The organism is Azospirillum sp., assembly GCF_050789165.1.
In genome coordinates this window covers 51,974-106,157 of the sequence record NZ_JBOZRT010000038.1, presented here as the reverse complement: position 1 = coordinate 106,157, position 54,184 = coordinate 51,974, and the positions used below count along the sequence as shown (strand labels likewise).

At 69.3% G+C, this 54,184-nt stretch carries 58 protein-coding genes and 2 tRNA genes (2 of these 60 cut by a window edge); 33 read left to right on the top strand and 27 right to left on the bottom strand.

Going from position 1 to position 54,184, the window contains the following annotated elements; genetic code table 11:
- Nucleotides 1–702 carry the 3' portion of a type III PLP-dependent enzyme gene (locus tag ACRWK7_RS08540; protein ID WP_431855779.1) on the top strand. 432 nt of this gene lie to the left of the window's left edge, so only the last 702 of its 1,134 coding nucleotides appear in the window; its start codon lies beyond the left edge, outside the window; its stop codon occupies nt 700–702.
- Between the two features lie 123 nt (nt 703–825).
- Here the strand turns inward: ACRWK7_RS08540 and ACRWK7_RS08535 are convergent, their stop codons facing one another.
- Complete coding sequence (locus ACRWK7_RS08535; protein WP_431855778.1) at nt 826–1,035, bottom strand: DUF1127 domain-containing protein; 210 nt, start codon at nt 1,033–1,035, stop codon at nt 826–828.
- A 187-nt stretch (nt 1,036–1,222) separates the two neighbouring features.
- Nucleotides 1,223–2,383, bottom strand: coding sequence for a pyridoxal phosphate-dependent aminotransferase (locus ACRWK7_RS08530; protein ID WP_431855777.1), 1,161 nt, complete (start codon nt 2,381–2,383; stop codon nt 1,223–1,225).
- Nucleotides 2,384–2,500: 117 nt separating this feature from the next.
- On the opposite strand from ACRWK7_RS08530, the gene ACRWK7_RS08525 reads away from it, so the two are divergent.
- Nucleotides 2,501–3,199 (top strand): HAD family hydrolase, encoded by a 699-nt coding sequence (locus ACRWK7_RS08525; RefSeq protein WP_431855776.1) that lies wholly within the window; start codon nt 2,501–2,503, stop codon nt 3,197–3,199.
- Here the strand turns inward: ACRWK7_RS08525 and ACRWK7_RS08520 are convergent.
- The 6 genes from ACRWK7_RS08520 to ACRWK7_RS08495 all read right to left on the bottom strand — a co-directional run bounded on the left by ACRWK7_RS08520 (nt 3,196) and on the right by ACRWK7_RS08495 (nt 6,484).
- The gene (locus ACRWK7_RS08520) at nt 3,196–3,420 is read right to left on the bottom strand and encodes a hypothetical protein (RefSeq protein ID WP_431855775.1); all 225 of its coding nucleotides are present in this window, start codon (nt 3,418–3,420) and stop codon (nt 3,196–3,198) included. The two genes, ACRWK7_RS08525 and ACRWK7_RS08520, sit on opposite strands and share 4 nt — an antisense overlap.
- Before the next feature lie 115 nt (nt 3,421–3,535).
- Nucleotides 3,536–3,934, bottom strand: a complete 399-nt coding sequence (locus tag ACRWK7_RS08515) for a gamma-butyrobetaine hydroxylase-like domain-containing protein (RefSeq protein WP_431855774.1) — start codon at nt 3,932–3,934, stop codon at nt 3,536–3,538.
- Nucleotides 3,934–4,182, bottom strand: coding sequence for a Trm112 family protein (locus ACRWK7_RS08510; protein ID WP_431855773.1), 249 nt, complete (start codon nt 4,180–4,182; stop codon nt 3,934–3,936). The genes ACRWK7_RS08515 and ACRWK7_RS08510 overlap by 1 nt, the downstream gene beginning before the upstream one ends.
- Nucleotides 4,183–4,202: 20 nt before the next feature.
- Nucleotides 4,203–4,874, bottom strand: a complete 672-nt coding sequence (locus ACRWK7_RS08505; protein WP_431855772.1) for an LON peptidase substrate-binding domain-containing protein — start codon at nt 4,872–4,874, stop codon at nt 4,203–4,205.
- 85 nt (nt 4,875–4,959) lie between these two features.
- A complete protein-coding gene (locus ACRWK7_RS08500) occupies nt 4,960–5,886 on the bottom strand; it encodes a tetratricopeptide repeat protein (protein WP_431855771.1) in 927 nt (308 codons plus the stop codon).
- Nucleotides 5,887–5,962: 76 nt separating this feature from the next.
- Nucleotides 5,963–6,484: a prolyl-tRNA synthetase associated domain-containing protein gene (locus tag ACRWK7_RS08495; RefSeq protein WP_431855770.1), complete on the bottom strand. Its 522-nt coding sequence runs from the start codon at nt 6,482–6,484 to the stop codon at nt 5,963–5,965.
- 144 nt (nt 6,485–6,628) lie between these two features.
- Between ACRWK7_RS08495 and ACRWK7_RS08490 the strand changes: the two genes are divergently transcribed.
- Nucleotides 6,629–6,703 (top strand) — tRNA-Gly (locus tag ACRWK7_RS08490).
- Nucleotides 6,704–6,790: 87 nt separating this feature from the next.
- Here the strand turns inward: ACRWK7_RS08490 and ACRWK7_RS08485 are convergent.
- Nucleotides 6,791–7,117, bottom strand: a complete 327-nt coding sequence (locus ACRWK7_RS08485; RefSeq protein WP_431855769.1) for a hypothetical protein — start codon at nt 7,115–7,117, stop codon at nt 6,791–6,793.
- A gap of 148 nt (nt 7,118–7,265) precedes the next feature.
- Between ACRWK7_RS08485 and ACRWK7_RS08480 the strand changes: the two genes are divergently transcribed.
- Nucleotides 7,266–7,538: a hypothetical protein gene (locus tag ACRWK7_RS08480; protein ID WP_431855768.1), complete on the top strand. Its 273-nt coding sequence runs from the start codon at nt 7,266–7,268 to the stop codon at nt 7,536–7,538.
- Nucleotides 7,539–7,711: 173 nt separating this feature from the next.
- On the opposite strand, the gene ACRWK7_RS08475 is transcribed toward ACRWK7_RS08480, so the two are convergent.
- Nucleotides 7,712–7,963, bottom strand: coding sequence for a hypothetical protein (locus tag ACRWK7_RS08475; protein ID WP_431855767.1), 252 nt, complete (start codon nt 7,961–7,963; stop codon nt 7,712–7,714).
- A gap of 182 nt (nt 7,964–8,145) precedes the next feature.
- On the opposite strand from ACRWK7_RS08475, the gene ACRWK7_RS08470 reads away from it, so the two are divergent.
- From ACRWK7_RS08470 to ACRWK7_RS08445, 6 genes are all read left to right on the top strand, one after another.
- The gene (locus ACRWK7_RS08470; protein ID WP_431855766.1) at nt 8,146–9,249 is read left to right on the top strand and encodes an NAD(P)/FAD-dependent oxidoreductase; all 1,104 of its coding nucleotides are present in this window, start codon (nt 8,146–8,148) and stop codon (nt 9,247–9,249) included.
- 384 nt (nt 9,250–9,633) lie between these two features.
- Nucleotides 9,634–10,107, top strand: a complete 474-nt coding sequence (locus ACRWK7_RS08465) for an Hsp20 family protein (RefSeq protein WP_431855765.1) — start codon at nt 9,634–9,636, stop codon at nt 10,105–10,107.
- A 60-nt stretch (nt 10,108–10,167) separates the two neighbouring features.
- Entirely contained in the window at nt 10,168–10,386 is a 219-nt protein-coding gene (locus tag ACRWK7_RS08460) for a DUF1150 family protein (protein WP_109118545.1), read from the top strand.
- Between the two features lie 119 nt (nt 10,387–10,505).
- Entirely contained in the window at nt 10,506–11,561 is a 1,056-nt protein-coding gene (locus ACRWK7_RS08455) for a hypothetical protein (protein WP_431855764.1), read from the top strand.
- Nucleotides 11,562–11,817: 256 nt separating this feature from the next.
- Complete coding sequence (locus ACRWK7_RS08450; protein ID WP_431855763.1) at nt 11,818–12,393, top strand: hemerythrin domain-containing protein; 576 nt, start codon at nt 11,818–11,820, stop codon at nt 12,391–12,393.
- A 40-nt stretch (nt 12,394–12,433) separates the two neighbouring features.
- The gene (locus tag ACRWK7_RS08445; RefSeq protein WP_431855762.1) at nt 12,434–12,832 is read left to right on the top strand and encodes a DUF6157 family protein; all 399 of its coding nucleotides are present in this window, start codon (nt 12,434–12,436) and stop codon (nt 12,830–12,832) included.
- 44 nt (nt 12,833–12,876) lie between these two features.
- On the opposite strand, the gene ACRWK7_RS08440 is transcribed toward ACRWK7_RS08445, so the two are convergent.
- Nucleotides 12,877–13,284: a tautomerase family protein gene (locus tag ACRWK7_RS08440; RefSeq protein ID WP_431855761.1), complete on the bottom strand. Its 408-nt coding sequence runs from the start codon at nt 13,282–13,284 to the stop codon at nt 12,877–12,879.
- 95 nt (nt 13,285–13,379) lie between these two features.
- Here ACRWK7_RS08440 and ACRWK7_RS08435 point away from each other — a divergent pair, with 95 nt between their 5' ends.
- A complete protein-coding gene (locus ACRWK7_RS08435; protein ID WP_431855760.1) occupies nt 13,380–14,228 on the top strand; it encodes a LysR substrate-binding domain-containing protein in 849 nt (282 codons plus the stop codon).
- Nucleotides 14,229–14,231: 3 nt separating this feature from the next.
- Here the strand turns inward: ACRWK7_RS08435 and ACRWK7_RS08430 are convergent, their stop codons facing one another.
- Nucleotides 14,232–15,476 (bottom strand): TCR/Tet family MFS transporter, encoded by a 1,245-nt coding sequence (locus ACRWK7_RS08430; RefSeq protein ID WP_431855759.1) that lies wholly within the window; start codon nt 15,474–15,476, stop codon nt 14,232–14,234.
- 226 nt (nt 15,477–15,702) lie between these two features.
- Nucleotides 15,703–18,393 (bottom strand): aconitate hydratase AcnA, encoded by a 2,691-nt coding sequence (gene acnA / locus ACRWK7_RS08425; RefSeq protein WP_431855758.1) that lies wholly within the window; start codon nt 18,391–18,393, stop codon nt 15,703–15,705.
- 166 nt (nt 18,394–18,559) lie between these two features.
- On the opposite strand from acnA, the gene rraA reads away from it, so the two are divergent.
- The 3 genes from rraA to ACRWK7_RS08410 all read left to right on the top strand — a co-directional run bounded on the left by rraA (nt 18,560) and on the right by ACRWK7_RS08410 (nt 23,126).
- Nucleotides 18,560–19,042 (top strand): ribonuclease E activity regulator RraA, encoded by a 483-nt coding sequence (gene rraA, locus ACRWK7_RS08420; protein WP_431855757.1) that lies wholly within the window; start codon nt 18,560–18,562, stop codon nt 19,040–19,042.
- Nucleotides 19,043–19,289: 247 nt separating this feature from the next.
- Nucleotides 19,290–21,872 carry a bifunctional aconitate hydratase 2/2-methylisocitrate dehydratase gene (gene acnB / locus ACRWK7_RS08415; RefSeq protein WP_431855756.1) on the top strand — a complete coding sequence of 861 codons (2,583 nt, stop codon included), beginning with the start codon at nt 19,290–19,292 and terminating at the stop codon, nt 21,870–21,872.
- 261 nt (nt 21,873–22,133) lie between these two features.
- Nucleotides 22,134–23,126 (top strand): hypothetical protein, encoded by a 993-nt coding sequence (locus ACRWK7_RS08410; RefSeq protein ID WP_431855755.1) that lies wholly within the window; start codon nt 22,134–22,136, stop codon nt 23,124–23,126.
- Nucleotides 23,127–23,172: 46 nt separating this feature from the next.
- On the opposite strand, the gene ACRWK7_RS08405 is transcribed toward ACRWK7_RS08410, so the two are convergent.
- Both ACRWK7_RS08405 and ACRWK7_RS08400 read right to left on the bottom strand, forming a co-directional pair.
- A complete protein-coding gene (locus ACRWK7_RS08405) occupies nt 23,173–23,349 on the bottom strand; it encodes a hypothetical protein (protein ID WP_431855754.1) in 177 nt (58 codons plus the stop codon).
- A 109-nt stretch (nt 23,350–23,458) separates the two neighbouring features.
- The gene (locus ACRWK7_RS08400; RefSeq protein ID WP_431855753.1) at nt 23,459–24,355 is read right to left on the bottom strand and encodes a methyltransferase domain-containing protein; all 897 of its coding nucleotides are present in this window, start codon (nt 24,353–24,355) and stop codon (nt 23,459–23,461) included.
- Between the two features lie 99 nt (nt 24,356–24,454).
- Between ACRWK7_RS08400 and ACRWK7_RS08395 the strand changes: the two genes are divergently transcribed.
- From ACRWK7_RS08395 to ACRWK7_RS08380, 4 genes are all read left to right on the top strand, one after another.
- Nucleotides 24,455–24,721, top strand: coding sequence for a flagellar biosynthetic protein FliQ (locus ACRWK7_RS08395; RefSeq protein WP_431855752.1), 267 nt, complete (start codon nt 24,455–24,457; stop codon nt 24,719–24,721).
- A 10-nt stretch (nt 24,722–24,731) separates the two neighbouring features.
- On the top strand, nt 24,732–25,469 hold the full coding sequence (locus ACRWK7_RS08390; protein WP_431855751.1) for a ComF family protein: 738 nt from the start codon (nt 24,732–24,734) through the stop codon (nt 25,467–25,469).
- Between the two features lie 63 nt (nt 25,470–25,532).
- Nucleotides 25,533–25,793, top strand: a complete 261-nt coding sequence (gene grxC, locus ACRWK7_RS08385) for a glutaredoxin 3 (RefSeq protein ID WP_431855750.1) — start codon at nt 25,533–25,535, stop codon at nt 25,791–25,793.
- Nucleotides 25,793–26,623, top strand: coding sequence for a carbon-nitrogen hydrolase family protein (locus ACRWK7_RS08380; RefSeq protein WP_431855749.1), 831 nt, complete (start codon nt 25,793–25,795; stop codon nt 26,621–26,623). Before grxC ends, ACRWK7_RS08380 begins: the two co-directional genes overlap by 1 nt.
- Here ACRWK7_RS08380 and ACRWK7_RS08375 read toward each other — a convergent pair.
- Nucleotides 26,620–28,023, bottom strand: a complete 1,404-nt coding sequence (locus ACRWK7_RS08375) for a glycosyltransferase family 87 protein (protein WP_431855748.1) — start codon at nt 28,021–28,023, stop codon at nt 26,620–26,622. The genes ACRWK7_RS08380 and ACRWK7_RS08375 overlap by 4 nt on opposite strands.
- A gap of 84 nt (nt 28,024–28,107) precedes the next feature.
- Entirely contained in the window at nt 28,108–28,704 is a 597-nt protein-coding gene (locus ACRWK7_RS08370; RefSeq protein WP_431855747.1) for a class I SAM-dependent methyltransferase, read from the bottom strand.
- Between the two features lie 119 nt (nt 28,705–28,823).
- On the opposite strand from ACRWK7_RS08370, the gene ACRWK7_RS08365 reads away from it, so the two are divergent.
- The 5 genes from ACRWK7_RS08365 to ACRWK7_RS08345 all read left to right on the top strand — a co-directional run bounded on the left by ACRWK7_RS08365 (nt 28,824) and on the right by ACRWK7_RS08345 (nt 34,007).
- A complete protein-coding gene (locus ACRWK7_RS08365) occupies nt 28,824–29,294 on the top strand; it encodes a DUF1178 family protein (RefSeq protein WP_431855746.1) in 471 nt (156 codons plus the stop codon).
- 230 nt (nt 29,295–29,524) lie between these two features.
- Nucleotides 29,525–29,827: a DUF485 domain-containing protein gene (locus tag ACRWK7_RS08360; protein WP_109118560.1), complete on the top strand. Its 303-nt coding sequence runs from the start codon at nt 29,525–29,527 to the stop codon at nt 29,825–29,827.
- Nucleotides 29,827–31,545: a cation acetate symporter gene (locus tag ACRWK7_RS08355; protein WP_431855745.1), complete on the top strand. Its 1,719-nt coding sequence runs from the start codon at nt 29,827–29,829 to the stop codon at nt 31,543–31,545. Before ACRWK7_RS08360 ends, ACRWK7_RS08355 begins: the two co-directional genes overlap by 1 nt.
- A gap of 115 nt (nt 31,546–31,660) precedes the next feature.
- Complete coding sequence (locus ACRWK7_RS08350) at nt 31,661–33,463, top strand: DUF294 nucleotidyltransferase-like domain-containing protein (RefSeq protein ID WP_431855744.1); 1,803 nt, start codon at nt 31,661–31,663, stop codon at nt 33,461–33,463.
- A 13-nt stretch (nt 33,464–33,476) separates the two neighbouring features.
- On the top strand, nt 33,477–34,007 hold the full coding sequence (locus ACRWK7_RS08345) for a DNA polymerase III (RefSeq protein ID WP_431855743.1): 531 nt from the start codon (nt 33,477–33,479) through the stop codon (nt 34,005–34,007).
- Here the strand turns inward: ACRWK7_RS08345 and ACRWK7_RS08340 are convergent, their stop codons facing one another.
- Complete coding sequence (locus ACRWK7_RS08340) at nt 34,008–35,645, bottom strand: sensor histidine kinase (protein ID WP_431855742.1); 1,638 nt, start codon at nt 35,643–35,645, stop codon at nt 34,008–34,010. It abuts the gene before it with no gap.
- Between the two features lie 140 nt (nt 35,646–35,785).
- On the opposite strand from ACRWK7_RS08340, the gene mtnA reads away from it, so the two are divergent.
- Together mtnA and ACRWK7_RS08330 are read left to right on the top strand one after the other, a co-directional pair.
- On the top strand, nt 35,786–36,889 hold the full coding sequence (gene mtnA, locus ACRWK7_RS08335) for an S-methyl-5-thioribose-1-phosphate isomerase (protein WP_431855741.1): 1,104 nt from the start codon (nt 35,786–35,788) through the stop codon (nt 36,887–36,889).
- Nucleotides 36,890–36,951: 62 nt separating this feature from the next.
- Entirely contained in the window at nt 36,952–37,437 is a 486-nt protein-coding gene (locus tag ACRWK7_RS08330; RefSeq protein WP_431855740.1) for a YchJ family protein, read from the top strand.
- A 28-nt stretch (nt 37,438–37,465) separates the two neighbouring features.
- Here ACRWK7_RS08330 and ACRWK7_RS08325 read toward each other — a convergent pair whose 3' ends face one another.
- Nucleotides 37,466–38,056, bottom strand: a complete 591-nt coding sequence (locus tag ACRWK7_RS08325) for an NUDIX domain-containing protein (protein WP_431855739.1) — start codon at nt 38,054–38,056, stop codon at nt 37,466–37,468.
- 312 nt (nt 38,057–38,368) lie between these two features.
- Here ACRWK7_RS08325 and ACRWK7_RS08320 point away from each other — a divergent pair, with 312 nt between their 5' ends.
- Entirely contained in the window at nt 38,369–39,421 is a 1,053-nt protein-coding gene (locus ACRWK7_RS08320; RefSeq protein ID WP_431855738.1) for a class I SAM-dependent methyltransferase, read from the top strand.
- Between the two features lie 5 nt (nt 39,422–39,426).
- Here the strand turns inward: ACRWK7_RS08320 and ACRWK7_RS08315 are convergent, their stop codons facing one another.
- On the bottom strand, nt 39,427–40,665 hold the full coding sequence (locus ACRWK7_RS08315) for a phenylacetate--CoA ligase family protein (RefSeq protein ID WP_431855737.1): 1,239 nt from the start codon (nt 40,663–40,665) through the stop codon (nt 39,427–39,429).
- A gap of 136 nt (nt 40,666–40,801) precedes the next feature.
- On the bottom strand, nt 40,802–43,408 hold the full coding sequence (locus ACRWK7_RS08310) for a methyl-accepting chemotaxis protein (RefSeq protein ID WP_431855736.1): 2,607 nt from the start codon (nt 43,406–43,408) through the stop codon (nt 40,802–40,804).
- A gap of 172 nt (nt 43,409–43,580) precedes the next feature.
- On the opposite strand from ACRWK7_RS08310, the gene ACRWK7_RS08305 reads away from it, so the two are divergent.
- From ACRWK7_RS08305 to ACRWK7_RS08295, 3 genes are all read left to right on the top strand, one after another.
- Nucleotides 43,581–43,655: transfer RNA gene (locus ACRWK7_RS08305), tRNA-Thr, on the top strand.
- Between the two features lie 495 nt (nt 43,656–44,150).
- On the top strand, nt 44,151–44,306 hold the full coding sequence (locus ACRWK7_RS08300) for a hypothetical protein (RefSeq protein WP_431855735.1): 156 nt from the start codon (nt 44,151–44,153) through the stop codon (nt 44,304–44,306).
- The gene (locus ACRWK7_RS08295) at nt 44,303–45,103 is read left to right on the top strand and encodes a hypothetical protein (protein WP_431855734.1); all 801 of its coding nucleotides are present in this window, start codon (nt 44,303–44,305) and stop codon (nt 45,101–45,103) included. Before ACRWK7_RS08300 ends, ACRWK7_RS08295 begins: the two co-directional genes overlap by 4 nt.
- A gap of 108 nt (nt 45,104–45,211) precedes the next feature.
- On the opposite strand, the gene ACRWK7_RS08290 is transcribed toward ACRWK7_RS08295, so the two are convergent.
- Nucleotides 45,212–45,814 (bottom strand): DUF4337 domain-containing protein, encoded by a 603-nt coding sequence (locus tag ACRWK7_RS08290; RefSeq protein WP_431855733.1) that lies wholly within the window; start codon nt 45,812–45,814, stop codon nt 45,212–45,214.
- Between the two features lie 154 nt (nt 45,815–45,968).
- Between ACRWK7_RS08290 and ACRWK7_RS08285 the strand changes: the two genes are divergently transcribed.
- A complete protein-coding gene (locus ACRWK7_RS08285) occupies nt 45,969–46,259 on the top strand; it encodes a hypothetical protein (protein WP_431855732.1) in 291 nt (96 codons plus the stop codon).
- On the top strand, nt 46,256–47,182 hold the full coding sequence (locus ACRWK7_RS08280; protein WP_431855731.1) for a DMT family transporter: 927 nt from the start codon (nt 46,256–46,258) through the stop codon (nt 47,180–47,182). The genes ACRWK7_RS08285 and ACRWK7_RS08280 overlap by 4 nt, the downstream gene beginning before the upstream one ends.
- A gap of 25 nt (nt 47,183–47,207) precedes the next feature.
- Here ACRWK7_RS08280 and ACRWK7_RS08275 read toward each other — a convergent pair whose 3' ends face one another.
- From ACRWK7_RS08275 to ACRWK7_RS08265, 3 genes are all read right to left on the bottom strand, one after another.
- Complete coding sequence (locus tag ACRWK7_RS08275) at nt 47,208–48,491, bottom strand: TRAP transporter large permease (RefSeq protein ID WP_431855730.1); 1,284 nt, start codon at nt 48,489–48,491, stop codon at nt 47,208–47,210.
- A gap of 3 nt (nt 48,492–48,494) precedes the next feature.
- Nucleotides 48,495–49,004 (bottom strand): TRAP transporter small permease, encoded by a 510-nt coding sequence (locus ACRWK7_RS08270; protein WP_431855729.1) that lies wholly within the window; start codon nt 49,002–49,004, stop codon nt 48,495–48,497.
- A gap of 119 nt (nt 49,005–49,123) precedes the next feature.
- A complete protein-coding gene (locus tag ACRWK7_RS08265) occupies nt 49,124–50,149 on the bottom strand; it encodes a DctP family TRAP transporter solute-binding subunit (protein ID WP_431855728.1) in 1,026 nt (341 codons plus the stop codon).
- Nucleotides 50,150–50,310: 161 nt separating this feature from the next.
- On the opposite strand from ACRWK7_RS08265, the gene ACRWK7_RS08260 reads away from it, so the two are divergent.
- Both ACRWK7_RS08260 and ACRWK7_RS08255 read left to right on the top strand, forming a co-directional pair.
- Nucleotides 50,311–50,919, top strand: a complete 609-nt coding sequence (locus ACRWK7_RS08260; protein ID WP_431855727.1) for an OmpA family protein — start codon at nt 50,311–50,313, stop codon at nt 50,917–50,919.
- A 162-nt stretch (nt 50,920–51,081) separates the two neighbouring features.
- Complete coding sequence (locus ACRWK7_RS08255; RefSeq protein ID WP_431855726.1) at nt 51,082–51,273, top strand: hypothetical protein; 192 nt, start codon at nt 51,082–51,084, stop codon at nt 51,271–51,273.
- Nucleotides 51,274–51,288: 15 nt separating this feature from the next.
- Here the strand turns inward: ACRWK7_RS08255 and ACRWK7_RS08250 are convergent, their stop codons facing one another.
- On the bottom strand, nt 51,289–52,602 hold the full coding sequence (locus ACRWK7_RS08250) for a solute carrier family 23 protein (RefSeq protein ID WP_431855725.1): 1,314 nt from the start codon (nt 52,600–52,602) through the stop codon (nt 51,289–51,291).
- Between the two features lie 97 nt (nt 52,603–52,699).
- On the bottom strand, nt 52,700–54,184 hold the 3' portion of the coding sequence (gene recQ, locus ACRWK7_RS08245; RefSeq protein WP_431855724.1) for a DNA helicase RecQ. Its footprint extends 402 nt past the window's final position; only the last 1,485 of its 1,887 coding nucleotides appear in the window; its start codon lies off the right edge, out of view; its stop codon occupies nt 52,700–52,702.

The window sequence follows — 54,184 nt, the reverse complement described above, 5'->3', positions numbered from 1 at the left end:
TCGCGCAAGTTCGGCTGCGACCTGAAGATGGCGCGCGAGCTGCTGCTGAAGGCGAAGCAGATGAACGTCGAGCCGTGGGGCGTGTCGTTCCACGTCGGCTCGCAGCAGAAGGACCTCATGCAGTGGGACCTCGCCATCCATCAGGTGGCGATGCTGTTCCGCGAGCTGGAGGTGCTGGGCGTCGATCTCGGCATGATCAACCTGGGCGGCGGCTTCCCGACCCGCTACCGCTCGGACGTGCCGGAGTCGGCCGCCTACGGACAGGCCATCTTCGACAGCCTGCGCCGCCACTTCGGCAACCACATCCCCGAGACGATCGTCGAGCCGGGCCGCGGCATGGTCGGCAGCGCCGGCATCATCGAGAGCGAGGTGGTGCTGGTGTCGCGCAAGTCGTCCGAGGACGCCAAGCGCTGGGTCTACCTGGACATCGGCAAGTTCAGCGGTCTGGCCGAGACCATGGACGAGGCCATCCAGTACCCCATCGAGGTGCTGGGCGAGACGGAGTCCGAGACCGAGGCGGTGGTGCTCGCCGGCCCGACCTGCGACAGCGCCGACGTGCTGTACGAGAAGGCGGAGTACAAGCTGCCGCTGGACCTCAAGGCCGGCGACCGCGTGCGCATCCACGCCACCGGCGCCTACACGACGACCTACTCGGCCGTCTGCTTCAACGGCTTCGCGCCGCTGCAGCAGTACTGCATCTGATCCACGTTCACCGCCTTGGCCGGCTCGACCCGGCCAAGGCGGGACGCGCGTTCAGGCACGAAAAAGGCCGCTTCCCTCGCTGGGACGCGGCCTTTTCTTTGGCCGGGACGGGCGCCGGGGCACTTACGAGCGCCAGAACGGCTTGCCGATCTCGCGCTCGACGTCGGCCGAGGTAACGCCGATGTCGTGCAGCATGCGGTCGTCGAGCTGGGCGAGTTCGCGGCGCGACACGGCGCGCTGGTGCCACTCGGCCAGGGTGTCGAGAAGATGGCTGAAGGTCGTCGCCAGAGAGTCATGACCCACGGAATGGGTCGAGCGCAGAGCCATGGACATGGTGGGATTCCGTTTTTGTTGTGGCGAAGGGGCCGCCCGGTTTCGGGCCGCCGCGCCTTCCTGGTTCATTGGTTGAAGTGGTAATATAATTACCCGATTTCCGGTGCCCCCACCAACGCCGGAAAGGCATAGCCGAAGTGTGGTTTTGCGATGCCTGCCGCCGGCTTGTCACAGGGGGAGACGTTTTTTACCCCAGCACCCGCGTCAGCCGGTCCACCGCCTCCGCCAGCCGGTCGTGGCGGGCGGCGAAGCACAGGCGCAGGTAGCCCTCGCCGCCCGAGCCGAACGCCGCGCCCGGCGCCAGCCCGACCGCGACCTCGTCGATCAGCCGGCGGGCCAGCGCGATGCTGTCCGTCTCGCCCTCGACGCGGAAGAAGACGTAGAAGGCGCCCGGCGGGCAGGTCAGGTGCAGGCGCGGCAGGCGCTCCAGCGCCGTACACACCAGGTCGCGCCCGGCGCGGCAGCGCGCCACCAGGTCGGCGACCACCGGCTCGCCCTCCTCCAGCGCAGCGATGCCGGCCTCCTGCACGAAGGCCGGGGTGCCGGAGGTTGAGTACTGCACGAGGTTCTCCAGCACCGGCCCGAGCCACTCCGGCGCCACCATCCAGCCCAGGCGCCAGCCGGTCATCATCCAGTTCTTGGAAAAGCTGTTGACAACGATCAGCTTGTCGTCCGGCTCCGCCACCTCCAGGAACGAGGGCGCCGCCGGCCGGTCGTAGACGAGGCGGCTGTAGACCTCGTCGGAGACCACCCACAAGCCCCGCGCGCGGGCGAACTCCATCACCCGCTTCAGGTCGTCGCGCTCCATGATCCAGCCGGTCGGGTTGCCCGGCGAGTTGACGAAGATCGCCTTGGTGCGCGGCCCGCAGGCGGCGAACAGCCGCTCAAGCTCCAGCGTCCAGCCCTGGTTGCCGAGATGCATCGGCACCTCGACCGGCACGCCGGCCATCACCCGCACGGCGTTGACGATGTTCGGCCACACCGGCGAGACGATGGCCACCTCGTCGCCGGGATCGACCAGCGTCTGCATGGTCTTCATGATCGCCGTCATGCCCGAGGAGGTGACGGTGATGCGCTCCACCGGCACCGGCACGCCGTGCACGCGGCCCAGGTAGGCCGACAGCGCCTCGCGCAGCCGCGGCAGGCCGCGCTGGTAGGTGTAGAAGACGTGGCCGTCGCGGATGGCGCGGATGCCGGCCTCGCTGATCGGCTCGGGCGTCGGCAGGTCGCCCTCGCCGAACCACAGCGGGATGATGCCCGGGCGGCCGTGGCCGTAGTCGGCGATGGTCGCGATCGGGCTGTGCGGCAGCGCCTCGATGGTCGGCCGAATGGAGTCGCCGAGCGGCATTCCCCCCTCCGTCATGACGGGTCCGGTTCATGGAAGATGGGCATCCGCTGGACAGGCCGCAAACCGCGGCCTACCTCTTCGCCGCCCTCCTCTCCGAAAGCATGGCGGCAAACCCCGATGATCGACACCATCGCCTTCGACGGCGACGACACGCTCTGGCACAACGAGTCGCTGTTCTCGATGACGCAGGACCGCTTCCGCGGCCTGCTGGCGCACGCCGCCGACCCGGCGGTGATCGACGCGCGCCTGCTCGACGCGGAGCGGCGCAACCTCGGCGTCTACGGCTACGGCATCAAGGGCTTCGTGCTGTCGATGATCGAGACCGCCATCGAGGTCACCGACGGCCGCGTCGCCGCCACCGACATCCGGACGCTGATCGACTTCGGCAAGGCGATGCTGCAGCACCCGGTGGACCTGCTGGACGGCGTCGCCGAGGTGGTGGAGGCGCTCTCCGGCCGCACCCGGCTGCTGCTGATCACCAAGGGCGACCTGTTCGACCAGGAGAGCAAGATCGCCCGCTCCGGCCTCGCCGAGCGCTTCGCCGCGGTGGAGATCGTCAGCGAGAAGGACCCCGACACCTACCGCCGCGTCCTGGAGCGGCACGGCGTCGATCCGGCGCGGTTCGTGATGGTGGGCAACTCGGTGCGCTCCGACGTCCTGCCGGTGCTGGCGATCGGCGGGCACGCGGTGCACGTGCCCTACCACGTCACCTGGGCGCACGAGGTGGCGGAGCCGCCCGCCGAGGGCTACCGGCGCATCGAGTCGGTGCGCGAGCTGGAGGGGCTTCTGGCGGAGCTGCGCGGCGGCGCTTCTTAGGAGACGCGCTGGCTCTCGATCCCCTGCGCGTGTTCGATCACGGTCAGCGCCTTGCGGGTGATGCCCACGGCCAGGATGCTCAGCACCACCAGCGTGACGGCCAGCGCCACGCGGGCGACCTTCCGCGCCTTTCTCCGACGCTCGCGCTGGATTTCCCGATGGCGGGCCAGCATCGACCGGCGCTGCTCGAGGCGCTCCTCAAACCAGTCCATCGACGACACGGCAGCCTCCCTTCCGAGGTAGATCGCTTTCGTGATGGATTTGTATAAAATTTTATGTGAATGCGCAAGCACAGGCGGAGGGCATGCGGCGCCGCGCCGCAGCCCAGGGGCGCGCTCAGCGCGCCCGCGGGTCCCGGCTGTAGCCCTTCTCCTCCAGCTCGGCCAGGTACTCGGCCCACAGCCGCTCCTGGTTCTCGCCCAGCTCGTAGAGGTAGGCCCAGGTGTAGATGCCGCTGTCGTGCAGGTCGTCGAAGACGATGCGCAGCGCGTAGTGCCCGACCGGCTCCAGCTTCATGATGCCGACGTGCATCTTGCCGCGTTGCAGGGTCTTCTGCCCCGGCCCGTGCCCCTGCACCTCGGCCGACGGGCTGTTGACGCGCAGGAACTCGGCCGGCAGCGAGAAGCTGACGCCGTTGTCGAAGTCGATCTCCAGCCGCTTTTCCGCCGACTTCAGGCGGACCTCGGTGGGCCAATGTTCGGTACCAGGGCGCTGGGTGCCGGGATCCTCGCTCATCACGCCGCCCCCGGGCCGCGGATGGGGTGGTCGTCGATCCGGCGCGCCTCGTCGATCAGCATGATCGGGATGCCGTCGCGGATCGGGTACGCCAGTCCGGCCCGCTCGCTGATCAGCTCGTTGCGCTCCGAGTCGTAGCGCAGCGGGCCCTTGGTCAGCGGGCAGACCAGGATCTCCAGCAGCTTCGGATCGACGCGGGCCTGCGTCTTGCCGTCGCCCGGCTTGTCCTCGTGGGTCGATGCGCTCATGAATGCCGCCTTACGTCCTGTCAGTGGCGCGGCAGCGTGCCGCCGTCGCCTTCGTGGCCGTCGAGAATGGCCATCTCGATCAGCGCGATCAAGAGCTTCGCGCGCTCGCCGAGGTCCGGCGCCTCCAGCAGCGCCTGTTTCTCGCTCGCCTCGAACGGGCAGATCATCGCCAGCGAGGTCACCAGCCGCTCGTCCGGCGTGCCGTCGATGGAGTCCCAGTTGGCCGAAATGCCCTGCGCCTTGAAATAGCCCTTCAGCCCGCAGACCAGCCGTTCGCGGTCGATGCCGCCGGTCGCCTCGCCGTCCAGGTCGGCGGCGAAGCGCTCCCACGCCGGCAGAACGCGGCGGTAGCCGCGCGCGCAGGGCAGCTCGCGCAGCACCAGGAAGCGGCACACCCCCGTCAGCGTGATCAGGAAGCGGCCGTCCTCGGTCTCGGAGAAGGAGGTGATGCGCCCGGCGCAGCCGGTCTCGTAGAGCGGCGGCGCCTTGGCGCGCGAGGTCGGGTCGGTCGGCTGGATCATGCCGATCATGCGGTCGGCGCCCAGCGCGTCCCGCACCATGGCCAGATAGCGCGGCTCGAAGATGTTGAGCGGCAGCCGCCCGCGCGGCAGCAGCAGAACGCCCGGCAGCGGGAACACGGGCAGTTCGCGCGGCAACTGGTCGAGGGTCGGGTCGAAGGGGCTCCGGCTCATGGCAGTTACATAGGCACCGCGCGCAAGCCGAACAGGGCGTAGTTGACGTGGGTTGGGCCAACGGGCGGCCCAACCCACGAACGTTCTAGCTGAACAGAATGGACGACAGCCGGCGGCGCGCCGACAGGGTCAGCGGGTCCTTCGGCCCGAACGCCTCGAACAGCTTGACCAGCTGCTTGCGCGCGGCGTCCTCGTTCCAGGTGCGGTCGCGGCGCACCAGCTCCAGCAGCTCGTCCACCGCCGACTCGCGCTTGCCCGCCGCGTACAGCGCCATGGCGAGGTCGTAGCGCGTCTGGTGGTCGTCCTTGTTGTGCGCCAGCTTTTCCATCAGCTCGGGGATCGGGCCGGCGTTCTTGGCCTGCTCGGCGACCTCGATGGCGCTCTTGGCGGCGGCCAGGTCGTTGTCCTTGGCCAGCGCCTCGGGCGCCTGCTCGATCATCTGCTTGGCGCGGTCCAGGTCGCCGGAGGCGACGAGGCAGCGCACGAGGCCGGCGTAGGCCTGCCCGTTGTCCGGCACCGCCTGCAGGATCTGGCCGTAGATGTCCGACGCCGTGGCGACGTCGCCGGCGTCCAGCGCCTCCTTGGCCTGGGCCAGCGCGTCGGCCAGCATGTCGTCCATGCCGCCGGCGCCGCCGCCCAGCTTGGCCAGACGCTCGACGAAGGCCTTGATCTGCGACTCGGGCTGGGCGCCGACGAAGCCGTCCACCGGGCGGCCCTGGTAGAAGGCGTACACCGCCGGGATCGACTGCACGCGCAGCTGCTGGGCGATCATCGGGTGCTGGTCGGTGTCGATCTTGACCAGCTTCACCGCGCCCTTGGCGGCGCGCACCGCCTTCTCGATCGCCGGGCCCAGCTGCTTGCAGGGGCCGCACCAGGGCGCCCAGAAGTCGACGATGATCGGGGTGTCGCGCGACGCCTCGATGACGTCGGCCATGAAGGTGCGGTCGGAGCCGTCCTTGATCACGTCGTTGGCGGCGGGGGCGTTTGCGGCGTTGGGCGGCGGTGAGAACATGGCTTTGGCAATCCCGTTTGAAGCGTGCGTGATTAAATGTAGGCGCGGCGCGCCGGCAACAAGGATTTCGGCAACACTAGAAGTCGACCACGCGCGGCTCGTGCCCGCAGGCGCGGATGAAGGCCAGCAGGTCGGCCGGGCGGATCGCCGTGGTCCGGTCGTTCAGCAGAGGATGATAGTTCAGCGGGTCGTGGTCCAGCATCGCCTTCTGCAGGATCACGGTGACGCGGTGTTCGGTGTCGTTGATCAGCGCGAACGGCGTCACCGACCCCGGCCGCACCCCCAGCACCTCCCACAGCCGCTCGGCCGAGGCGAAGGACAGCCGGGCCGAACCGATCACCTTGTCGAAGCTGTTCAGCGAAACGGCCGCGTCCTCCAGCGCCACCACCAGCCAGTACTGGTCCTTCCGGTCCTTGAGGAACAGGTTCTTGCAGTGGCCGCCCGGCAGTTCGCCGCGCAACGCCTTGCTCTCCTCGACGGTGAACAGCGGCGGGTGGCTGTGGGTGACGGTCTGGAAGCCCAGCTCGTCCAGGCGGGCGAGCAGCCGCTCGGGCGAGGTCGGCAGGGGCGTGTCGGCGGTGGCGGAGGAATGGCTCATACCGTGCTTTTACCGTGCCTTGCCGAGCCCCGTCCAGCCGTCGGGAAAAAAACGCAACAAGGCGCTTGCATTGCGAAAACCGATCTGTATATTCCGCCGCACGCCGCCGGACGGACCGACACGGAACGGACGGCAGCACGGAGCGCGGGCGTAGCTCAGGGGTAGAGCACAACCTTGCCAAGGTTGGGGTCGAGGGTTCGAATCCCTTCGCCCGCTCCATTCTCCCCAAAGGGGAGATCGCGATACGAAGGCCGGCCTTGCGCCGGCCTTTCGCATGTCCGGACCATCCTTCCTTACGTGCCGCCCTTACCTGCGACCGTCGCCATGGCGGCGGCAGTCGCGCTCGTCGGTCCCCGGGGCGGCGCGTCCGCCGTTCGAGGTGCGGTAGGACGGGTCGTCGCAGCGGCCGTTGTTGGCGTAGCGATACGTATCCCGGTAGCCGTCGCGGTGGCGATGGCGCCGGTGGTCGCCGTCGTCGTCGTCATCCAGCGTGGTGGCGGCCAGGACGCCGAGGCCGACCACCGCGGCGCCGAGCAGCAGCGCCCCGGCGACGTCGCCGTTGTCGGTGTTGGCACAGCCGGAGGTCAGCAGCGAGCCCGCCAGCACGCCGGCGATGAGTGGTCTGGAACGCATGCCGATCCTCCGCCGCCGTTCGCCCTGAACAAACAAGCTTAAGCTTGTTTTTCATCCGACGCACCGGCGGATTGTCCGATACGGCCCCATTCGGAACGCCCCCGCCCCCGCCCTGTTGGTCTGCGACAGCCAACACGCGGAGCGATTCATGAGCCAGACGGGAAAACCGAATCCGAACGCGGCGCCCGCCCGCGAGGCGTCCGGCGTGGACATCGAGGCGCTGGAGGAGACCGTCGAGGAGGTCGTCGAGACGCTCGACGTGACCGTGCAGGCGGCCGAGTTCGTCCAGGCCCGCAGCCCCGACCCGGCCGAGCGCGCCCGCGCCGCCGACATCCAGCAGCAGGCCGAGGCCATGCTGGGCGCGGCGAAGGACCAGGTCGTCCGGCCGCCACGCCCCGCCGACCGGCGCACGATGCATTGAGTCTCCCACACAGCAAAACGCCCGCCCCGTCGCCGGGGCGGGCCAGTTGTCAGAAGGGAGAGTCCATGGCGTGAGGGAACCCTACCAGCGATCCCCTCCCCGCGCGAACGTGGAGGCGGATAGGGTCGCGGCGTGGACGGGCGCATCCGAACGCGGCGCGGGCGCGAATGGGCTCACCGCTTCCGGTGATGCGGGGTCCGACCGGGCTCCCGCGAACGGGAGCGCTTGCGGACCTGGATCACCACATCGACGATGGCGCCGAGCAACATGCCGCCGACCGTCAGCAGGATGGCGGTGCCCAGCGACGACAGCAGCTCCCCCGGCCCCGCCCCGGTGATCGCCGACCACGCCAGCTGAAAGCCCCCGGTGAACAGGCCGACGACGCCCAGCGCCCGGCTGAAGTACCAGGTAACCGCACGCCTCATACCGGCACCCCCGCCGCCGTCCCGGAAAGCCCCCGCGCCGTCAACGGCGCCCGTCGAATCATACACCCACACGCTGCGCGCGCGCCGGAAATCCGCACCCCGCGGTCGGTCCGCGACACCCTTGCGCGGCGGCGCGATTGCCCCCACCCTCTGCCTCTTTCCTGGTCATGGGAGACGGGTGCATGGAGCGGGTCGGGTGCGTGGTGGTCGGGGCCGGCGTGGTCGGCTTGGCGGTGGCGCGGCGGCTGGCGATGGCCGGGCGCGAGGTGATCGTGCTGGAGGCCGAGGACGCCATCGGCACCGGCACCAGCTCGCGCAACTCCGAGGTCATCCACGCCGGCATCTACTACCCCACCGGCACGCTGCGGGCGACGCTGTGCGTGCCGGGGCGCGACGCGCTGTACGCCTACTGCGAGTCGCACGGCGTGGCGCACCAGCGCATCGGCAAGCTGATCGTCGCCACCGACGAGAGCCAGATGCCCCGCTTCGAGGCGATCCGCCGGCAGGCTGCGCAGAACGGCGTCGATGACCTGAAACTGCTGAGCGCCGCCGAGGCCGTCGCGCTGGAGCCCAACCTGCATTGCGTGGCGGCGCTGCTCTCCCCCTCCACCGGCATCATCGACAGCCACGCCCTGATGCTGGCGCTGCGCGGCGACGCCGAGGAGCACGGCGCCATGCTGGCCTTCAAGAGCCCGCTGGTGGCCGGCCGCGTCACCGACGCCGGCATCGAGGTGGAGGCCGGCGGCGCCGAGCCGATGCGCATCGCCTGCGACGTGCTGGTCAACTGCGCCGGCCTGCACGCCTGGGAGGCGACGCGCGCGCTGGAGGGTTTCCCGGCCGAGCACGTGCCGCCGAAGTTCCTGGCCAAGGGCAACTACTACGCGCTGGCGCACGGGCGCTCGCCCTTCACCCGGCTGGTCTACCCGATGCCGATCGAGGGGGGCTTGGGCGTGCACATCACGCTGGACCTCGCCGGACAGGCGCGCTTCGGCCCCGACGTGGAGTGGGTGGACCGCATCGAGTACAGCGTCGATCCGGCCCGCGCCGACTCCTTCTACGCCTCGGTGCGCAGCTATTGGCCGGGCCTGCCGGACGGCGGGCTGGTGCCGGCCTATTGCGGCATCCGCCCGAAGCTGACCGGTCCCGGCCAGGGGCAGGCCGACTGGCTGATCCAGGGGCCGGAGACGCACGGCGTGCCGGGTCTGGTCAACCTGTTCGGCATCGAGTCGCCGGGCCTGACCTCCTGCCTCGCCATCGCCGACCACGTGGCGGGGCTGCTGGAATAGACACGCCCCCTCCCTCGCCTCCGGCGCGGGAAGAGTGCGGGGGAGAGCGGGGCAACGGCCTCACCGGCCGGAAGGCCTTGCCAAAACAGGGATTTCGGTCTAGGATCGAAGTCCTTTAGGGGGATTGGGTGCAGGTGGTGAACTGAACAGCCTCCGCACACTGTTCCATGGTGTTCCACAGTGTTCCATTCGCCCTCCCGCAGGGCCGCCGCCGCCTCCTGACCTCCCCCGGTGGACGCGGCCCCGTCCACTCTCTTGACCAGGGGGTGCCCCTCCCCATTTATGGTGCAAGGCAGCGCCGAGGTCCTCGGGCTGCCAACCTTCCGTCGGGCGCCGGCAACGGGCCCTCGCTGCAACTCGCTCAACCCTTGAGGAGGATGCGCCATGTCGACACGCCTCTCGCTCTTCAACAGCCCCCTGCTGCTGGGCTTCGACCAGTTCGAGCGGACGCTCGACCGCATCGCCAAGAGTTCGGCCGAGGGCTATCCGCCCTACAACATCGAGCAGATCGGCGACGATGGCCTGCGGATCACGCTGGCGGTGGCCGGCTTCACCGCCGACGACCTGTCGGTGCAGATCGAGGACAACCAGCTCGTCATCCGCGGTCGCCAGCAGGACGACAAGAGCCGGATCTACCTGCACCGCGGCATCGCGGCCCGCCAGTTCCAGCGCAGCTTCGTGCTGGCCGAGGGCATCGAGGTGTTGGGTGCGTCGCTCGACAACGGCCTCCTGAACATCGATCTGACCCGGCCGCTGCCCGAGCCCAAGGTGCGCACCATCAAGATCCAGCAGCCCAAGCCCGACGACGGCGGCACCGCCCGCACCATCGACGTGGCCCCCGACCGGTCCGAGGGCTGACCCGGCGCGCCGGCCGAGACCCGCTTCTTCAGAGCCCGATTCCGCAGAGAAAGTGTCGATATGAACACCTCCCCCGCCCTTTTCCGCCACCTCTCGCCCGAAGACTTCGCGGCCTTCGGCGTCGATCACGTGGCCTACGTCAAGCCCGTCAGCGTCAACGGCGTCGCGGCCTTCGCCGTGCACGCCGCCGACGGCACGCCGCTGACCGTGCTGCCCGACCGCGAGGTCGCCTCCGCCGCCGTCCGCCAGAACGACCTGGAGCCGGTGAGCGTCCACTGACGCTCACCCACAGGTTGCCGGACCGGGATTCCGGCTTGTGTCCACCGTCGCGCCGGCTATTGTAGGCACGGCCGGCGGTAGCACCATTCGGCCGGTTCGGGGTTTTCAGGAGAGTGGCCGTGGACGGCGGTCAAGAGACGGACGAGGCCGCACGACAAAAGGCATGGAGCGACGAGGCGCGCGACGCGCTTCACATCATGCCGCTCTCCATGATTCCGATCGAGACGCCGGGGCTGCAGCACGCGCGCCTGATCAAGAACGTGCGCCTCGACACCGTCATCGAGATGTTCAACGACGCCCAGACCGGCAGCGGCCAGGTGAAGCCGCGCGACATCGGCGTCTACTTCGAATCCTACAAGGAAGAGGTCGAGCGCGACCTGCTGAAGATCGAGAAGATCGCGCAGGCCGCCAGCTTCGACGTCTACACCTCGCGCATCGAGCTGCGCCGGCTGAAGATCGACATCAGCAGTCACGAGTCGCTCACCCTCTCCGAGAAGAAGAAGGCCGAGCTGACGCAGTACATGACCGTGTTCACCCGTCCGCTGATGGAGTACGTCTACGGGTCGGAGAACATGGAGGTCAACAGCGTCGACCAGCTCATCAAGATGTTCGCCTCGCCCAACCGCGAAGAGGCGCTGCGCAACCTGCGCATGATGGCCGACCGGCTGGACATCGGGCTGATGGACATCCCGAACTTCCTGGAGGATTACGGCGACATCTTCCTGTCGCTGGCCTACTTCAAGAAGTGCCTGGACGACATCGTGCCGGAGGTGCAGCGCTTCCTGTCCTGGATGGCGGAGGTGCGCAACTCCAACGAGATCAAGCGCGACTACCGGCAGGCCAAGATGCTGGACGACATCAGCCGCGACCTGACAGACATCTCGACCTCGATCACCGGCCGGTTCGAGAGCTTCGACGCCCGGTCGCGCGACTTCTGGCGCGACATCAACGCCGAGACCTTCCGCTCGATCCGCGAGTTGATCACAGCGCACCACGTGACCATCGGCGGCGTGCTGTGCGGCCTTGCGGTGAAGATGGACCTGTGGAAGGCCCGCTTCGCCCGCGGCGGCGGCGGCCCCAACCGTCGGCTGGAGTTCATCAAGTCCGAGATCCTGCCCGGCATGGCGCGCATCAAGAGCCTGGAGCAGTCGGCGGCGCACCACGCGCACCATTGATGCCTGCCACCGCTTGACCGCCGTCAACCCGGAGCCACTCCGATAGCGCCAAGCTGGCGCTTGCATCGTGCGTTACCACTGCGTGCCGGGACATCCCGCCGCGGGGACCGGGGGCTGTAGCCCCGGTCCCCGCGATTCTTTTGCGCTTCGCCGCCGAGCAACGGCTGGAGAGCTGTACGGCGGCGCCTGACCGGAACGCCCCTCCCGGCACGCTGTTGCCGCTCTGTCGGTCCACAGCAAAATGGGTGCGGGCATTATGGCACGGAATTCGGGCGGGTCCTCCAGCAGCGGCCTGGCCGCGTTCGTCAGCGGCGCGATGGTGGCGTTGATCGCCAGCCGGCTGCTGCCGCCGGTGATGGCGCATCTGGCCGGTACCGCGCGGGGCGCATCGGGCCGCGATCCGCTCGCCACGCTGGAACAGGACCACCGCGCCATCCTGTCGCTGCTGCACAGCATGGAGCGCAGCCCGGACGACGCGGTCTTCCACCGCACGCAGCTGTTCCTGCGCCTGAAGCGCCGCCTCGCCGCGCACGCCATGGCGGAGGAGGACGTGGTCTACCCGCTGCTGCACGACCGGACGCCGGCGGCCGACGACGCCAAGCACCTCTACGCCGAGCACGCCGACATGAAGCGCCTGTTGTTCGCGCTGGAGACCACGCCGAAGTCCGACCCGAGCTGGCTGGTCCGCGTGCGCGAGCTGCGCGCGCTGATCGAACGCCACGTCCGCCAGGAGGAAGAGGTGGACTTTCCCAAGCTGCGCCAAGCCCTGAGCGACCAGGAGACGCTGATCCTCTCCGGCGGCGTCTCGCGGGAGAAGGCGCTGCTCCTGTAGCGGCGGCGGCGTGCTATCCTCCGCCGGCGGAGGGCGCGGCATGAGCACGAACTATCGGAACACCTTTATCACCGTCTCGCCGGACTGCGGCGCAGCGCAGGGCACCGTTCCGGCCAAGGCGGAGTCCGTCGCCGGGCTGCAGCACGCGCTGCTGCGGGAGCGCCCGTACGCGATCACCAGCGACGACCTGCTGTTCGAGGTGTTCGCGCGCCGCAACGACATCGCCGAGACCGACCGGCCACAGGCCCGCGCCGCCTTCTTCGCGAAGCCTCAGGCCTGCCTGCGCGTCTCGCCGCTGGTGAAGCAGTACGGCTGGGGCCTGCACCACGACGGGGACGGCCGGGTCGCCCTCCACGCCGTCGAGTCCGACGACTACCGCCGCCTTCTGGCTCGTCCGGACCTGACGATCGTGGCCGGCATGCGCAACCGCCGCGCCTAAGGTCCCGGGGTGCCGCGAGGGGCCCCGCGGCCCCTCGCATCTCTTCAGGCGGCCTCCAGCCGCCCCTTGATGAAGCGATATTCCTGCGTAAGCCCGCCGAAACCGTAGGCAGCGCCCGGCACCTCGTGCACCAGGATGTAGCTTTCGGGATGCACCTCGCCGAGAATCCGCCCCATGGCGGCGTAGACCGCCTCCAGGTACGCGGCGATCTCGGCCTTGGTGTTGGTGCCGTCCACCACCTTGATGTCGAGCCAGAAGGTGTGGACGCCCTGCTCGGCCAGCGAGCGGCCGCCGGCGAACCAGTGCGCCGGATCGGCGTAATGCACGGCGACGGCGGTGACCGCCGGGTCTTTGCGCAGGTGTTGCCGGGTCAGCTCGGTCACCTCGGCGGCGATGCGGGCCGAGAGGGTGGCGTCGGGCGTGGCGGTGACGGAAACGTTGATGATGGGCATGGCGGGCTCCCTTGGTTGGATGCCCGGATCCTGCGCCGCTTGATGGTTCGGAAAAATCGGATTTATCTGAATGAAACATTCAGGAAATTCGAATCGTGCAGCACCTCGACCCGGATCTCCTGCGCACCTTCCTGGCCTTCGCTGATGGCGGCTCGCTCGCGCGGGCGGCGCATGTGGTGGGGCGCTCGCCTTCGGCGGTCACCGCGCAGATGCAGAAGTTGGAGGAGATCGTCGGCGAGCCGCTGTTCCTCCCTGCCGGCCGCGGCCGGGCGCTGACCGACACCGGGCAGGAACTGGTGGGGCACGCGCGCCGCATCCTCGACCTGCACCGGACGGCGCTGCTCAGCCTGAAGGGCGCGCGCGCCGAGGGCCGGCTGACGGTGGCGACCACACAGGATTTCGCCGAACATGGGTTGGCGCCGCTCCTGCGCCTGTTCGCCGGCACGCACGCGCGGCTGCGGCTGAACCTGAGGGTCGGCCGCAGCGGCGAGCTGTCGAACGCTTTCGAAGCGGGGGACATCGACGTGCTGATCGCCATGCGCCTGAAACCGAGCGCCGACGAGGTGGCGGTGCTGCGCGAACCGATGATTTGGCTAGCCGCCGCCGACGGCTTGATGCGGGCGGACGGCGAGGTGCCGCTGGCGCTGCTCGACCCGCCCTGCGGCTTCCGGGACGCGGCGTTGACGGCGCTGGAGCGCGCCGGCCGCCGCTACCGGGTCGCCGCGACGAGCCAGAGCCTGTCCGGGCTGCGGGCGGCGGTCGGCGCGGGGGTCGCGCTGACCGCGCGCACGGCGCGCTGGATCGGCCCCGGCATCGCTCCCGGCCCGGCAGAACTCGGTCTCCCGGACCTGGGCGAAGCCGTCTTCTCGATCCGCGTGCGACCTGATGCGCCGTCGTCAGCGCAGGACCTCGGCAATCTTATGGCGGATGGATTGGCCGTGTAGCGGTCAACTCCCCGCGGAACGGCACTCCGGCTCCGAGACCGTCGTCACGCTCACCCCCTTCACCGCCGCCGCCAACAGGATCAGCGCGGCGATGAGGAAAGCCGCGCCGGGATGCGGCAGCAGCGGGTCCTCCCCCACCGACGCGGAATAGACCGTGCCGAAGAACACCGGTGACAGGATACCCGCCAAGCTGGCGACGCTCATGTTCGCCCCTTGCAACTGCCCCTGCTCCGACTCCGAAACGCGCCGCGTCATCAGCGATTGCAGCGTCGGCATGGCCAGCCCCCACAGCGCGTTGGGCAGCATGGCGAGCGTGAACAGCGCGCCGTCCGGCGCCAATCCCATGCAGGCGATGCCGAGCGCACCGCCGCACAGGCCAAGGATCATGGTACGACCGTCGCCCAACCGCTTGACCACCGGGCCGACCAGCACTCCCTGCACCAGCATGTCGAGCCCGCCGGCCATCGCCAGCAGCAGCCCGACTTCCCAGGCGCTCCAGCCGTAGCGCATCCCGGCGTAGAGCACGAACACCGCGGAGAAGACGTGGTGCGAGAAGTGCAGCAGGAAATTGACGGCGGTCAGGCCGAACAGCTCATGGTGGGAGCGCAGCAGCCGGAACGCCCCGAACGGGTTGGCCCGCCTCCACGAGAAGGCCATGCGGTTCTCGGGGGCCAACGATTCCGGCAGGACGAGCAATCCGTAAAGGAAGGCCAGACCGCTCATCGCCCCCGCCGTCCAAAACGGCGCCCGCGGCGACACTTCGCCCAGCAGGCCACCGAGGAACGGGCCGGCGACGAAGCCGGCGCTGAACGCCGCGCCGATCAGGCCGTAGGCGCGCGCCCGCTTCTCCGGCGGCGTGATGTCGGCCATGTAGGCGAAGACCGTGGTGAAGCTCGACGATGTGATTCCGGCGACCGCGCGGCCGACCACCAGCCACCACAGGTTGGGCGCCAGCGCCATCATGACGTAGTCCACGGCAAGTCCGATCGTGGACAGCAGGATGACCGGTCGCCGGCCGTAGCGGTCCGACAGCGACCCGATGACCGGCGAGGCGAAGAACTGCATCAGCGCCCACAGCGCCACCAGCGCGCCGTTGATCGCCCCGGCGCGCGCGTTGGAACCGACGAACTCTTCGATCAGCGACGGCAGCACCGGGATGATGATGCCCATGGCGACGATGTCGAGGGCCGCGGTGACCAGAATGAAAGCCACGGCGGCCGTGCGCCGCGAGGCGGTGAGGACAAGCATGATCGAACCTTGACGCATGATCGCAGGAGGCCCCGGCAGCCCCCGTCCAAACAGGTGGGCGGGTCGCGGGCCTTGCCACCCGACCGGCGCGCAGGGCGCCGGTCGAGGGATGCGGACCATACCTCAGGTTGCGATAAATGTTAAGGCGGAAATGATCCTGTATCGGATGATTATGTTATCCCGTCCCGCCCTCCCGTGACCTCCACGGGAGGGCGGGACGGGATCGTCACGCCGCCAAGTTCCGCAGCACGAAGTTCAGCACGCCGCCGTTGCGGTAGTACTCGACCTCGTCCAGCGTATCGATGCGCAGCAGCAGCGTGTGCGTCTCCTTGCGGCCGTCGGCGCGGGTGATGGTCAGCGTCACGTCCTTGCGCGGTTTCAGGTCTTGCTCGATGCCGGTGACGTCGAAGGTCTCCGACCCGTCCAGCTTCAGCGCCAGCCGGTTCAGCCCGTTCTTGAACTGCAACGGCAGGATGCCCATGCCGACGAGGTTGGAGCGGTGGATGCGCTCGAAGCTCTCGACGATCACCGCCTTGACGCCCAGCAGCTTGGTGCCCTTCGCCGCCCAGTCGCGGCTCGACCCGGTGCCGTACTCCTTGCCGGCGATCACCACCAGAGGCACGCCCTCGTCGGCGTAGCGCATGGCGGCGGTGTAGATCGGCATGCGCTCGCCGGAGGGCATGTGCTTGGTCTCCCCGCCTTCCACGCCCGGCACCAGCTCGTTCCTGATGCGGATGTTGGCGAAGGTGCCGCGCATCATCACCTCGTGGTTGCCGCGCCGGGCGCCGTACGAGTTGAAGTCCTGCGGGCGCACCTGATAGCCCAGCAGGTATTCGCCGGCCGGGCTGGTCTTCTTGATCGAACCGGCGGGCGAGATGTGGTCGGTGGTGATGGAATCCCCCAGCACCGCCAGCGCCCGCGCCCCGTGCACGTCCGACACCGCGCCCGGCGTCTTCGGCATGCCCTGGAAGAAGGGCGGCAGCTTCACGTAGGTCGAGCCCTCCAGCCACGTGTAAGTCTCGCCCTCGGCGGTGGCGATGCCCTGCCACTCGGTCGGCCCCTTGAACACGTCGGCGTAGCGGGAGCGGTACATCTCCGGCGACAGCGCGGCGTTGATGGCGTCGTTCACCTCGCGGCTGCTCGGCCAGATGTCCTTCAGGTACACCGGTTGACCGTCGGAGCCGATGCCGATCGGCTCTTTCGTAAGGTCAACATACATGTTGCCGGCCAGCGCGTAGGCGACGCACAGCGGCGGGCTGGCGAGATAGTTGGCGCGGGTGTGCGGGTTGACGCGCCCCTCGAAGTTGCGGTTGCCCGACAGCACCGCGGCGACCACCAGATCGCCCTCCTCCACCGCCGCCGCGATCGGGTCGGGCAGCGGGCCGGAGTTGCCGATGCAGGTGGTGCAGCCGTAACCGACGATGTTGAAGCCCAACTGGTCCAGGTACGGCTGCAGGCCAGCCTTGGCAAGATAGTCGGTGACCACCTGCGAGCCCGGAGCCAGCGAGGTCTTCACCCACGGCTTGGTGACCAGCCCCTTCTCCACCGCCTTGCGCGCCACCAAGCCGGCGGCCATCAGCACCGCGGGGTTGGAGGTGTTGGTGCAGGAGGTGATGGCGGCGATCACCACCGCGCCATGCTCCAGCGCGTAATCGGCTCCTTGCACCTTCGTGGCACTCTTGGGATCCGTGCACTTGAAGGTGTCGGTGACGTCCCTGGCGAAGGACGCGGCGACCGCAGAGAGCGGCACGCGGTCCTGCGGCCGCTTCGGTCCGGCCAGCGACGGCTCGACCGTGGCGAGGTCGAGTTCCAGCGTGTCGGTGAACACCGGGTCGGGCGAACCCGCCTCGCGCCACATGCCCTGCGCCTTGGCGTAGGCCTCGACCAGCGCGATGCGATCCGGGTCGCGGCCGGTGAACTTCAGGAAATTGATGGTCTCCGCATCCACCGGGAAGATGCCGCAGGTGGCGCCGTACTCCGGCGCCATGTTGCCGATGGTGGCGCGGTCGGCCAGCGTCAGCCCGTCCAACCCGTCGCCGTAGAACTCGACGAACTTGCCGACCACGCCCTTGGCACGCAGCATCTGCGTCACCGTCAACACGAGGTCGGTGGCGGTCGAACCTTCCTTCAGCCGGCCGGTCAGCCGGAAGCCGACCACCTCGGGGATCAGCATCGAGATCGGCTGGCCGAGCATCGCCGCCTCCGCCTCGATGCCGCCGACACCCCAGCCCAGCACCCCCTGGCCGTTGACCATGGTGGTGTGGCTGTCGGTGCCGACCAGCGTGTCGGGATACGCCACCAGCTTGCCGGCCGGGTCGGTGTCGGTCCACACCGTCTGCGCCAGGTACTCGACGTTGACCTGGTGGCAGATGCCGGTGCCCGGCGGCACGACGCGGAAGTTGTCGAACGCCTTCTGGCCCCAGCGCAGGAAGGCGTAGCGTTCGCCGTTGCGCTCGAACTCCAGTTGGACGTTCTTGGCGAAGGAATCCTTGCTGCCGAAATAGTCGACCATCACCGAATGGTCGATGACCAGGTCGACCGGCACCAACGGGTTGATCTTCTTGGGATCGCCGCCCAACTCGACCATCGCCTCGCGCATGGCGGCAAGGTCGCAGACGGCCGGCACGCCGGTGAAATCCTGCATCAGCACGCGCGCCGGACGGTAGGCGATCTCGCGGTTGGAGCGCTTGTCCGCCAGCCACTGCGCCATCGCCTTCACGTCTTCCACGCTGACCGAGCGCCCATCCTCGAAGCGCAGCAGGTTCTCCAGCAGCACTTTCATGGAATAGGGCAGCCGCGACAGATCGCCCAGCCCCGCTTCTTCGGCGGCCTTGATGCTGTAGTAGTCGTAGCTCCGGCCGCCCACGGTGAGCGTGCGGCGGGTCTTGAGCGAATCCTGTCCAACGAAGGTGGTCACGGGTGCCTCCGATGCTGATGCCGATCCAAAGGCTTGGTTTCGAGTGGATATAGGGTAACGAGTCCTCCCCCGGTATAGGGCGGAAGGCGGAGTTTGGTTCCCTGGACCAGCGGAATTCCGTATCGTCCCGCCAACGCTTCACAACCCGTCCGGGAGGATACCCGCCATGTTCGAGAGCACGTGCGATCTCTACGACCGCTTCGAGGCCACCGCCCGCGTCGCCGACGCGGTGTTCCGCGATTACGGGCGCCGCCACCGCTTCTCGGGCGAGGCGGTAACCGCGAAGTGCTTCGAGGACAATTCGCGGGTGAAGGAACTGCTCGCCACCCCCGGCAAGGGCAAGGTGCTGGTGGTGGACGGCGGCGGCAGCCTGCGCGCCGCGTTGATGGGCGACCTGATCGCCAAGTCCGCCGTGAAGAACGAGTGGGAAGGCGTCATCATCCACGGCTGCGTGCGTGACACCGGCGTGCTCGCCACGCTCGACCTCGGCATCAAGGCGCTGGGCGCCATCCCGCGCAAGACCGTGCGCAACGGCGAGGGCCAGACCGGCTTGGCCATCAGCTTCGCCGGCATCCGCGTCGCCCCCGGCGACCGCATCTTCGCCGACGAGGACGGCGTGCTGGTGCTGGACCCGTCGGAGGCCCCGTAACAACGCGCGTCCGCCGCCTCCCGCTGAGTCGCCTATCGCTTGCTGCGGCGCGGTGGCGGCGATATAACACCTCGCCGTTTTGGGTAGGGATGCCCCGAACGCCAAGAACAGAAGACAAGAAGAAGGGACGGGAGCGGACGCGCACGTCCACGAGAACCCACCGGAATGGGTCGGAACGGTCAGCCTAAGAGCCCAAAAGAACAAGAAACGCACGACGATCGACAACCCGCAACGAGAGGACCTAGCCGTGCTTGAAGCCTATCGCCAGCATGTGGCTGAGCGTGCTGCGCTCGGAATTCCGCCCCTTCCGCTGACCGCCAAGCAGACCGAGGAGCTGATCGGCCTGCTGAAGGCCCCGCCCGCCGGCGAGGCCGAGTTCCTGGTCGACCTGATCACGCACCGCGTGCCGGCCGGCGTGGACGACGCCGCCAAGGTGAAGGCCGCGTTCCTGGCCAAGGTCGCCAAGGGCGAGGAGGCGTGCGCGCTGATCTCCCGGGTCAAGGCGACCGAGCTTCTGGGCACCATGCTGGGCGGCTTCAACATCAAGCCGCTGATCGAGCTGCTGGCCGACGCCGAGTGCGGCGCCGCGGCCGCCGCCGGCCTGAAGACGACCCTCCTGATGTTCGACTACTTCCACGACGTCAAGGAACTGGCCGACGCTGGCAACGCCAACGCCAAGGCGGTTATCCAGTCCTGGGCCGACGCCGAGTGGTTCACCTCCCGCCCCGAGGTCCCGGCCAGCCTGACGCTGACCGTCTTCAAGGTGACCGGCGAGACCAACACCGACGACCTGTCGCCGGCCCCGGACGCGTGGTCGCGCCCGGACATCCCGCTGCACGCGCTGGCCATGCTGAAGAACCCGCGCCCGGGCATCGAGCCCGAGGAGCCGGGCACCCGCGGCCCGGTCAAGCAGCTGGAGGCGCTGAAGGCCAAGGGCAACCTCGTCGCCTACGTCGGCGACGTGGTGGGCACCGGCTCGTCGCGCAAGTCGGCGACCAACTCGGTCCTGTGGTTCACCGGCGAGGACATCCCGTTCGTCCCGAACAAGCGTTTCGGCGGCGTCTGCCTGGGCTCCAAGATCGCCCCGATCTTCTACAACACCATGGAAGACGCCGGCGCGCTGCCGATCGAGCTGGACGTCTCCAAGATGGAGATGGGCGACGTCGTCGAGCTGCGCCCCTATGAGGGCAAGGCGCTGAAGAACGGCGAGGTGATCGCCGAGTTCACCGTCAAGTCCGACGTGATCTTCGACGAGGTGCGCGCCGGCGGCCGCATCCCCCTGATCATCGGCCGCGGCCTGACCGGCAAGGCGCGCGAGGCGCTGGGCCTCGCCCCGTCCACCCTGTTCCGCCAGCCGGCCACCCCGGCCGACACCGGCAAGGGCTTCAGCCTCGCGCAGAAGATGGTCGGCCGCGCCTGCGGCCTGCCCGAGGGCCAGGGTGTCCGCCCCGGTACCTACTGCGAGCCGAAGATGACCACCGTGGGGTCGCAGGACACCACCGGCCCGATGACCCGCGACGAGCTGAAGGATCTGGCCTGCCTGGGCTTCTCGGCCGACCTCGTCATGCAGTCCTTCTGCCACACCGCCGCTTACCCGAAGCTGGTGGACGTGAAGATGCACAAGGAGCTGCCGGCGTTCATCTCGACGCGCGGCGGCGTGGCGCTGCGCCCGGGCGACGGCGTCATCCACAGCTGGCTGAACCGCCTGCTGCTGCCGGACACCGTGGGCACCGGCGGCGACAGCCACACCCGCTTCCCGATCGGCATCTCCTTCCCGGCCGGCTCGGGCCTCGTGGCCTTCGCCGCGGCGACCGGCGTCATGCCGCTGGACATGCCGGAGAGCGTGCTGGTGCGCTTCAAGGGCACCATGCAGCCGGGCATCACGCTGCGTGACCTGGTCAACGCCATCCCGCTCTACGCCATCCGCCAGGGCCTGCTGACGGTGGAGAAGAAGGGCAAGAAGAACCTGTTCTCCGGCCGCATCCTGGAGATCGAGGGTCTGCCCGACCTGAAGGTCGAGCAGGCGTTCGAGCTGTCCGACGCTTCGGCCGAGCGTTCCGCCGCCGCCTGCACGGTGCGGCTGAACAAGGAGCCGATCATCGAGTACATGCGCTCGAACATCGCGCTGATGCGCTGGATGATCTCGGAAGGCTACGCCGACGCCCGCACGCTGGGCCGCCGCATCAAGGCGATGGAGCAGTGGATCGCCAGCCCGAACCTGCTGGAACCGGACGCCGACGCCGAGTACGCCGCGGTGATCGAGATCGATCTGGCCGACATCAAGGAGCCGATCGTCGCCTGCCCGAACGACCCGGACGACGTGAAGGTCCTGTCCGAGGTTGCCGGCGACAAGATCGACGAGGTGTTCATCGGCTCGTGCATGACCAACATCGGCCACTTCCGCGCGGCTGGTAAGATCCTCGACGGCAAGTCGGACATCCCGACCCGCCTGTGGATCGCCCCGCCCACCAAGATGGACGCGATGATCCTCAACGAGGAAGGCTACTACAGCGTGCTCGGCAAGTCCGGCGCGCGCATGGAGATGCCGGGCTGTTCGCTGTGCATGGGCAACCAGGCGCAGGTCCGCAAGGGCTCGACGGCGATGTCCACCTCGACCCGCAACTTCCCGAACCGCCTGGGCATTGACACCCGCGTCTATCTCGGCTCGGCCGAGCTGGCCGCGGTGTGTGCGCTGATGGGCAAGATCCCGACCCCGGGCGAGTACCTGGAGCAGGTGAGCGTGGTCAACCAGAAGGCCGCGGACATCTACCGCTACATGAACTTCGACCAGATCCCGGAGTTCGCCGACGTGGAACTGGCCGAGGCGTAAGCGTCGGTTAGGTCCGGAAACGAAGCGCCCCCGCCGGGAGACCGGCGGGGGCGTTTTTGTTTGGCCGCACGCAGCGGGCGCGACCGAACAGGGTCGCCACGCCGCACACCATCGCGTGCAACGTCACTTTCCCCGCGCAACCCCGTGTCCTGGCAATTGGAAGGGCCGCCTTTGACTTGACGCGATGGCTTCGATACCACTTTAGAGACATCCTAAGGGAGGTATCGGCCTATGCGACAAAGCGCGGCTTTCTGGTGCGTCATGCTCCTGGCGACGGTGCCGGGGACGGCGTTGGCACAGGGCGTCGAACCCGTGGTTCTCGACGGCGCCAAGGGGTGGAGCGGAAACCGCGTCGCCGGGGCCGATGGCCGCTTCGCGCGCTGCACGGCCACCCGCACCGACGGCGGTGGGGCCCTCACGCTGTCGCAGGACCGCAACCGCGCCTTGACGCTCGGCGCCCGGCATCCGAAATGGGCGCTGCCGGCCGGCGGCACCGAGACGGTGCGCGCCTCCGTCGATAAGGGCAGCGGCAGCCCGGTCGCAGCGCCGGTGGTGGCTGGCGAGGGTGTCGTCCTCGACCTGTCCACGATGCCCGAGATGATCAGCGGCCTGCGCGACGGCCGCGTGCTGACCATCCGCGCCGGCGCGGTCAACGCCGCCTTTCCCTTGGCCGGCACCCGCAAGGCGCTGGACGGGCTGACCGCCTGCGTGACTGCCGCGCTCGCCGCCGAGACCGCGAAGCCACCGGCGCCGGTCGCAGCGCCGAGCGCCGCGCCGGCGCCAAGCCCCGCCCCTGCCGCCGCTCCGGAACCGGCTCCAGCCCCCGCATCGGCGCCTGCCGCGGAACCGGTCACCGCTCCAGCCCCGGCGGCCGTTCCGCCCCCCGCCGAGGAACCCATCCCCGCTGCAGCGGCTCCTGATGCGCCACCACCCGCTCCGCCCGCGGCTCCGACGCCTCCAGAACCGCCGGCTGCGGCGCCTGCAACCGCCACCGATCCGACCCCAACCGCGCCCGCCCCAACCGCGGAACCGACCGCCGCGCCAGCGCCGGCCACGCCCGCCGATCCGGCGGCGTCCACTCCCCCCGCCGCGCCGTCCGTCGATCCGGTCACGGCGGTCGAGCCGCCCCCGGCCCCCGCGCCCAGCGCGGCCCCGACCACCGAACCGCCAGCCGCGCCCGCGTCGGCGCCGGCTACGCCGGAAGCTGCCGGTCCGGCCACCGCAGCCGGCGACGGCGCGGCCCCGGCACGCTGACAAGAGCAACACCGTGGCGCACGGTATCGGCCGTGCGCCACGGGGATCAACCGCGCCAAGTGGAGCCCGGCTGTGGTTCCGTTTCCGCGTCCGGCCGCGTCAGCAGGGACCACAGCGTCGCCAGCACCTCCTTGACGAGACGCGCGTCGGCATCGGTCTCGGCGGCGGCCTGAGCCGGGGCGAACGGACGAAAGGAGGGGATGTCGAACGGCGCGGCGTGCATGGCAGGCTCCATCGATTGGTTGATTGATTGCATTTTAGGCAATTGCCGAAAATCCGTCTGTGACGGCTATCACTCTGCCCCGCCTTCCGCGCTGGAACGGCCTATGCGGTCAATCGGCGCCCTCGCGGCCTCCCTTCAACGCATCCGCCAGAGGGACCTGCCCGCTGCCCGGCCGCAATGGCTGCTGCTGGCTTTCGTGCGGCGCCCAGGCGGCGAGATAGAGGACCTGGAAAGTCGCCGGGATGCGGCCGTCCGGCTCAGCGAAGCGCTCGGCGTACAGGCGCGCCGCCTCGAACAGCAGGGTGCGCGAGGCCGGCACCGTGCGGCGCGCCAGCACCGCGTTGGTCTCGCCCATGCCGCGCAGGTCGCGCATCAGGGCGAAGGCGTCGCTGTAGGTCACCGTGATGGTATCGCTGTCCACAACCGGCAGCGCGAAGCCGGCGCGCTGCAGCAGGTGCCCGGCGTCGCGCACGTCGGCGAAGGGGGAGACGCGCGGGCTCATCCCGCCGGACACCACCTGCTCCGCCTCGATCAGGCAGTGGCGCAGTTCGACCAGCGTCTCGCCGCCGAGCATGGAAGCGCACAGGAAGCCATCGGGCTTCAGCGCTTGGCGGATCTGGACGAACGCCCCCGGCAGGTCGTTCACCCAGTGCAGGCTGAGGTTGCTGACCACCAGATCGACACTGGCCGAGGCGAAGGGCAGGAACTCCTCGTCCGCCGCGACCGCCGGGGAGCCGGCGCGGGCTACCAGGGCCGGAGACAGGTCGGCGGCGACCAGCGTCTCGATACCCTTCTGCCCGGCCAGGGCCCGGCGCATGGCGCCGTCGTGCGCACCGAGGTCGAGCGCCACCGGGAAGTCGCGCTTGATGTCGAGCAGGCGGTCTGTCAGCCGCTCGGCGATCTCCTTGAACAGGAAGCCGTGCTCGGCGAAGGCGGGGGCGGCGCGGTCCCGATGCCGGCGCACCAGCGCGCGGTCGAAGACGGTCATCGTGTCGGATTGGCTCATGATGTCCGCAATATAGTCCAGCCATGCACGCGCACAACATTCGGCACGCATCGGCTGGCGTGCTAGAGTGCCGCCGCGAGCCGCTGCGGAGCCTTGGCCATGGGCATCGAGGACGCCATTGCCGCCACCATCGAGGCGCTGATGGTCATCATCAAGATCACCTTCCCGACGCTGATGATCACCACCGCCATCGGCCTGGTGGTGACGCTCTTCCAGTCGGTCACCCAGATCAACGACCAGACCATCCAGCAGAACCTGAAGATGGCGGCGACCTTCGCCATCCTGTTCGCCACCCTCCCGGCGATGATCATCGCGCTCAGGGACTACACGATGATCATCTTCGACCGCATCGCCAACCTGCCCTGAGGACGGTTTCATGACGGCCCCCATGGCGGCGTTGGGCCGGGTCGCGCTTGCCGCCCTCGACGCGCTGCTGCCGCCGCGCTGCCTGTCCTGCGGCGGCGCGGTGGACCGCCAGGGCGGCCTATGCGGCCCCTGCTGGTCGACGCTGACCTTCATCGCGCCACCGGCCTGCGCCTGCTGCGGCCTGCCGTTCGAATATGCGGTGGAGGGCGAGACCCTGTGCGGCGCCTGCATCGCGTCGCCGCCGCCGTTCGCCCGCGCGCGCTCGGTGCTGGTATACGACGACGCCAGCCGGCCGCTGCTGCTGGGCTTCAAGCACGGCGACCGCACGCACGCCGCCAAGCCATTCGGAGTCTGGCTGGCGCGCGCCGGAGCGGAGCTGCTGGCCGACGCCGACCTGCTGGCGCCGGTGCCGCTGCACCGCTGGCGGCTGTTCCTGCGGCGCTACAACCAAGCGGCGCTGCTGGCGCGGGAGGCCGGCCGGACCTCCGGCGTGGCGGTGGTGCCGGACCTGCTGGTGCGCCGCCGCCGCACCCGCTCGCAGGGCGGGCTGGACCGCACCGGACGGCAGCGCAACGTGGCCGGCGCCTTCGCGTTGCGCCGGCCGGGGTCGGTGGAGGGTAAGCGCGTGGTGCTGGTGGACGACGTGCTGACCACCGGCGCGACGGTGGGCGAGTGCGCCCGGGTGCTGCGCCGCGCCGGTGCAGCGCAGGTGGACGTGCTGACGCTGGCGCGCGTGGTGAAGGGGTGACTCTGGTACGGTGGATCGGTTGCATCATATAAGCGAAGGAACTGACCCGGAGATCCGCCGACCATGGCCGACGTCGTCATCTACACCACCCCGTTCTGCCCCTACTGCTCGCGCGCGAAGCGGCTGCTCGATTCCAAGGGTGTGAAGTACGAGGAGATCGACCTCTACATGCATCCCGGCCGCCGCGAGGAGATGATCCAGCGCGCCGAGGGCCGCACGACCGTTCCGCAGATCTTCATCGACGGCAAGCCGTACGGCGGCAGCGACGACATCCACGCGCTCGACCGCGCCGGCAAACTCGACCCCGTGCTGGGCCTCGCGTGATGGGCGGCGCGCTGCGGGTCGCCTGCGTCCAGGTCAACGCCGGGACGGAGATCGCCGGGAACCTGACGGCCGCCGGCGACCTGATCCGGCGCGCCCGCGACGCCGGCGCGTCCTTCATCGCCACGCCCGAGAACGTCAGCATGATCGTGCAGGGCCGCGACAAGGTGCTGGCCCGCGTCCGTCCGGAGGCCGACCATCCCGGCTTTCCATTCTTCGCCGATCTGGCGAAGGAGACCGGGGCGTGGCTTCTCGCCGGCTCGCTGGGGGTGCTGCTGGACGACGGGCGGGTGGCGAACCGCAGCGTGCTGTTCGACGACCAGGGGCGGGTCGCGGCGCGCTACGACAAGATCCACATGTTCGACGTCGACCTGAAGGGCGGCGAGAGCTACCGCGAATCCGCCACCTTCCGCCCCGGCGAGCGCGCCGTGCTGGCCTCCACGCCCTGGGGCGGGCTGGGCATGACGGTGTGCTACGACGTGCGCTTCGCCGCGCTGTACCGCGCGCTGGCACAGGCGGGAGCGTCGCTGGTCACGGTGCCGGCGGCGTTCACCGTGCCGACCGGGCGGGCGCACTGGCACGTGCTGCTGCGCGCCCGCGCCATCGAGACGGGCTGCTTCGTCCTCGCCCCGGCGCAGACCGGCACGCACGACGCCGGCCGCAGGACCTACGGCCACTCGCTCATCATCAGCCCATGGGGCGAGGTGCTGGCCGACGCGGAGGACGAGGTGGGCTTCGTCACCGCCGACCTGGACCTCGATCAAGTGGCGGAGGTGCGCGGCATGGTGCCGTCGCTGCGGCACGACCGGCCTTTCGAGGTCACAAGGCTCTAGGTTCGCCGCCCGCGCATCCAGGCCAGCACCGGTCCCGCGGCGGTGACGAGCGCGAAGGCCAGCACGTTCAACGACACCACCAGGATCAGGAAGTCCGTGGTGTCGAAGCTGGACAGCCGGGTGCGCAGCGACGCCGCCGTAGCCATGCGGTACAGGCCGTACGCCGGCACCACCAGCGCGCACAGAACCGCCGTCACCCGGTTGGGCCACCAAGTGTGGACGTGCACCGGTTCCGGCGGCGGATCGGCGAGCGGGCGGGCGGAGGCGATCACCGCGGCGACATAGCCGCCGAAGCCCAGCGCCAGCGCCTGCCGCAGCCAGCCCTGCGTCGGCCGGTTGATCCAATCGCCCAGCAGGTGGATGCCGAGCGCCAGCGCCAGCGCCCCCAGCAGCACCGGCAGCGCCGACCGCGGGCGGCGGGCGTATTCGACGAAGGCGGCGAGGCCCGCGAGCACCGCCAGCGCCACGTAGGTGCCGCCGGTGGTGCGCGGATCGAACAGCAGCACCCACAGCGTGCCCGCCATCAGCGCCACGAAGGCGGCCGACGGCCGGTCGAGGCGCCTGTACGCCAGCGCCGCCGCCGCAAGCGCGGCGAGAGCGGCTGCGACGCGTACACCGGCCATCGACGCGTACGTCCATCCCAGCGCGTCCAACGCCGCAGCAAGGTCGAAGCCGCCCGCGGCCTGCGGCAGCGCCGCGAGAAGCTCGGCGTACTGGCGGGCGACGTAGGCCGGGTCGGCGTGCAGGAACGGCCCGAGCAGCACTGCCGCCAGTCCGACCAGCAGCCAGGGCAGGACGCGCGGGCAGGCCACGCCGAGCAGCACCGCCGGCACCAGCGCCGCCGGGTTCAGCGCCGTTGCCAGCGCCAGCATCAGCCCGCCGCGGCCGTCGTGGCGCATGGCGACGTCCACCGCGGCGTGCAGCAGCACGCCCAGCGTGATCAGCTCCCAATGGCCGAGCAGCAGGTCCAGCGTGGCGGCCGGGATGGCCAGCGCCAGCACATGCTGCGCAACACGCCCGCCGTCGTCCGGGCGCAGCAGCCGCGCGGCGCGGTACACCGCCAGCGTCAGCACCGCCGCCGACAGCAGGCGCCAGACTTGGTCGGCGGCGACCGGCGGCAGCCACGCGAAGGGGCTGAACAGGATCGCCGAGGCGGGCAGATGCAGCAGCGGGGTGGCGCTGTCGTACAGCGGCTCGCCCGCCCACCACTCCAGACTGGCGGCGATGTAGCCGCGCGTGGCGGGCAGCAGCGGCTTGAACAGCGCCAGCGCGGCGATGCCGAGGTTGGCGAGGATCCACAGCGCCAAGCCCCAGTCGGTCCGCAGGGCATGGCCGACGGCTCCGGCACGGCCGCGCGGCCGGTCGTCCGCCGCCTCCCGGTGCACCCCGGCGCCGTCCATCACCGCCTCGTTCGGATTGAGCGAATCACCCCGAAAGCTTTACCGGTTTTCCGCTTCGTTTCAATGCCCGGCTCCTGGCGCGGCTCAGCGCGCCGGCAGCGGGCGCGGTTCGGGATCGCCGTCCAGGCCCTGCCCCGGCGCGATATCAGCGACGGCGGCCAGCCGCTGCACCACCGCGGCGCGCGGGCTGGCCACCTCGCCGTGCTCGTAGGCGACGACCTGCAGGCGGCCGCGCGCCACTTCCAGCAACTCCCCCTGGCGCAGCAGGAAACCGGGCGAGGACGGCTTGCCGAAGCGGGCATTCCCCATGGCGAAGGTCTCGTAGAGCAGCACCCCGCCCGGCGCCAGGGCGTCCAGGAGGCGGGGGAACAGTGGCCGATGCAGGTAGTTCGCCACCACGATGCCGGCAAAGCGCCGGTTCGGCGGCAGCGGCCAGGGGTTGCCCTGCTCCAGGTCGGCGGCCAGCAGTTCGACGCCCGGCGTGCCGGCCAGATCGGCGACGCCGCGCAAGTCGATGTCGATGCCCAGCACCGGGTGCCCCAGGCGGTGGAACAGCCTCAGGTGCCGCCCCGACCCGCAGGCGAGGTCGAGCACCGGCCCGCCGGAGGGCACCAGCGGCGCGAACCGCTCGACCCAGGCGGAAGCGCTCTGCAGGACGGCGTGCGGGTGTGATTCGACCATGACTCTTCCCATATTTCCGGCATGCCAGCTTGGTGCTCCAACCGTTTGACGGGGCCGAGCCGGCGTGCTTGAACTATAAGCCGTCCACATCACCGCAACATCGGGATTTCCGAGGGGACATGATCCTCTTCGAGCTGAAATGCGCATCCGACCACCGCTTCGAGGCTTGGTTCCGCGATGGCGCCGCCTATGACGCGCAGGCCGCGGCCGGCACCATCGCCTGCCCGCTGTGCGGCGACACGCAGGTCGGCAAGGCCCCGATGGCGCCGCGCATCGCCAAGCGCCGCGGTGAGCCCGCCGAACCGGTGAAGACCGTCGCCGCTCCCGAGGGCGGGCCGGGGAATGCGAACGAGAAGGCGGTAGCCCTGCAGGCCGAGGTGCTGCGCCACCTGGGCGAACTGCGTCGCGCGGTGGAGGAGAACTGCGACTACGTCGGCGACCGCCTCGCCGAGGAGGCGCGGCGCATCCACTACGGCGAGACCGACCCCCGTGGCATCTACGGCGAAGCCAGCGCTGAAGACGTGGCCGAGCTCAAGGAAGAGGGTGTGACAATACATCGCATCCCTTGGTTGCCGCGCACCAATTCCTGACCGGTCCATACGCCCCCGAATAGCGTTTTCGTTTGTAGACCATCGATCCAGACGGTCGATTGCTTGGCATGCCCATCGTCGGGAACGCCCCCCGCCCGCTCCGTCAAGCGGCTTTTTAGTTTGCGTCGGCATCAAAAAGGTTGACGGAACGGTGTGTTGTAAAGACCATACGCGCCGAGTGTCTTAAACGACTCCAACAAAGCTCTCTGGCACTCGCGAGGGGACGCACGATGCAAGCAAACGCACAAAGAATTCTCGACAATCCCAAGTTCCAGGAGCTGATCGCCAAGCGCTCCGCGTTCGCGTGGACGCTGTCGGTGATCATGCTCGTCATCTACTTCGGCTTCATCCTTCTGGTGGCCTTCGGGAAGCAGTTCCTGGGCACGCCCATCGGTTCGGGCGTCACCACCTGGGGGGTTCCGATCGGCGTGTTCACCATCGTCTCGGCCTTCATCCTGACGGGCATCTACGTCCGCCGGGCGAACGGCGAGTTCGACGAGCTGAACCGTCAGATCCTGGAGGAGTCGAAGTAATGCGGTCCATCGTCACGCGCTTCGGCGCCGCCGCCGCGGCGGCCGGCGCCCTGCTGCCCACCGCCGCCCTGGCCGCCGCCGTCGAAGGCGCGGTCACCAAGCAGGCGACCAACTACGAAGCCATCATCATGTTCGCGGTCTTCGTGATCGCGACGCTCGGCATCACCTACTGGGCGGCGCGCCGCACCAAGTCGGCCAAGGACTTCTACGCGGCCGGCGGCGGCATCACCGGCTTCCAGAACGGCCTCGCCATCGCCGGCGACTACATGTCGGCCGCCTCGTTCCTCGGCATCGCCGGCCTGGTGTACAGCAACGGCTTCGACGGCCTGATCTATTCGGTGGGCTGGCTGGTCGGCTGGCCGCTCATCCTGTTCCTGATCGCGGAGCGCCTGCGCAACCTCGGCAAGTACACCTTCGCCGACGTCGCCTCCTACCGCTTCCAGCAGACGCCGATCCGCACGCTGGCCGCCTGCGGCTCGCTGGCCACGGTGACCTTCTACCTGATCGCCCAGATGGTGGGCGCGGGCAAGCTCATCCAGCTGCTGTTCGGCATGGACTACCTGTACGCCGTCGTCATCGTCGGCGTGCTGATGATCGCCTACGTGACCTTCGGCGGCATGCTCGCCACCACCTGGGTGCAGATCATCAAGGCCGTGCTGCTGCTCTCGGGCGCCTCGTTCATGGCCGTCATGATCCTCGCCAAGTTCGGCTTCAGCCCGGAGGCGCTGTTCAAGCGCGCCACCGAGGTTCACGCCAACGGCCTGAAGATCATGCAGCCGGGCACGCTGGTCACCGACCCCGTCTCCGCGATCTCGCTGGGCATGGCGCTGATGTTCGGCACCGCCGGCCTGCCGCACATCCTGATGCGCTTCTTCACGGTGTCGGACGCCAAGGAGGCCCGCAAGTCGGTGTTCTACGCGACCGGCTTCATCGGCTACTTCTACCTGCTGACCTTCACCATCGGCTTCGGCGCCATCGTGCTGCTGCTGAGCCCGAACGCCAACGGCGTGTACGAGTTCCTCGACGCGGCCAAGGTCGCGGCGGCGGGCGGCAAGGTGACCCCGGCCATGATCGTCGGCGGCACCAACATGGCGGCCATCCACACCGCGCATGCGGTGGGCGGCAATCTGTTCTACGGCTTCATCTCGGCGGTGGCCTTCGCGACCATCCTGGCGGTGGTGGCCGGCCTGACGCTGGCCGGCGCCTCGGCGGTGTCGCACGACCTGTACGCCTCGGTGTTCGCCAAGGGCCGCGCCTCGGAGCGTGACGAGATCCGCGTGTCGAAGATCACCACGGTGGTCATCGGCATCGTCTCGATCTTCCTGGGCATCGCTTTCGAGAACCAGAACGTCGCCTTCATGGTCGGCCTCGCCTTCGCCATCGCGGCGTCCGCGAACTTCCCGATCCTGCTGATGAGCATGTTCTGGAAGCGCATGACCACCCGCGGCGCGGTGATGGGCGGCTGGCTCGGCCTGATCTCGGCGGTCGTCCTGCTGGTGCTCGGCCCGACCGTGTGGAAGTCGGTGCTCGGCAACCCGGCCCCGATCATCCCGTACGACAACCCGGGCCTGTTCTCGATCACCCTGTCGTTCCTCGGCATCTGGTTCTTCTCGATCACCGACAACAGCCAGGCCGCCAAGGACGAGCAGCGCGCGTTCGACGCCCAGTACATCCGGTCGCAGACCGGCCTGGGTGCGGAGGGCGCCTCGGCCCACTAAGTACAGAAAGTCGCACCCGCTTCCGCACGTCGGGAACGTGGTGTAACCTCTGCGGCGCCCCAAGACCCGGTCTTGGGGCGCCTTTTTATTTCGCCTGCAGCGTGCGGAGACGGTCTTGCCCGAAGCGTTCGATTTCGCCGTGCCTCCGTTCGACCGGCTGACCCCGGACGAGCGCACGACCCTTGCCCGCTCGCTCGACATCGGCGTCTACACCGGGGACACGCCCGTGCTGGCCCGCGACGAGGCGGCGGACTGCCTTTTCATCGTGCAGAAGGGCCTCGTGCACGAGCGCCACCACGGCGAAACGGTGGCCGCCTTCGGCCCCGGCGACAGCTTCGACCTGCGCGCGCTGTTCGGCCGCGGCCCGAACCACAGCTTCGTGGCCACCGAGGACACCGTCTGCCACCTGCTGCCACGTCCCGTCCTGGTCGAGCTGGCGCGCGCCAACCCCGCCTTCGGCGAGCTGATCTGCGAGACCTTCGCCGAGCGCCTGCGCGCGGCGGCCAACGAGCGGTCGAACCGCGAGATGGCAGCGCTGACCATGGCCCGCGTGCGCGAGGCCTACCTGCACCCGCCCGTCTACGTCGAGGCATCGGCCACGCTGCGCGACGCCGCGCTCGCCATGAAGACGCAGCAGGCCAGCTCCGTGCTGGTCCGCGATGGCGCCCGCACCGGCATCCTGACCGGCACCGACCTGCGCGACCGCGTGGTGCTCGATGGACTGCCGGTGACCACGGCGGTCGGGCCGCTGGCGCGCTACGAGCTGATCGAACTGGACCGCGACGAGCTGCTGTTCAACGCGCTGATCCTGATGACCAAGCACTCGGTGCGCCGCATCGTCATCACCGAGGCCGGCCGGATCGCCGGCCTGCTGGAGCAGATCGACCTGCTCTCGGCGCTGTCCAACCACAGCCAGGTGATCGCCCTGCAGGTCGACCGCGCGGAGAGCACGGAGGACCTGCGCAAGGCCAGCGCCGACACCGTCGGCCTGATCCGGACGCTGCATGCGACCGGTGTGCGGGTGCCCTTCATCGCCGACCTCGTCACCGAGCTGAACCGCAAGATCTTCCGCCGCCTGTTCGAACTGGTGGCGCCGCCCGACCTGCTGGCGAACTCCTGCCTGCTGGTGATGGGCAGCGAAGGTCGCGGCGAGCAATTGCTGAAGACCGACCAGGACAACGGCCTGATTTTGCGCGACGGCTACGAGTGCCCGGATCTGCCGCGCATCACCGCCGACTTCTCGCGCCACCTGGAGGCGTTCGGCTATCCGCCGTGCCCCGGCAACATCATGGTCTCCAACCCGGAGTGGACGAAGTCCCTCTCCGCCTACAAGGACGCCATCTTCAACTGGATCCACCGGCCGGACGAGGCGGCGCAGCTGAACCTCGCCATCTTCTACGACGCGGCCGCGGTGGCCGGCGACGCCGGGCTGCTGGACGAGGCCCGGGGCTACCTGATGGCGCGGCTGTCGGACAACTCTGGCTTCTTCTCGCACTTCGCGCGGCCGACGCTGGCCTTCGACACGCCGTCGGGCCTGTTCTCGACCCTGTTCGACCGCCGTGGCGCCCAACCCATCGACATCAAGAAGGCCGGCATCTTCCCCATCGTGCACGGCATCCGCGCGCTGGCGCTGGAGAAGCACATGACGGAAACCAACACCGTCGAGCGGATCTGGGCGCTGGCCGACAAGCGGGTGCTCGACCGCAAGCTGGCCGGCGAGCTGGCCGAGGCCTTCACCTTCCTGTCCACGCTGCGCCTGAAAGCGCGCATCGACGCGGCGCACGAGGTGAAGATCGACAACACCGTCCGCCCGGCCGAGATGACCAAGCTGGACCGCGACCAGTTCAACGATTGCCTGGCCCTGGTGAAGGCGTTCAAGGAGTTCGTCTCCTACCACTTCCACCTGAACATGCACTGAGCGGGAGCCCGGAATGATCGCCCGCCTGCGCGGCCAGCAGCTCAGCGCCCCCGCCTACGACTTCCTGCTGTCCGAGGAGGACAGCGGCGAGGCGGTGGCGATCGCCTGCGAGGCCACCTCCTACGATCCGGCCAAGGCCGAGCTGCGTGCGCTGGCCGCGGTGCGCATCCGCGGCAACCGCATCCTGGCCAGCCGTCACGTCGCCGCGACCTTCCGGCCGGGCGAACCGCCGGAGCCCGCGCTCGACCGGTTCCTGCACCTGATCGGCAACCGGCCGCTGGTCGGCTACTACCTGGACTTCACGGTCGGGCTGATCGACCGTGCGGTGCAGCCGATGATCGGCATCCCGCTGCCCAACGAGCGCGTCGAGGTGTCGAGCCTGTACTACGAGAGCCGCCTGAAGGTGCCGGGCAAGAACGCGCTGAACCTGCGGCTCGACGCCATTCTCGGCGCGCTCGATCTGCCGGAGCGCGCCGGCGACGACGCCTATTCCAACGCCATCGCCGCGGCGATGGTGTACCTGCGCCTGAAGGCGGAGGAGTGATCACGCAGCCTCGGCTTGCGCCGGGGCTTCCCGGATGGTGAGGATGAAGCGGGTGCCGCCGCCGCGCTCGATGCGCAGGTCGGCGTGCGCCTGCCGCGCCAGCGACTGCACCAGCATCAGCCCGAGGCCACCGCGCCGCTTGCCGGCGGTGGGAGCGGGCGGCAGATCGGCGGGCAGGCCGACACCGTCGTCGTGCACCTCCATCCGCATGCCGTCTGTTCCCGGCCGCAGCGTCACCATCACATGGCCGGCGTGGCCGTCGGGGAAGGCGTGGCGCAGAGCGTTCGACACCAGCTCCGACGCGATCAGCGCCAGCGGCATGGCGCGGTCGACGTCGAGAATCCAGCCCTCCGCCTCCACGCTGACCCGCACCGGCGTCGGGCCGGACGCGCGGGCGAGGCTGTCGCAGAGCTGGCGCAGGTAGTCGGCAACGTTGATCCGCGCCGGCTCGTTCGAGCGGTAGAGCAGTTCGTGCACCAGACTCATCGACTGGATGCGGCGCAGACTCTCGTCGAAGGCGAGGCGCGAGCGCTCGTCCAACCGCGCCGCCTGCAGGCGCAGCAGGCTGCAGATGACCTGCAGGTTGTTCTTCACACGATGCTGGACCTCCTTGATCAGGATCTCCTTGTCGGCCAGCGCGCCCTCGAGGCGGTGATTGGCGTCCTCCAGCTCGCCGGTGCGCTGGCGGACATGCTCCTCCAGCGTGTCGTAGGCGTGCTGGAGCGCGTCCTCGGCCTCGCGCTCGCGGCGCGCCCGCTGGAGCGCGAGCAGGCCGATGCCGATCACCACCAACTCGGCGCCCAGCCCGTAGGCCGCGTAGGTGCCCAGCCGGCTCCGCCACTCGGCGCGGACGCTGGACAGCGGGATGGCCACGCCGGCCACCAGACCGTAGCCCTCGACGGCGCGCTTGGCGGTGATCGCCTCACCGTCGTTCGGGCTGTCGTCCGCCCCCTCGCCGCCGCTCTCGTGCGCCAGCACGGCGCCGTCGGCCCGTTCCAGCGTCACGATGGTGCGGTAGCCGATGTCGAAGGCGCGGTAGATCTCGCCAAAGCGGGCCGGCGACAGCGTCACCGTGACGAAGCCGCGGAAGCCGCCGGGCTCCGCCGGCAGCGGGCGGCTCAGCACCAGCAGTTCGCCGGTGCCGTCACGGCTGGCCTGGATGCGGCCGATGAACGGAACGGGACCGGTCGCGGTGCGGGCCGCCTGGAAATAGTCGCGGTCGGCGGCGCTGAGGCGCGGCGCCGGGTATTCCCGCGATCCCAGCACGGCGTTGCCCTCGGCATCGCCGATCCAGATCGACACCACCTGGGGCGCCGCCCCGGCGATCTCGGCCAGTCGCCCCCAGGCGGCGCGGTCGACGGGAAGGGGGGCGCCCGGCGGGCCGGCCAGTTCGATGGCGCGGCGCAGCGTCAGGTCGCCGATCTGGATCAGACGGGCGGCGTGCTCGGCCACCAGCAGGCTGACGTTGGCGGCCACGCCGGTGGCGCGGTCCATGGCCGCGTCGCGGTCGCGCCACGCGAACACCCCCAGCAAGCCGGCGGTGAGCAGGATCGACAACGCGCAGGCGATCATCACCAGCAGCGTGCCGGGCAGCCGGTAGAGCGGCGACGGGTGGGAGCGGAACGTGCGCAGCGGCATGGCGGCGGAGCGGCCTCTTCCGGGTGACGTGCTTCCAACATCGGCGTGCGGACGGCGTTCCTCGTGTTGAACCACGGCGCCGGGGTCCCTAATGTCGTGACGCCCCCCGGCAGGCGCCAGTTGGACAACGGAGCGACCCCATGAAGGTGAACGGCACGGCCTACCGCACGATCTGGCTGGCGCAGGACGGCTGGACGGTCGAGATCATCGACCAGACCAGGCTGCCGCACGATTTCGCGGTGGTCCGTCTGACCAATCTGGAGGAGGCGGCGCACGCCATCCGCGCCATGCTGGTGCGCGGCGCCCCGCTGATCGGCGCCACCGCCGCCTACGGCGTCGCGCTGGCGCTGCGGGCGGACGCCTCCGACGCGGCGCTCGACCGGGCCTGCGAGGTGCTGAACGCCACGCGGCCGACCGCGGTCAACCTGCGCTGGGCGCTGGAGCGCATGCGCCGCCACCTGCATGCCCTTCCGGTGGCGGAGCGCGTCGCCGCCGCCTACGCCGAGGCGGGCGCGGTGGCCGACGAGGACGTCGCCATCTGCCGCGCCATCGGCGAGCACGGCGCCGCGCTGATCCGCGAGGCCGCCAAGCGCAAGGCGCCCGGCGAGCCGGTGCACGTGCTGACCCACTGCAACGCCGGTTGGTTGGCGACGGTGGACTGGGGCACCGCGCTGGCGCCGATCTACGTCGCGTTCGAGGAGGGCATTCCGCTGCACGTCTGGGTCGATGAGACCCGCCCGCGCAACCAGGGGGCCAGCCTGACGGCGTGGGAGCTGAACCGGCACGGCGTGCCGCACACGGTGATCGTCGACAACGTCGGCGGCCACCTGATGCAACATGGGCAGGTCGACCTCTGCATCGTCGGCACCGACCGCACGACGGCCAGCGGCGACGTCTGCAACAAGATCGGCACCTACCTCAAGGCGCTGGCGGCGCACGACAACGGCGTGCCGTTCTACGTGGCGCTGCCCTCGCCGACCATCGATTGGCGCCTCGACGACGGTGTCAAGGAGATCCCCATCGAGGAGCGCCACGGCGCCGAGGTGACCGACCTGACCGGCATCACGAAGGACGGCCGCATCGAGACCATCCGCGTGACCCCGGAGGGCAGCGATGTGGCGAACTTTGCCTTCGACGTGACGCCGGCCCGTCTGGTCACCGCGCTGATCACCGAGCGCGGCGTCTGCCCGGCCTCACGGGAGGGGCTGCTGGGCCTGTTTCCGGAACAGCGTGCGGTGGCGTAACGGCCTTGGCGCCGTGAGCGGCATGCGCTATGCAGGTCCGCTCAAAACGGAGGCTATGACCCATGACCGATTGCCCCTGCGGCTCCGGCAAGACGCTCGAGGCGTGCTGCGGCCCGTACCTGTCGGGCGCCGCTCCGGCGCCGACGGCCGAGGCGCTGATGCGCTCGCGCTATTCGGCGTTCGCCGTGAAGAACGTCGACTACCTGCACGACACGCTGCTGCCCGAGACGCGCCACGACTTCAACCGCGAGCACGTCACCGACTGGGCCAACAACAGCGAGTGGACGGGCCTGGAGGTCCGGTCGACCGAGGCCGGCGGAACGCAGGACAGCGACGGCGTGGTCGAGTTCGTCGCCCGCTTCCGCGTGCAGGGCAAGGACTACGTCCACCACGAGACCAGCACCTTCAAGAAGCAGGACGGCGTCTGGTACTACGTGGACGGCATCATGGGCCAGCGGCCGCGCACCGCGCCGAAGGTCGGCCGCAACGATCCGTGCCCGTGCGGCAGCGGCAAGAAGTACAAGAAGTGCTGCGGGGCGGCGGCGTAACGCCGCCCTCCCTTTTTCCCCTTGAGCCCTACTTCAGCATCAGCTTGGCCAGCTTGTCCGGCAGGGCGCCCTCCAGCGCCAGCAGATGGGCCTTCAGCAGGCTGGCCACCGCCATGGCGTCGGTGATCTCGCCGCGCATGGCCATCCCGTAGGCTTCGCGGAAGGGGACCCGGCGGATCTGCAGTTCCTCGGTGTCCTCGGGCTCGGCGAGGCCCTGTTCCAGGTCCCAGGCCAGGAAGGTGTGCGCCACCTCGTCGGTGATGCTGTTCGACAGGTGGACGGTGAGCAGCGGGTGCCAGTGACGGGCGGTCAGGCCGGTCTCCTCCAGCAGCTCGCGCTGCGCCGACTCCAGCGGCGGCACGCCCGGCTTGCCGCCGCCCTCCGGGATCTCCCAGCTGTAGGTCTTCAGCGGAAAGCGGTACTGGCCGACCAGCGTGGTGCAGCCGTCGGAATCGATGGGGATGATGCCGGTGGCGATGTGCTGAAGGTGCACCACCCCATAGATGCCCGGCTTGCCCTTGGGGTTGAGCACGTCGTGCTCGACCACGCGGATCCACGGGTTTTCGTAGATCGGCTTGGTCAGAAGGATCGTCCAGGGATTGCCGGTCTTGTCGGGCACGCGGGGCCTCCGTCGGTTGCGGGCGGACTATAGGCAGTGCGGCACGGTGCCGCAACGCGCCGCTTCGGTCGTACCCCGCCCGCCATCCGCGGAGCCGCAGCAGAACGCGTTTCCTCGTTCCTTCGAATACCAAGAGAATCCGTGGAAACTTATCGTAAAACAAAAATACTTGAACCGGACACGGATCGAACTTACCACTTTATTGCAGGAAGGTAACGGGCGTTGCATTTTTCGTAAAATGCATCCCGGATTTTCTGCTTGCCGCGTGTTGCCGAAGCGCGACCGTTCCTTTTCGGTGAGCTGGAGAAGCCGGTGGATCCGAACGACATCCAGCGCTGGTTGAACCCGGATTGGCGGGACCGGCTGGAGGCGTGGTGGGAGGGCTACGACCTCGCGCACCTCTACGCCCAGGCCAAGGAAGCCAAGGCGATGCGCGCCGCGCGCTGGGAACTCAAGCCCTCGCCGCGCCGGCTGGAGACCGTGGCGGCGACAGAACCGCCGCCCGCCATTCTCATCGACGACCCACCTCCCGTCCCCCCGGAATTTGACGAGGACCCCGAGGTCCGCCAGCTCGAAGGGCTGGACATCGACCGCCGCGGCAAGCCCGTCTGGTCGGTGGAGCAGGTGCGCGGCGCGCAGATGCTGTGGGGGGACGACTTCGTCGGCCCCGGCGATGCCCAGTTCATGGTGGACGCGGTGCGCCCGTTCGGGCTGAACCCGGCAAAGAGCGTGCTGGACTGCTCGGCCGGGCTGGGCGGCGCGGCGCGCGCCATCGTCGGCGCCTACGACACCTGGGTGACGGCACTGGAGCCGTCACCGCTGCTGGCCAAGCTGGGCCAGCGCCGGTCCGAGGCGCTCGACCTCGGCCGCAAGGCGCCGGTGATGCCCTACGACCCGGAGAGCTTCAACCCGGCGGGCAGCTACGACCTCGTGCTCGCCGACCGCATCCTGCACCGGGTGCGCGACAAGGGGCCGTACCTCGACCATCTGTGTGAGTGCGTGAAGCCCAGGGGGTCGGCGCTGCTGATGGACTACGTCATCGACGGCGCGCCCGCCTCGTGGGACAGCTGGAACGCCTGGAAGGACACCGAGCCTCTGGAGCTCTACCCCTGGACCGCCCAGCGCATGAAGGACGAGCTGGTGCAGCGGAACATGGACGTGCGCATCGTCGAGGATATCACCGCCAAGCTGCGCCGCCTGATCGTCGAGCGCGTCCGCTGGCTGGCCGACGCGCTGCAGAACGCAACGGCCGACCGCGGCCTGATGGCCGGCCTCGCGCGCGAGCTGCAGCTGTGGTGGGCGCGCCTCAAGGTGCTCGGCCACGGGCTGCGGTACTATCGCTTCGTCGCGCTGAAGCCGGCCTGAACGCCTCAGTCGTACTTGCGCACGTCGTCGATGACCTTGCCGTCGTTGGGCAGGCTGCCCGGCGGTTCGATCTCGACGCGGCCCTTCAGCTTGGTGACGGCGGCCAGCGTGTCGGCCACCGCGGCCTCCAGGCCGGGCTCCGGCACCGCCTCGATCTTCAGCAGCATGGTGTCGGCATCACCCGGGCGGTCGACCACAAGGCGGGCGCGCAGCACGTCCGGATGGCGCTTCAGCACCTCGGCGATCTGGCGCGGATGGACGAACATGCCCTTGACCTTGGTGGTCTGGTCGGCGCGGCCCATCCAGCCCTTGATGCGCGTGTTGGTGCGCCCGCACGGGCTGGTTCCCGGCAGCACCGCCGACAGGTCGCCGGTGGCGAAGCGGATCAGCGGGTAGACGCCGTGGCTCGGCACGGTGATGACCACCTCGCCGACCTCGCCGTCCGGCACCGGATCGCCGGTGCCGGGGCGGACGATCTCCAGGATCACCTCCTCGGCCACCACGAGGCCCTCGCGCGCCGTCGTCTCGTAGGCGATCAGGCCGAGGTCGGCGATGCCGTAGCTCTGGTACACCTGGATGCCGCGCTCGGCGTAGAAGGCGCGCAGCGGCGGCAGGAAGGCGCCGCCGGTGACGTGGCCGATGGTCAGCGAGGGCAGCGCGACGCCCAGCTCGTCCGCCATCTCGAGGATGATCTTCAGGTAGTCGGGGGTGCCGACGTACGCGGCCGGCTTCAGCGCGGCGATCACCTGCACCTGCTGCTCGGTGTTGCCGGTGCCGGCGGGAAAGACCGGGCAGCCGATGGCGTGCGCGCCGGCTTCGAACATGCGGCCGGCCGGGGTGAAGTGGTAGGCGAAGCAGTTGTGGACGATCCGCCCCTTGCGCACGCCGCTGGCGTACAGCGCGCGCGCCGTGCGGTAGTGGTCGCCGCCTTGGCCCTCCGGGTCGAAGATCGGCCCCGGCGAGCAGAAGATGCGCGCCAGATCGCCGGCCGGAACGCCGGTCAGCCCGCCGAACGGCGGCTCGGCCGCCTGCATCTCGGTCAGCTCCGACTTGCGGGTCACCGGCAGGGCGGCCAGCGCGGCGCGGCTGGTGACGGCGGCGGCATCCACCTCGGCCAGCAGCCGGGCATAGGCCGGCGCGTTCGCCTTGGCGTGCGCGATGTGGCCGGGCAGCGCCGCCATCAACGCCGCCTCGCGCGCCTGCGGGTCGCGGGTTTCCAGGGTATCGTAGTGCTCGCCGCTCATGTGCGTTTCCGTTCCCAGGCTTCTTGTCGTTGCCGGCAACGGTAGCGTGGCGCCCGGCCCCGCACAAGGGGCGCTCCGAGGGGAATGGGAACGGCGATGGCCCTCTCCCGGTGGGGCCGGGAGAGGGCTTCTGGACTCAGCCGGCGCGCATGTGGGTGACGAACTGGTTCACCTGGGTGCCCAGCGTGCGCACCTCGTCGGCCACGGCGGTGGAGGCGTCCAGCACCTTGTGCGCCGACTGCCCGGCGTCGGCGGCGGCCTTGGCCACGATGTCGATGTTCTCGCGCACGTGGCGGGTGCCGTCCGCCGCCTCGCCGACGTTGCGGGCAATCTCGCGGGTGGCGGCGCTCTGCTGCTCGACCGCGGCGGCGATGGTCGCGGCGATCTCGTTGATCGCGCGGATCGTCCCGGCGATCGAGCGGATGGCGCCCACCGACTCCTGCGTCGCCGTCTGCATCGCGGCGATCTGCTGCGCGATGTCCTCGGTGGCCTTGGCGGTCTGGGTGGCGAGGTTCTTCACCTCGCTCGCCACCACCGCGAAGCCCTTGCCGGCATCGCCGGCCCGCGCCGCCTCGATGGTGGCGTTCAGCGCCAGCAGGTTGGTCTGACTGGCGATGTCGGAGATCAGCTGCACCACCTCGCCGATCTTCTGCGCCGCGTCGGACAGTCCTTCCACGGTGTGGTCGGTCTTCTCGGCGTCGGTGGCCGCCTGCCGGGCGATGCGGCTGGAATTGCTGACCTGCTGGCCGATCTCCTGGATCGAGGCGGACAGCTGTTCGGTCGCCGCGGCCACCGCCTCGACGCTGCCGGCAGCCTGCTGCGATGTGGCGGCGGCGGTCGCCGCCTCGCCGGTGGTCTGCTCGGCGGTGCGGGTCATGCTCTTGGCGACGTCGTGCATCTCGTCGGCGGCGCGCGACACGCGGTCGAGCACCCCGCGCACCCCCTTCTCGAAGCTGTCGGCCATCTCCAGCAGCATGCGGCGGCGTTCCTCGGCGGCGCGGGTGCGCTCGGCCTCGGTGCGGGCGGTGGCCTCGGCGGCCTGCCGTGCGGTGTCGCGGAACACCACCAGTGCCTGCGCCATGTCGGTGATCTCGTCCGACCCGCCCTGCGGGATGGCGGCGTCGAGCTGGCCGCCGGCGATGGTGCGCATCGCTTCGGCCAGACGCTGGATGCGGGCGACGATGACGCGGCCCACCGTGTACCAGGCCAGCAGCACGGCGCCGACCAGGCTGCCGACGGCGAAGGCGATCAGCCAAACCCGGCCCCGCTCGATGGCGGCGCCGGCCTCGGCCGCGGCTTGGTCGGTCTCCGCCTGCATGGCGGCGACCTGCTCCTCGACGGTCCTGGAGAGCTGGGCGGCGAGCGCCCGGTTCTCGCCCAGCACCTTGGCGGCCTCGGCCTGCGCGGCCAGTTCGGCCTCGCGCAGGGCGAACAGGTTGATGTCGCCGCGGCGGCCGAAGGCGATCAGGCGGTGGACCGCCTTGTCGAGGTCCTGCCCCGCTGCCCCGCCGAGAGCCTTCAGGCGCTCCTCCACCGCCTTCGCGGCGCCGTCGAAGCGGGTGCGCAGCACGCCGACGCGCTCGGCGTCGGGGGCCTGCGCCGCCTCGTTCAGCGCACCAGCCAGCAGGTTGCCAGAGGCGGCCAGCTCCAGGTACACGCGCAGCTGCGGCAGGCCGGTGACCAGCACCTCGTTCAACGAGTCCTTGGTCTCGGTCAGCACGGTGTCGATGGCGATCTTGATGCGGCCGCGGGCGCGCATGACCAGCGTGTCGAACTCGCCGGTCATCTCCTGGGCACGGCCGCGGACGGCGGCGCCAGCCGTCTGGGCGCGCTCGTTGAAGGAGGAGCGTTCGACCAGCGAGATGTCGGTGCGCAGCGCCTCCTTGCGCATCTTCACCGGCCCTTCCGGGCTGTCGATCAGGTGGTACAGCTCTTCGACCTGGGCCTTCATCTTGTCGCCGCCGATCCAGTCCGACGGCTTTGCGAGCCACGAGAACAGCGAGGAGGCGGCGCGCGTGATCTCCATCTCCTGGGTGAGGAGCTGGCCCATGTCCTCCGAGGCGGCGGCGCGCTCCCCGGCGTCGGCCAGCACCAGCAGCTGGGTGCGGATCTCGTACACGGCGATCAAGTCGCTCAGCGCCTGATCCATGCTCTTCAGCTCGACCTCGGTGAAGTTGAGCAGGGAGTCGCCCTTGGCGCGCAGTTGCTCACCCGAGCGCTCGACCAGCGGGGCCAGGGTGGCCAGGAAGGCCTCGTGCGTCTTGGCCAGATCGGTGAGCGCGCCCATGCGGCGGTCGCGCACCTCGATACGGCGGGTCAGGGCGGCGTTCTGGCGCTCCAGCGTGCCGATCATCGCCTGCGCCTGCGCCTTCACCTGCCCCAGCTGCGGGTCGTTTGCGCGGCTGCGCGCCAGATCGTCCACCAGCCCGATCAGACCGCGGGCGCGGGCCAGGATCTGCTCCGCCAGCTCCTGCCGGCGCGCCTGGCTGTCAGCGGATTCCAGGGTGGGGGCGGCGGCGGCGACGCTGCTGCTCTCGGTGGACAGGCGCTTGGCCAGCGCCATTTCCGGCAGCTTGACGCCGACGATGCGGGTCAGCGGCGCCTCGACCGCGGAAAACGACATCAGGCCGACCAGACTGGCGGCCACGGTCATGCCGGCGATCCCGGCGAAGGCGAGGAGCAGCTTGGCCCGCACGCCGAACCGGCGCGCGCCTTGCTCCATCGGGCTGACACTGGCGGTCATGGGAGTTCCCCTTCCCTACGCTCTTTAGTTTTATGTCTGCTCTGTAATAGAGTTTTGTTTAGCGTGCCGACTGCGGGTGGACAAACCGTTAACGGCCCAAGGTTTTTTTGTCGCGGGAGGGTCACGAGGCGCTTGCAATGCGGCGGCTCCGCCGCTATGTTCCCCGCCCGACGCCGCAGTAGCTCAGGGGTAGAGCAACTGATTCGTAATCAGTAGGTCCGGGGTTCAAATCCCTGTTGCGGCACCACTCTAAGGCCCTGGAAGGTAACGCCTTCCGGGGCCTTTCCATGTGCGCTATCGGCATCTTTGGGAATGCCAGTAAGCACCCGGCAAGCACGGGAACACCAATCCTGCGGCGGGGGCCCATCATGTTCTGGATTGCAGGGGCCATATCCAACAGCGCACACGCGGCCAGTTGGCCAGTTCCATAGTCAAACCGGACACCGCTTTCAACAAAAGCAATCATCCAGTCCGTCAGGGGCTGCCGAAGCGCTATGCCTTCAGATCGGAATTCTTCGATACCGAGCAATGCAAGAGCGTGCAAAATCAGCCGTTCGTCACCATGGTGAACTCGTCTCATCTGAAGTCGTAAGCACGCCGGTGCTCGGCTTCAGCATAACAAGTCCGGCGGCAAGGGATAGAGCGGCCACGCCTCCGACCCGCCTCATGGACCGGTCGTTTCCAGGCACCGGACAGCTGTGCTAGGGTGCCCCCATCATTTGCAATCATCGGTTGGCCTGCCATGTTCGGGAAGCTTACGGGCAATGGGCCCGACCTCGGTGTTGCGCGGAGCGCTCGCCCGGCCGGCCGGCTCAACGGGGCTGAGCGGCTCTACCAGATCCCGATCGACAGCACCGTGCCGGATCTTCTGAAGCCGGCCCAGGAGGAACTGCCGTGAACGTCCTGTTCCCGGCCAATACCGGCCAGCGCTACTACGACATCCACTTCCGCAGCGTGCTGGAGGTGCTGCGTCACGGCGGTGCCCATGTGGAGTTGGAGGAGATCCCGTCAGAAAGCGAGACGCTGATCATCGTCAACATCGACGGCCAATGGACGCTCTTCGACTGCTCCGACGCCGGCCTCTGGCGTTCAGATAGCCGCTTCCCAGTCTTCAAGTTCCACCACCGCACCGACGAGCGCTACGCCAACGTCTTCCCGTTCGCACCGGTGTCCTTCTTCAACTGGGTCGGGTTCGGATGCCTGCGCGCCGAGGTCGCCTATGACCCGGCCCGTGCCATGACCATCGCCATGCGCCAGCGCCCCTACGGCAACGCCGTCGAGCGGCGCAACGCGGTCCTCGCCCAACTGCGCGCGGCGTTCACCGACCGGCTGGCCTGCGATCTGCTCCCGCAACCGGCGTTCTGGCGGAACGTGTCCAGCATCCGGCTGGCGGTGTGCGTGCCGGGGCAGAACAACAACATGCTGGACCGCGGGCAATACCAGTACATGGCGCTGGGAGCCGCGACGGTGTCGCCGTACCTGCCGGAGCTGCTGCCCTTCGATGCCACGCTGGACGGCTGCTACATCCCCTGCCGCGACGACTACGCCGACCTCACGGCGGTCATCGACGGCATTGACGACGAGGCGCTGCTGGCTACCGGACGGCGGGCGGCCGATCTGTTCCAGCGGACCTCGATGCCCGACCGTCTGGTCGAGTGGGTCGACCGCTGCCTGGCCCGGTACCGGGCTCTTTGAGCTTCCTCGTCCAGGCAGACCGCGGCGACAGCGAAGGCCGCTGGTCCCGAATCCGGCACCAGTTTCGAAGGCCCCGGAGCGCTCGGCGCTCCGGGGCCTTCTTCTGCATCAATGACCGCCGAAATGCAGGGCGGTCGGCGCCAGCCAGCCGATCACCGTGATGGCCGTCCCCAGCACGCCCAGGCCGGCCGATAGCCACGCCAGCGGCAGGAAGCCGGTGATCACCGTCGCCGAGGCCAGCACGATGGCCAACTGGAAGGCCGCCGAGCCGTACTCGAACATATGGTAGGCGGACAGGGAGGTGTCGCGGATCGCCTCGGCCTGCTTGGCGCGCGCCGCCAGCTCCTTGCGGCCCTCCTGGGTCTCGGGCTCGGTGTCGTAGCGCTGAGCGGCCTGGTTCCAGCTGTCCACCTGCTTCTGCAACGCCGCCTTGCGCTCGTCGGGCAACTCGGGGGTGATCTGCAGCTTCACCTCCTCGGCGGCGGTGCGCATGGTGGTCATGCGGATGGTCTTGGCCTGGAAGAAGGCCCAGAGGTTCGATGCCTCGACGTTGCGGTTCAGCGCCTCGGTCTGCGCGCTCTTGCCGGCGGCTTCGGAGATGGCGAGCAGAGCCGCCAGACCGGCGATCATCAAACCGATGCGGCGGTTGGAGGAATGGCCGCCGTGCGCCGCCTCATGGGCCTTCTCGTGGTGTTCGAACGCTTCGGACATCTCGTGTTTCCTTGTGCTGGCCGAAACCGGTGAGCGGGGGGAGGATGCCGTCTCGCGCCGTCTCGCGCTACCCCGTTCGCGTGAGGCTTGCGCGGGGACCGGCGGACCCGGTATCAGGGTTCCCCGTTCCACCAGACCCGTGAGTGAGAAATCCATGCGCGCCTTTGACGGCCAGCATTCCGACAACGTCGCCATCAAGCGCACCCGCGAGCAGAAGGAGCGCGCGCTGCGCGAGATGAAGGAGCAGCTGGCCACGCTGAAGAGCCATGCGGCCCCGGCGATCCGCGAGGCGTTGGTCAAGCGCATCGCCGAGATGGAGGCCGACCTGAAGGCGCCGCCGCCCAGCCGCAACGACCGCGGCCCGCGCTCCGGCGACCGGCCCGGTGACCGAACCGGTGACCGCAACGCCGATCGGGGCGGCTTCCGCAGCCCGCGGCGGGGATGAGCGGCGAACCGGCGGCGGCCGGCCGCACGCGCGTCTGGGACCAGCCGTGGTTTCTGCTGCTGCCGGCCCCGCTGTTCTGGTCGGGCAACTTCGTGCTCGGCCGCGCGGTGGCGGACGCGGTGCCGCCGGTGGCGCTCGCCTTCTGGCGCTGGACGCTGGGGGCGCTCATCCTGCTGCCCTTCGCACTGCCCTACCTGCGGCGCGATCTCGCCGTCATGCGGCGGCACTGGAAGATCATCGTCCTGCTGACCGTGCCGGGCATCGCGGTCTTCAACACCTTCGCCTACATCGGGCTGGGCCACACCACCGCGCTCAACGGGGTGATGATCCAGTCCAGCATGCCGGTGATGATCGTCGGCATGAGCTTCCTGTTCTTCCGCGACACCGTCACCCCGGTGCAGGCGCTGGGCATCGCGGTGTCGCTGACCGGCGCCATGACGCTGGTGTCGCGCGGCGATCCGGCCGCGCTCGCCAATCTGCGCTTCAACGTCGGCGACCTGTGGATCCTGGCGGCCTGCGTCGCCTACGCCGCCTACACCGCGCTGCTGCGCCGCCGGCCCGGCGTGCACGGCTTCAGCTTCATCGTCGTGACCTTCCTGCTGGGATCGGCGATGCTGCTGCCCTTCATGGTGTGGGAAGGGTTGAGCGGGCGGCCGCTGCAACTCACCCTGACCTCGGTGGCGGCCATCGGCTACGTCGCGGTGTTCCCGTCGATCCTCGCCTACATCGCCTTCAACCGGGCGGTGCTGCTGCTGGGCGCCAACCGGACCGGGCTGTCGATCCACCTGATCCCGGTGTTCGGCAGTATCCTCGCCATGCTGTTCCTCGGCGAACGGCCGCAGTGGTTCCACGCGGCCGGCATCGCCCTCATCGCGGCGGGCGTGGTGCTGGCGACGCGCCGTCCTCATGCGAACGGCGCCTGATGGAAGCCATCAGGCGCCATTGATATCAGACGTAGCCGAGGCGGCGCGGCAGCCAAAGCGAGATCTCGGGGAACGCGACGATCAGCGCCAGCGCCCCCACCATCGCCGCCACCATCCACAGCACCCAGCGCACCGTCGATTCCATGCTGATGCCCGCCACGCGGGTGGTCACCATCAGGTTGACGGCCATGGGCGGCGTGAACTGGCCGATGGCGAGGTTGGTGGTCAGCATCACGCCGAACCACACCGGGTCCCACTGGAACGCCGTCATGATCGGCGTCAGCAGCGGCAGCAGGATCAGGAAGATCGACACCGCGTCCAGCAGCATGCCGAGGCCCAGCAGCGCCAGGTTCATCAGCAGCAGCACCGTGATCTCGTTGCCGGTCGCCGCCACCGCCGCCGCGGCCACCCGGTCGAAGGCGCCCATGGTCGAGCCGGCCCAGGCGAACACGCTGGCCAGCGCGATGATCAGCAGCACCACCGCCGACATCTCGGCCGCTTCGGCCAGCACGTCGTAGACCATGCGCCAAGTCAGCGTGCGGTAGACGAAGACGCCCACGGCGAACCCGTAGAACACCGCGACCACGGCGGCCTCGGTCGGCGTGAAGATGCCGGCGCGCAGGCCGCCCAGGATGATGACCGGCGCCAGCAGTCCCCAGACGGCGCCCTTCAGGCTGGCCCAGAAGGGCGGGCGCGGCCCGGCGTCGGCGAGGCCGAATCCGTGCTTGCGCGACAGCCACACGGTCGGCACCACCAGCGACAGGCCGGCCAGGATGCCGGGGAACAGGCCGGCGGCGAACAGCGCCGGCACCGAGGCCTGCGGCACCAGCACCGAGTAGATGATGAACGCCACCGATGGCGGGATCAGGATGGCGGTCGCCGCAGCGGCGGCGATGACGCTGGCCGAGAACGGGCTGGGGTAGCCGGCCTTGCGCATGCTGGGGATCATCACGGTGGCGACCGCCGCGGCGTCCGCCGGGCCGGAGCCGGAGATGCCGCCCATCACCATGCACACCAGGATCGCCACCACGGCCAAGCCGCCGTTCTTCGACCCGACGATGGACGAGGCAAAGGTGACGATCTGCTTGGCGACGCCAGCGCGCTCGAAGATCAGGCCGGCGAGGATGAACACCGGGATGGCGAGCAGCGGGTACTTGGCGATGCCGGCGTAGACGTTGGTCGGCACCGACAGGATGCCGAGGCCCGCCTCGCCGATCGCCAGAGTGCCGGCGAGGCCCAGGGCGACGCCGAGCGGCGAGCCCAGCAGCATCAGCACCAGGAAGCCCAGGAAGAGCAGGGTCATCGCCATGGCTCAGACGCTCCGGCGCAGGATGCGGGCCATGCGGCCGAGGATGCGGAGCGCCACCACCACGGACAGCACCGGCATCCACACCGTGTAGAGCCATTGCGGGTTGCCGAGGCCGGGCGAGGTCTCCTCGAAGCGCCATTGGTCGTAGGTGAGCCGGCCGCCGTACCAGATCAGGAAGCCGAACATCACCAGCGCCGCGCCCCAGGCGATGGTATCGGTGACGCGACGGACCGGGGCGGGCAGGCGATCGGAGACGAAGGTGATGCGGATGTGCCGGTCGGCCGCCGCGGCGACCGCGGAGCCCAGCATGGTCATCACCACCATCAGGAAGATCGAATACTCCTCGGTGAAGGCGAAGGAGTAGTCGGTGAAGTAGCGTGCCAGCACGTTGGCGAAGGTGATGACGCACAGCGCCGCCATGGCGAGCGCCGACAGCGCGCGCTCGATGGTGATCGGTACGCGGGTCTCAGGGGCGTCGGTGGCAAGACCGGCTTCGAGGAGGTCGGAACTCATGGGGGCTCTGTTCGATGAAGATGTTTGCCCCCTCCCGACCTCCCCCCGCCGGGCGGGGGAGGAGATAAAGCCCTCCCCGGCTAGGCCGGGGAGGGTTGGGTGGGGGTGATTGCGGTAGATTACTTCCGCGCGGCGATCGACTCTTCCGCCTGCTTGACCAGCGCCGGGCCGACGGTCTGGACCCACTTGTCGAAGACCGGGCGGGTCGCCTTCTGGAAGGCCTTCTGCTGGTCAGGAGTCAGCTGCACCACGTCGACGCCCTGCGCCTTGATATCCTTGATCAGGCTGTCGTCGGTGGCGGTGATGCCCTTGCGGGCCAAAGCGATCCCCTCCTGGCCGGCCTGCAGGGCGGCGGCGCGCACGGCCTCCTGGTCTTCCTTGGACCAGCTGTTCCAGACCTCCTTGTTGACCACGAAGATCAACGGGTCGGCGACGTAGCCCCACAGCGTCAGGTGCTTCTGGTTCAGCGTCGGCAGTTTGGCGGCGGTGAAGATCGCCAGCGGGTTCTCCTGGCCGTCCACGGCGCCGGTGGACAGCGCCGGCTGCGCATCGGCCCAGCTCATCTGCGTCGGGTTGGCGCCCAGCGCGGTGAAGGTGTCGAGGAACAGCGGCGAGCCGACGACGCGGATCTTCAGGCCCTTCAGGTCTTCGGGCGTGGTCACGGCCCTCTTGGAGTTGGACAGCTCGCGGAAGCCGTTCTCGCCCCAGGCCAGCGGCACCACGTCCTTGGTCGCCAGCAGGTCGAACAGCTGCTTGCCGACCGGGCCCTGGGTCAGCGCGTCAATGGCCTTGTGGTCCGGCATCAAGAAGGGCAGAGCGAAGAGGTTCAGCTCCTTCACCTGCGGCGACCAGTTAATGGTCGAGCCGACGGCGAGGTCGATGACGCCCTGGCGCAGCGCGGTGAATTCCTTGGTCTGGTCGCCGTTCACCAGCGACGTGCCCGGGTACATCTTGATGTTGATGCGCCCGCCGGTCTTCTCCTTCACCAGCTCGGCCCAGCGGTCGCCGGAGACGCCCCAGGGGAACGGTTTGCCCAGCACGGTGGACAGCTTGTATTCGGCCTTGTAGTCCGCGGCCACCGCGGCGCCCGGCAGAACGAGCGCGGCCAGCGCCAGACCGGCCAACAGCGCCTTCATCGACTTCATTGCGGCATCCCTCCCTTTGGTCATGCCATTTCCATTCGGAGGCGGATGGTATCAGGCATGATCGCGCCAAGCCACAGTCGGTATGCGCAACAGAGTTGCCCCGTTTGACCCACACAGGGGCTTGACCGACAATGCCAGCGGTCTATGGCGGGGAGGGGCGGATGCGCGCGGGATGGTGGATGGCGGTGTTGCTGGCACCCACGGGCGCGTGGGCCGCCGAGGCACCGGCGGTGATGCTCGGCACCAACCCCAGCGAGTGTCAGATCGCTCGCGCGCTGCTGGGCTCGGCACCGCCGGGCTGCCCGCCGGCCCTCGTGGTGATGCCGGCTTCCCCCGCCGCCCCGGTGGAGCCGCCCCCGGCACCGGTGCCGCCGCCGGTCGTCGTTGCGCCGGCGGCGCCGGCGCCAGCGACGGTGGTGGAGCGGACCGCGGCATTCCTCATCAACTTCGACTTCGGCTCGGCGCGCATCCGGCCCGAATCGCAGGCGGTGCTCGACCGCGTGGCGGCGGTGATGGCGGCCCCGGGAGCGGAGACGGTGCGCTTCCGCATCGTCGGCCACACCGACGACGTCGGTTCCGACGCCGGAAACCTGGAGCTGTCACGCCGGCGCGCGGCGGCGGTGAAGGACTATCTGGTGCGTGTCCGCAGGATCGCCGCCGCCCGGCTGGATGCTGCGGGCATGGGCAAGCGCGCCCTCATCGACCAAGCCAATCCACGCTCACCCGAAAATCGACGCGTCGAAATCGTCGCTCTGCAAGTAAACGGGTAAGTACCCTCTTCCAAGGAGGAGGTATGCCGCCGGTACAGGTCCGGCGTTTACGCGCGGTTAATCGAATCAGCCCGAAGCTTTGCGGGAAACATGGTTGCGCTTCCCTTGCGGAGACTTGGGCTTGGCCATAAGCCCGCGGGAAGCGCTCTTGGAGATTGTGCCGTGGCCCAGTCCGTTTCTCGCGCCCTTCACGCCATCAAGCGCTACAACGCGCAGCCCGAACAGATCGATCAGACGATCCTGTCGGCCATCAACGTCACGCTCTGCCTCGCCTCGGGCGGCAACGACCGCGTCGCCGAGGGCTTCAACGCCGATGTCGCGCTCAGCGGCCGGGGCTTCTGTCCGGCTCACTGAGCGCGCCCGTTATCCTTACACGTGGCTGGAGGACAGGATCTCCTCCGCCTCTTCGCCGGTGCCGCGGCCCGGCAGCAGGGCGTTCAGCAGCACGCCCAGCAGTGCCGACAGCGCCATCGACGACACCACGAAGCCGCCGTCGCCGAACTTGAGCGAGGCGCCGCCGATGCCGATCACCAGGATGGTCGAGGAGATCAGCAGGTTGCGCTTGTCGCCCAGGTCGACCTTGCCCTCGATCAGCGTGCGGATGCCCGAGGACGCGATGACGCCGAACAGCGCGATCGACACGCCGCCCATCACCGCCGTCGGGATGGTCGCCAGGAAGGCCGACAGCTTGCCGACGAAGCCCAGGATGATCGCCATGGTCGCCGCCCCGCCGATGACCCAGACGCTGAAGATGCGCGTCACCGCCAGCACGCCGATGTTCTCGCCGTAGGTGGTGGCCGGCGGGCCGCCGATGGCGCCAGCAACCATCGTGGCGACGCCGTCGCCGAGGATCGAGCGGTGCAGGCCCGGATCCTTGATGAAGTTGCGCCCCACGACGCGGCTCAGCACGATCTGGCCGCCGATGTGCTCGGCGATGGTGACCAGGGCGACCGGCGCGATCATCAGGATCATGGCGATGACCGAGGTGCCCTCCTTCATGTTCGAGAACAGCAGGTGGAAGTTCGGCACCTGGAACCACGGCGCGTTGGCGACCAGGGTAAAGTCCACCAGCCCGGCGGCCAGCGCGCCGAAGTAGCCGGTGACGATGCCCAGCAGGATCGGCACCACGGTGAAGAAGCCGCGCAGAACGATGGAGTAGACGAAGATGCTGCCCAGCGTGAACAGCGCGATCAGGAAGTGCGGCAGGCTGTAGGCGCCGCCGCCCGCCGTGTTCTGCGCCATGCCCACGGCCACCGAGGCGAGGCCCAGCCCGATCACCACGATCACCGGACCGATGACGATCGGCGGCAGGATGGCGAGCAGCCAGCGCACGCCGAAGCCCTTGATCAGGAAGGCGACGATCACGTAGACCGCGCCCGCCGCGCACGCGCCGACCAGGGCGCCGCCGGTGCCGCCGATGGCGGTGGCGGTGAGGATCGGCCCGATGAAGGCGAAGGACGAGCCGAGATAGGCCGGCAGCCGCCACCTGGTGAAGCCCAGGTAGATCAGCGTGCCCAGCCCCGACGACACGAGGCCGACCGCCGGGTCCAGCCCGGTGAGGATGGGGACCAGCACGTTGGCGCCGAACATGGCGAACAGGTGCTGCAGGCTGAGCAGGACGAAGGTGGCCGGCGCCGGACGCTCGTGGACGTCCAGCACCCGGTCGCGGGTGACGGCGGTCATCGGTGGCTGGTTCCTGAACCCTGTTTGAAGTAGCGACCGATACCGCGGGGTGACGCCCGCGTCAAACACTTGCCCTCTGCCCCATGCCGGGAATGGGTCAGGCGTGCTTGTGGATCACGTCCAGGAAGGAATCTGCATAAAGATCGAGCTTCCGCGACCCGACGCCGGGCAGCCGGGCGAACGCCTGCCGGTCCAGCGGCTTCTGCTCCACCATCTCCAGCAGCGTCGAGTCGTGGAAGATCACGTAGGGCGGCACGCCCTGGTCGCGCGCCAGATCCAGCCGGCAGGCGCGCAACGCGTGCCACAGCGCGTCGTCGGCCGGGCTGAGCGCGCCGCGCGCCCCTGCCCGCGACACCCCGTCGCCGCTCCGCCCGCCGCCGCGCGCCACCTGCCGGCGCATCGCGTCGTGCACCGAGCGGCGCTTCTCCACCACCGGGTCCTTGCGCAGCGTCACCGCGCGCTGGCCCTTGAGCACGGCAACGCCGGCGTCCGTCAGGTGCAGGCTGCCGTACCCCTCCATGTCCACGGTCAGCAGCCCGGCGGCGACCAGTTGGCGGAACACCGAACTCCATTCCGTCTTGGACAGCTCCTTGCCGCAGCCGAAGGTCTTCAGTCCGTCGTGGCGCTGCTGCACCACCTTATCGGTGGAATTGCCGAGCAGCACGTCCACCAGATGCCCGACGCCGTAGCGCTGGCCGGTGCGGTACGAGGCGCTCAACGCCTTCTGCGCGACGATGGTGCCATCCCAGCTCTCGACCGGTTCCAGGCAGGTGTCGCAGTTGCCGCAGGGCTCGGCCATGTGCTCGCCGAAATAGTTCAGCAGCGCCTGCCGGCGGCAGGTGGCCGTCTCGCAGAAGCCAAGCAGCGCCTCCAGCTTGGAGCGCTCGACACGGCGGTGCGTCTCGGCGGCCTCGGACTGTTCCATCATCTGGCGCATCTGCACCACGTCGGCCATGCCGTAGACCATCCAGGCGTTGGCCGGCAGCCCGTCGCGCCCGCCACGGCCGGTCTCCTGATAGTAGGCCTCCAGGCTCTTGGGCGGGTCGAGGTGGGCGACGAAGCGGACGTTCGGCTTGTCGATGCCCATGCCGAAGGCGACCGTCGCCACCATGGTGATGCCCTCACCCTTGATGAACAGGTCCTGGTTCGCCTCGCGCACCTCGGCGGGCAGGCCGGCATGGTAGGGCAGGGCCTCGCGCCCCTGCTCGTTCAGCCAGCGCGCCACCTCCTCCACCTTGTTGCGCGACATGCAGTAGACAATGCCGGCGTCTTCCGGGTGGTTCTCGCGCAAGAAGGCCAGGAGCTGCTGACGCTCTGATTTCTTCGGCTGGATGCGGTAGGTGATGTTGGGCCGGTCGAAGGACGACAGAAAGACCCGCGCCTCGGTCAGGTTCAGCTTGTCGGCGATTTCGGCGCGGGTCTGGGCGTCGGCGGTGGCGGTCAGCGCGATGCGCGGCACCATCGGGTGGCGCTCGTGCAGCACCGACAGCTGCAGGTACTCCGGCCGGAAATCATGCCCCCACTGCGAGACGCAGTGCGCCTCGTCCAGCGCGAACAGCGCCAGCTCGGTGCGGTCCAGCAG

Bases quoted from the DNA above. Each gene is read 5' to 3' on its own strand.
- ACRWK7_RS08515 (WP_431855774.1), bottom strand. From the start codon at position 3,934: ATGAGCGAGGATCCCGGCACCCAGCGCCCTGGTACCGAACATTGGCCC.
- ACRWK7_RS08395 (WP_431855752.1), top strand. From the start codon at position 24,455: ATGGGCATCGAGGACGCCATTGCCGCCACCATCGAGGCGCTGATGGTC.
- ACRWK7_RS08270 (WP_431855729.1), bottom strand. From the start codon at position 49,004: ATGAGTTCCGACCTCCTCGAAGCCGGTCTTGCCACCGACGCCCCTGAG.
- ACRWK7_RS08505 (WP_431855772.1), bottom strand. From the start codon at position 4,874: ATGAGCCGGAGCCCCTTCGACCCGACCCTCGACCAGTTGCCGCGCGAA.
- ACRWK7_RS08535 (WP_431855778.1), bottom strand. From the start codon at position 1,035: ATGTCCATGGCTCTGCGCTCGACCCATTCCGTGGGTCATGACTCTCTG.
- ACRWK7_RS08445 (WP_431855762.1), top strand. From the start codon at position 12,434: ATGAGCACGAACTATCGGAACACCTTTATCACCGTCTCGCCGGACTGC.
- rraA (WP_431855757.1), top strand. From the start codon at position 18,560: ATGTTCGAGAGCACGTGCGATCTCTACGACCGCTTCGAGGCCACCGCC.
- ACRWK7_RS08375 (WP_431855748.1), bottom strand. From the start codon at position 28,023: ATGGACGGCGCCGGGGTGCACCGGGAGGCGGCGGACGACCGGCCGCGC.
- ACRWK7_RS08440 (WP_431855761.1), bottom strand. From the start codon at position 13,284: ATGCCCATCATCAACGTTTCCGTCACCGCCACGCCCGACGCCACCCTC.
- ACRWK7_RS08260 (WP_431855727.1), top strand. From the start codon at position 50,311: ATGCGCGCGGGATGGTGGATGGCGGTGTTGCTGGCACCCACGGGCGCG.
- ACRWK7_RS08330 (WP_431855740.1), top strand. From the start codon at position 36,952: ATGACCGATTGCCCCTGCGGCTCCGGCAAGACGCTCGAGGCGTGCTGC.
- ACRWK7_RS08340 (WP_431855742.1), bottom strand. From the start codon at position 35,645: ATGCCGCTGCGCACGTTCCGCTCCCACCCGTCGCCGCTCTACCGGCTG.
- ACRWK7_RS08345 (WP_431855743.1), top strand. From the start codon at position 33,477: ATGATCGCCCGCCTGCGCGGCCAGCAGCTCAGCGCCCCCGCCTACGAC.
- ACRWK7_RS08275 (WP_431855730.1), bottom strand. From the start codon at position 48,491: ATGGCGATGACCCTGCTCTTCCTGGGCTTCCTGGTGCTGATGCTGCTG.
- ACRWK7_RS08285 (WP_431855732.1), top strand. From the start codon at position 45,969: ATGCGCGCCTTTGACGGCCAGCATTCCGACAACGTCGCCATCAAGCGC.
- ACRWK7_RS08310 (WP_431855736.1), bottom strand. From the start codon at position 43,408: ATGACCGCCAGTGTCAGCCCGATGGAGCAAGGCGCGCGCCGGTTCGGC.
- ACRWK7_RS08405 (WP_431855754.1), bottom strand. From the start codon at position 23,349: ATGCACGCCGCGCCGTTCGACATCCCCTCCTTTCGTCCGTTCGCCCCG.
- ACRWK7_RS08470 (WP_431855766.1), top strand. From the start codon at position 8,146: ATGGAGCGGGTCGGGTGCGTGGTGGTCGGGGCCGGCGTGGTCGGCTTG.
- ACRWK7_RS08355 (WP_431855745.1), top strand. From the start codon at position 29,827: ATGCGGTCCATCGTCACGCGCTTCGGCGCCGCCGCCGCGGCGGCCGGC.
- ACRWK7_RS08500 (WP_431855771.1), bottom strand. From the start codon at position 5,886: ATGTTCTCACCGCCGCCCAACGCCGCAAACGCCCCCGCCGCCAACGAC.
- ACRWK7_RS08485 (WP_431855769.1), bottom strand. From the start codon at position 7,117: ATGCGTTCCAGACCACTCATCGCCGGCGTGCTGGCGGGCTCGCTGCTG.
- ACRWK7_RS08510 (WP_431855773.1), bottom strand. From the start codon at position 4,182: ATGAGCGCATCGACCCACGAGGACAAGCCGGGCGACGGCAAGACGCAG.
- ACRWK7_RS08400 (WP_431855753.1), bottom strand. From the start codon at position 24,355: ATGAGCCAATCCGACACGATGACCGTCTTCGACCGCGCGCTGGTGCGC.
- ACRWK7_RS08450 (WP_431855763.1), top strand. From the start codon at position 11,818: ATGGCACGGAATTCGGGCGGGTCCTCCAGCAGCGGCCTGGCCGCGTTC.
- ACRWK7_RS08370 (WP_431855747.1), bottom strand. From the start codon at position 28,704: ATGGTCGAATCACACCCGCACGCCGTCCTGCAGAGCGCTTCCGCCTGG.
- ACRWK7_RS08265 (WP_431855728.1), bottom strand. From the start codon at position 50,149: ATGAAGTCGATGAAGGCGCTGTTGGCCGGTCTGGCGCTGGCCGCGCTC.
- ACRWK7_RS08390 (WP_431855751.1), top strand. From the start codon at position 24,732: ATGACGGCCCCCATGGCGGCGTTGGGCCGGGTCGCGCTTGCCGCCCTC.
- ACRWK7_RS08465 (WP_431855765.1), top strand. From the start codon at position 9,634: ATGTCGACACGCCTCTCGCTCTTCAACAGCCCCCTGCTGCTGGGCTTC.
- ACRWK7_RS08475 (WP_431855767.1), bottom strand. From the start codon at position 7,963: ATGAGGCGTGCGGTTACCTGGTACTTCAGCCGGGCGCTGGGCGTCGTC.
- ACRWK7_RS08300 (WP_431855735.1), top strand. From the start codon at position 44,151: ATGTTCGGGAAGCTTACGGGCAATGGGCCCGACCTCGGTGTTGCGCGG.
- mtnA (WP_431855741.1), top strand. From the start codon at position 35,786: ATGAAGGTGAACGGCACGGCCTACCGCACGATCTGGCTGGCGCAGGAC.
- ACRWK7_RS08430 (WP_431855759.1), bottom strand. From the start codon at position 15,476: ATGCTTGTCCTCACCGCCTCGCGGCGCACGGCCGCCGTGGCTTTCATT.
- ACRWK7_RS08380 (WP_431855749.1), top strand. From the start codon at position 25,793: ATGGGCGGCGCGCTGCGGGTCGCCTGCGTCCAGGTCAACGCCGGGACG.
- ACRWK7_RS08250 (WP_431855725.1), bottom strand. From the start codon at position 52,602: ATGACCGCCGTCACCCGCGACCGGGTGCTGGACGTCCACGAGCGTCCG.
- ACRWK7_RS08365 (WP_431855746.1), top strand. From the start codon at position 28,824: ATGATCCTCTTCGAGCTGAAATGCGCATCCGACCACCGCTTCGAGGCT.
- ACRWK7_RS08360 (WP_109118560.1), top strand. From the start codon at position 29,525: ATGCAAGCAAACGCACAAAGAATTCTCGACAATCCCAAGTTCCAGGAG.
- ACRWK7_RS08495 (WP_431855770.1), bottom strand. From the start codon at position 6,484: ATGAGCCATTCCTCCGCCACCGCCGACACGCCCCTGCCGACCTCGCCC.
- ACRWK7_RS08525 (WP_431855776.1), top strand. From the start codon at position 2,501: ATGATCGACACCATCGCCTTCGACGGCGACGACACGCTCTGGCACAAC.
- ACRWK7_RS08460 (WP_109118545.1), top strand. From the start codon at position 10,168: ATGAACACCTCCCCCGCCCTTTTCCGCCACCTCTCGCCCGAAGACTTC.
- ACRWK7_RS08480 (WP_431855768.1), top strand. From the start codon at position 7,266: ATGAGCCAGACGGGAAAACCGAATCCGAACGCGGCGCCCGCCCGCGAG.
- ACRWK7_RS08410 (WP_431855755.1), top strand. From the start codon at position 22,134: ATGCTCCTGGCGACGGTGCCGGGGACGGCGTTGGCACAGGGCGTCGAA.
- grxC (WP_431855750.1), top strand. From the start codon at position 25,533: ATGGCCGACGTCGTCATCTACACCACCCCGTTCTGCCCCTACTGCTCG.
- ACRWK7_RS08290 (WP_431855733.1), bottom strand. From the start codon at position 45,814: ATGTCCGAAGCGTTCGAACACCACGAGAAGGCCCATGAGGCGGCGCAC.
- ACRWK7_RS08530 (WP_431855777.1), bottom strand. From the start codon at position 2,383: ATGCCGCTCGGCGACTCCATTCGGCCGACCATCGAGGCGCTGCCGCAC.
- ACRWK7_RS08315 (WP_431855737.1), bottom strand. From the start codon at position 40,665: ATGAGCGGCGAGCACTACGATACCCTGGAAACCCGCGACCCGCAGGCG.
- ACRWK7_RS08280 (WP_431855731.1), top strand. From the start codon at position 46,256: ATGAGCGGCGAACCGGCGGCGGCCGGCCGCACGCGCGTCTGGGACCAG.